Origin of the sequence: Streptomyces sp. NPDC057616 (assembly GCF_042800575.1) — a bacterium.
Lineage (GTDB): Bacteria > Actinomycetota > Actinomycetes > Streptomycetales > Streptomycetaceae > Streptomyces.
In genome coordinates this window covers 1-57,671 of sequence record NZ_JBHVGU010000022.1, presented here as the reverse complement: position 1 = coordinate 57,671, position 57,671 = coordinate 1, and the positions used below count along the sequence as shown (strand labels likewise).

The 57,671-nt window shown below is 69.6% G+C and carries 36 protein-coding genes and 1 tRNA gene (1 of these 37 running past the window's edge); 19 read left to right on the top strand and 18 right to left on the bottom strand.

Annotation, left to right across the window (positions count from 1 at the left end):
• Window positions 1-741 carry the 3' portion of a CDP-alcohol phosphatidyltransferase family protein gene (locus tag ACFU97_RS26585; protein WP_384261097.1) on the top strand. Its footprint begins 36 nt before the window's first position, so only the last 741 of its 777 coding nucleotides appear in the window; its start codon lies beyond the left edge, outside the window; its stop codon occupies window positions 739-741.
• A gap of 19 nt (window positions 742-760) precedes the next feature.
• On the opposite strand, the gene ACFU97_RS26580 is transcribed toward ACFU97_RS26585, so the two are convergent.
• Complete coding sequence (locus ACFU97_RS26580) at window positions 761-1,198, bottom strand: GNAT family N-acetyltransferase (RefSeq protein WP_384261094.1); 438 nt, start codon at window positions 1,196-1,198, stop codon at window positions 761-763.
• Window positions 1,199-1,492: 294 nt separating this feature from the next.
• Here ACFU97_RS26580 and ACFU97_RS26575 point away from each other — a divergent pair, with 294 nt between their 5' ends.
• Genes ACFU97_RS26575 through ACFU97_RS26565 form a run of 3 tightly spaced genes read left to right on the top strand, consistent with a single transcriptional unit; the run spans window position 1,493 to window position 10,634 of the window.
• Window positions 1,493-2,728 carry a protein kinase gene (locus ACFU97_RS26575; RefSeq protein ID WP_384261092.1) on the top strand — a complete coding sequence of 412 codons (1,236 nt, stop codon included), beginning with the start codon at window positions 1,493-1,495 and terminating at the stop codon, window positions 2,726-2,728.
• Between the two features lie 58 nt (window positions 2,729-2,786).
• Window positions 2,787-5,606, top strand: coding sequence for a DEAD/DEAH box helicase (locus ACFU97_RS26570; protein WP_384261089.1), 2,820 nt, complete (start codon window positions 2,787-2,789; stop codon window positions 5,604-5,606).
• A gap of 21 nt (window positions 5,607-5,627) precedes the next feature.
• A complete protein-coding gene (locus ACFU97_RS26565; protein ID WP_384261087.1) occupies window positions 5,628-10,634 on the top strand; it encodes a class I SAM-dependent DNA methyltransferase in 5,007 nt (1,668 codons plus the stop codon).
• Between the two features lie 61 nt (window positions 10,635-10,695).
• On the opposite strand, the gene ACFU97_RS26560 is transcribed toward ACFU97_RS26565, so the two are convergent.
• Together ACFU97_RS26560 and ACFU97_RS26555 are read right to left on the bottom strand one after the other, a co-directional pair.
• Complete coding sequence (locus ACFU97_RS26560) at window positions 10,696-10,908, bottom strand: DUF397 domain-containing protein (RefSeq protein WP_384261085.1); 213 nt, start codon at window positions 10,906-10,908, stop codon at window positions 10,696-10,698.
• A complete protein-coding gene (locus tag ACFU97_RS26555) occupies window positions 10,905-11,741 on the bottom strand; it encodes a helix-turn-helix domain-containing protein (RefSeq protein WP_384261084.1) in 837 nt (278 codons plus the stop codon). Before ACFU97_RS26555 ends, ACFU97_RS26560 begins: the two co-directional genes overlap by 4 nt.
• 203 nt (window positions 11,742-11,944) lie before the next feature.
• Between ACFU97_RS26555 and ACFU97_RS26550 the strand changes: the two genes are divergently transcribed.
• The 3 genes from ACFU97_RS26550 to ACFU97_RS26540 all read left to right on the top strand — a co-directional run bounded on the left by ACFU97_RS26550 (window position 11,945) and on the right by ACFU97_RS26540 (window position 14,330).
• Window positions 11,945-12,379, top strand: coding sequence for an ATP-binding protein (locus ACFU97_RS26550; protein ID WP_384261081.1), 435 nt, complete (start codon window positions 11,945-11,947; stop codon window positions 12,377-12,379).
• 140 nt (window positions 12,380-12,519) lie between these two features.
• Window positions 12,520-13,671 carry an AAA family ATPase gene (locus tag ACFU97_RS26545; RefSeq protein ID WP_384261079.1) on the top strand — a complete coding sequence of 384 codons (1,152 nt, stop codon included), beginning with the start codon at window positions 12,520-12,522 and terminating at the stop codon, window positions 13,669-13,671.
• Window positions 13,672-13,817: 146 nt separating this feature from the next.
• Window positions 13,818-14,330, top strand: coding sequence for a hypothetical protein (locus ACFU97_RS26540; protein WP_384261077.1), 513 nt, complete (start codon window positions 13,818-13,820; stop codon window positions 14,328-14,330).
• A gap of 73 nt (window positions 14,331-14,403) precedes the next feature.
• Here ACFU97_RS26540 and ACFU97_RS26535 read toward each other — a convergent pair whose 3' ends face one another.
• Together ACFU97_RS26535 and ACFU97_RS26530 are read right to left on the bottom strand one after the other, a co-directional pair.
• Complete coding sequence (locus ACFU97_RS26535) at window positions 14,404-14,862, bottom strand: hypothetical protein (RefSeq protein WP_384261074.1); 459 nt, start codon at window positions 14,860-14,862, stop codon at window positions 14,404-14,406.
• A gap of 49 nt (window positions 14,863-14,911) precedes the next feature.
• A complete protein-coding gene (locus tag ACFU97_RS26530; protein WP_384261072.1) occupies window positions 14,912-16,093 on the bottom strand; it encodes an amidase domain-containing protein in 1,182 nt (393 codons plus the stop codon).
• An 889-nt stretch (window positions 16,094-16,982) separates the two neighbouring features.
• Here ACFU97_RS26530 and ACFU97_RS26525 point away from each other — a divergent pair.
• The 4 genes from ACFU97_RS26525 (at window position 16,983) to ACFU97_RS26510 (ending at window position 29,021) form a co-directional block, all read left to right on the top strand.
• Window positions 16,983-19,109, top strand: a complete 2,127-nt coding sequence (locus ACFU97_RS26525; protein WP_384261069.1) for an RNase A-like domain-containing protein — start codon at window positions 16,983-16,985, stop codon at window positions 19,107-19,109.
• 21 nt (window positions 19,110-19,130) lie between these two features.
• Complete coding sequence (locus tag ACFU97_RS26520) at window positions 19,131-19,787, top strand: contact-dependent growth inhibition system immunity protein (RefSeq protein ID WP_384261067.1); 657 nt, start codon at window positions 19,131-19,133, stop codon at window positions 19,785-19,787.
• A 124-nt stretch (window positions 19,788-19,911) separates the two neighbouring features.
• The gene (locus ACFU97_RS26515; protein ID WP_384261064.1) at window positions 19,912-26,787 is read left to right on the top strand and encodes a DEAD/DEAH box helicase; all 6,876 of its coding nucleotides are present in this window, start codon (window positions 19,912-19,914) and stop codon (window positions 26,785-26,787) included.
• Entirely contained in the window at window positions 26,784-29,021 is a 2,238-nt protein-coding gene (locus tag ACFU97_RS26510) for a UvrD-helicase domain-containing protein (protein WP_384261062.1), read from the top strand. Before ACFU97_RS26515 ends, ACFU97_RS26510 begins: the two co-directional genes overlap by 4 nt.
• 246 nt (window positions 29,022-29,267) lie before the next feature.
• On the opposite strand, the gene ACFU97_RS26505 is transcribed toward ACFU97_RS26510, so the two are convergent.
• The 5 genes from ACFU97_RS26505 to ACFU97_RS26485 all read right to left on the bottom strand — a co-directional run bounded on the left by ACFU97_RS26505 (window position 29,268) and on the right by ACFU97_RS26485 (window position 35,888).
• Window positions 29,268-31,145: a discoidin domain-containing protein gene (locus tag ACFU97_RS26505; RefSeq protein WP_384261060.1), complete on the bottom strand. Its 1,878-nt coding sequence runs from the start codon at window positions 31,143-31,145 to the stop codon at window positions 29,268-29,270.
• Between the two features lie 148 nt (window positions 31,146-31,293).
• Window positions 31,294-32,658 (bottom strand): GH1 family beta-glucosidase, encoded by a 1,365-nt coding sequence (locus ACFU97_RS26500; protein WP_384261058.1) that lies wholly within the window; start codon window positions 32,656-32,658, stop codon window positions 31,294-31,296.
• 29 nt (window positions 32,659-32,687) lie between these two features.
• Window positions 32,688-33,527: a carbohydrate ABC transporter permease gene (locus ACFU97_RS26495; protein WP_384261325.1), complete on the bottom strand. Its 840-nt coding sequence runs from the start codon at window positions 33,525-33,527 to the stop codon at window positions 32,688-32,690.
• A gap of 49 nt (window positions 33,528-33,576) precedes the next feature.
• Entirely contained in the window at window positions 33,577-34,566 is a 990-nt protein-coding gene (locus ACFU97_RS26490) for a carbohydrate ABC transporter permease (RefSeq protein WP_384261055.1), read from the bottom strand.
• A 5-nt stretch (window positions 34,567-34,571) separates the two neighbouring features.
• The gene (locus ACFU97_RS26485; protein ID WP_384261052.1) at window positions 34,572-35,888 is read right to left on the bottom strand and encodes an ABC transporter substrate-binding protein; all 1,317 of its coding nucleotides are present in this window, start codon (window positions 35,886-35,888) and stop codon (window positions 34,572-34,574) included.
• 212 nt (window positions 35,889-36,100) lie between these two features.
• On the opposite strand from ACFU97_RS26485, the gene ACFU97_RS26480 reads away from it, so the two are divergent.
• Window positions 36,101-37,879 carry a coagulation factor 5/8 type domain-containing protein gene (locus ACFU97_RS26480; protein ID WP_384261051.1) on the top strand — a complete coding sequence of 593 codons (1,779 nt, stop codon included), beginning with the start codon at window positions 36,101-36,103 and terminating at the stop codon, window positions 37,877-37,879.
• Window positions 37,880-38,201: 322 nt separating this feature from the next.
• On the opposite strand, the gene fusA is transcribed toward ACFU97_RS26480, so the two are convergent.
• Window positions 38,202-40,226, bottom strand: a complete 2,025-nt coding sequence (fusA, locus tag ACFU97_RS26475; protein WP_384261050.1) for an elongation factor G — start codon at window positions 40,224-40,226, stop codon at window positions 38,202-38,204.
• 452 nt (window positions 40,227-40,678) lie between these two features.
• Here fusA and ACFU97_RS26470 point away from each other — a divergent pair, with 452 nt between their 5' ends.
• On the top strand, window positions 40,679-41,134 hold the full coding sequence (locus ACFU97_RS26470; protein ID WP_384261047.1) for a tellurite resistance TerB family protein: 456 nt from the start codon (window positions 40,679-40,681) through the stop codon (window positions 41,132-41,134).
• 27 nt (window positions 41,135-41,161) lie between these two features.
• Here ACFU97_RS26470 and ACFU97_RS26465 read toward each other — a convergent pair whose 3' ends face one another.
• A complete protein-coding gene (locus ACFU97_RS26465) occupies window positions 41,162-42,103 on the bottom strand; it encodes a M56 family metallopeptidase (RefSeq protein WP_384261045.1) in 942 nt (313 codons plus the stop codon).
• Window positions 42,104-42,106: 3 nt separating this feature from the next.
• Window positions 42,107-42,670: a BlaI/MecI/CopY family transcriptional regulator gene (locus ACFU97_RS26460; protein WP_384261042.1), complete on the bottom strand. Its 564-nt coding sequence runs from the start codon at window positions 42,668-42,670 to the stop codon at window positions 42,107-42,109.
• Window positions 42,671-42,833: 163 nt separating this feature from the next.
• Between ACFU97_RS26460 and ACFU97_RS26455 the strand changes: the two genes are divergently transcribed.
• Window positions 42,834-43,940 carry an acyltransferase family protein gene (locus ACFU97_RS26455; RefSeq protein ID WP_384261040.1) on the top strand — a complete coding sequence of 369 codons (1,107 nt, stop codon included), beginning with the start codon at window positions 42,834-42,836 and terminating at the stop codon, window positions 43,938-43,940.
• Window positions 43,941-43,962: 22 nt separating this feature from the next.
• Here the strand turns inward: ACFU97_RS26455 and ACFU97_RS26450 are convergent, their stop codons facing one another.
• The 5 genes from ACFU97_RS26450 to sucC all read right to left on the bottom strand — a co-directional run bounded on the left by ACFU97_RS26450 (window position 43,963) and on the right by sucC (window position 49,561).
• Window positions 43,963-45,540: an AMP-binding protein gene (locus ACFU97_RS26450; RefSeq protein ID WP_384261037.1), complete on the bottom strand. Its 1,578-nt coding sequence runs from the start codon at window positions 45,538-45,540 to the stop codon at window positions 43,963-43,965.
• A 115-nt stretch (window positions 45,541-45,655) separates the two neighbouring features.
• Window positions 45,656-45,743 (bottom strand) — tRNA-Leu (locus tag ACFU97_RS26445).
• Between the two features lie 163 nt (window positions 45,744-45,906).
• On the bottom strand, window positions 45,907-47,463 hold the full coding sequence (locus ACFU97_RS26440; RefSeq protein WP_384261035.1) for an aldehyde dehydrogenase family protein: 1,557 nt from the start codon (window positions 47,461-47,463) through the stop codon (window positions 45,907-45,909).
• A gap of 68 nt (window positions 47,464-47,531) precedes the next feature.
• Window positions 47,532-48,416 carry a succinate--CoA ligase subunit alpha gene (gene sucD / locus ACFU97_RS26435; RefSeq protein WP_384261032.1) on the bottom strand — a complete coding sequence of 295 codons (885 nt, stop codon included), beginning with the start codon at window positions 48,414-48,416 and terminating at the stop codon, window positions 47,532-47,534.
• 14 nt (window positions 48,417-48,430) lie between these two features.
• On the bottom strand, window positions 48,431-49,561 hold the full coding sequence (sucC, locus tag ACFU97_RS26430) for an ADP-forming succinate--CoA ligase subunit beta (RefSeq protein WP_384261029.1): 1,131 nt from the start codon (window positions 49,559-49,561) through the stop codon (window positions 48,431-48,433).
• Window positions 49,562-49,706: 145 nt separating this feature from the next.
• Between sucC and ACFU97_RS26425 the strand changes: the two genes are divergently transcribed.
• From ACFU97_RS26425 to ACFU97_RS26405, 5 genes are all read left to right on the top strand, one after another.
• Entirely contained in the window at window positions 49,707-51,389 is a 1,683-nt protein-coding gene (locus ACFU97_RS26425; protein WP_384261026.1) for a thiamine pyrophosphate-binding protein, read from the top strand.
• 9 nt (window positions 51,390-51,398) lie between these two features.
• Window positions 51,399-52,658, top strand: coding sequence for a formyl-CoA transferase (gene frc / locus ACFU97_RS26420; RefSeq protein WP_384261024.1), 1,260 nt, complete (start codon window positions 51,399-51,401; stop codon window positions 52,656-52,658).
• Between the two features lie 4 nt (window positions 52,659-52,662).
• On the top strand, window positions 52,663-54,807 hold the full coding sequence (locus tag ACFU97_RS26415) for an acetate--CoA ligase family protein (protein WP_384261021.1): 2,145 nt from the start codon (window positions 52,663-52,665) through the stop codon (window positions 54,805-54,807).
• 121 nt (window positions 54,808-54,928) lie between these two features.
• Entirely contained in the window at window positions 54,929-56,320 is a 1,392-nt protein-coding gene (locus ACFU97_RS26410) for an OFA family MFS transporter (protein WP_384261019.1), read from the top strand.
• Window positions 56,317-57,671 (top strand): OFA family MFS transporter (locus ACFU97_RS26405; RefSeq protein ID WP_384261016.1); only part of this gene is annotated, 1,355 nt, incomplete at its 3' end. The genes ACFU97_RS26410 and ACFU97_RS26405, both read left to right, overlap by 4 nt.

Genomic DNA, 57,671 nt, shown 5'->3' with positions numbered 1-57,671 from the left:
CAGCAGGAGACCGCTGTGGGAGCGGGGCTTCAGATCCTGTTGCTGGCTCTGCTCGGCACGGCGATCGGCATGGGGCCGGCGGGCTGGCTGACCGGCCTGGCCTTCGCCGTGGCCAGCTGGGCGGTGCTCTCCCGGGCGCTGCACCGCTCCCGGCCGCGCTCGTTCGGCCCGGCCAACCGGGTGACCCTGGGCCGGGCCACCCTGGTCGGCGGCGTGACGGCACTGGTCGCCGACTCCTTCGAGAGCTCCCCGCCGGTCACGCTCTTCGTCGGCCTCACGGCGATCGCGCTGATCCTGGACGGCGTCGACGGCAAGGTCGCGCGCGCCACCGGCACCTCCACCCCGCTGGGCGCCCGCTTCGACATGGAGGTCGACGCGTTCCTCATCCTGGTCCTCAGCGTCTACGTCTCCATGGAGTTCGGCCCGTGGGTGCTGGTGATCGGCGCGATGCGCTACGCCTTCGTCGCCGCGGCCCGTGTCTGCCCCTGGCTGAACGCCGAACTCCCGCCGAGCATGGCCCGCAAGACGGTGGCCGCGATGCAGGGCATCTGCCTGCTGCTGGCCGCGTCCGGCTACCTGCCGCACCTGGTGTCCCTCGGCGTGGTCCTGCTGGCCCTGGGGTCGCTGACCTGGTCCTTCGGCCGCGACGTCCTGTGGCTGCGCCGCACCTCCCACGTCCAGGACGCCGAGATGGAAGAAATCCTGAGCCTGGCCCCGGAGCCGCAGACGGTGGCGTCCTGACGCGGTTCCGCACGGCCCCTCAGCCCTCCAGCACCATCCGGTACACGGTCGACTCGCGCACCCCGAACCCGAGCCGCTCGTAGAGCCGGTTGGCGGTCTCCCGATCCGGCCGCGAGGTGAGGTCGACCGTCCGGGCCCCGGCCTCCCGGGCAATCCGCACGGCCTCCTCGATCAGCAGGCCTGCGACTCCGTGACCTCGCGCCGACTCGTCGACCACGACGTCTTCGATACGAGCCCGCAGCCCGGCCGGAAGCGGGCACTCAACAAGGGTCAGGGTGCCGACGATCGCCCGGTCGGCACGGGCGACCAGCACCGTGTTCGCGTCGCAGGCGAGAATGCGGCCCACCGCTTCGGCGTCGAGCGGCCTCGCACTCCCGGACAACTGCGGCAGCAACCGCCCGAAGGCGTCCACGAGTTCCTGCTCCGCCTCCCGGGCGGGCTCCACCTCGATCTTCATAGCGGCGAACCTATAGGCGAAGGGGTTCTGCAGACGACCCCGCCAGGACGCCCTCCCCCCACACAGTACTCTCGGCCCGTCCGGCTCATGGCGACGACTTCCTCACTCAACTGGCCCGCTCTTGGCCGATTCAGGACGACGCGGTCGCAGATGCTGAGCCAGTCGCCGAGAGTCAAAGGGCTGCTGAAGCTCGCGGGATTCAATCATGTAAGGCCTGGTCCGCGTCACTCTGCCTTGGGCTACCGTTACGACTGCTGACATACAGCGACTGACCTGGGCGAAAGGAATACCCACGTGAACGCGGCTCCGTTGAGCCCCGAGGACCCGACCGAACTCGGCGGTTTCGAGTTGCTCGGCCGGATCGGTCACGGGGGCATGGGCCAGGTCTACCTCGGCGAGTCTCCCGGCGGAGAACCTGCGGCAGTGAAGGTCATCAAGCCGTCCGTGGTCGACTCCGAGACCCGTCTGCGTTTCGCCCAGGAGATAGAGGTCCTGAAGACGATCTGGGGTCCACGTATCGCGGCGTTCCTCGACGCGGACGCGGAGGCCGAGCAGCCGTGGCTGGCGACCGAGTACATCGACGGGCCGGACCTGCGCAAGCACGTCCACACCCACGGTCCCCTGCCTCTGGTGCTGACCGCCTCCCTCGGTGCCACGCTCGCGGAAGCTCTCGCCGGCGTACACAAGCAGGGCCTGCTCCACCGCGACCTCAAGCCCGCCAACATCCTCCTCGGCCCGAACGGCCCGAAGATCATCGACTTCGGGCTCGCGGTGTTCACCGAGTCCAGCGCCTCACTCACCGCCCCGAACACCGTGCTGGGTACGCCGGCGTGCATGGCGCCCGAGCAGGCGAACGGCGTCAAGCCGCTCACATCGCCCGTCGACGTGTACGCCCTCGGCGCCGTGATGCTCTACGCGGCGACCGGCCACTACCCCTTCCGGGCCGACAACATCCACGCACTGTTCCACCTGATCACCAAGGCGGACGCGCAGCCCGATCTGACCGGAGCGCCGGCCGAACTGGTCCCGCTCCTCACGTCGATGCTCGCGTATGCCCCCCAGGAGCGGCCCGCGCTGCCGGAAGTCGTCCAGGAGTGCCGTGCCGTGATCGAGGCGCGGGGCCTCCGGATCGCCCAGGCCCGACGCCGGCTCACCACGCACACCGCGGCGACCACGGTGGCCGACACCCCGCCCGCGCCTGCGGTCCCGTCCGCTCCCGTCGATGCGGCAGCCGTCGCGGACCTCCCCACGGCAATGCTCCCGCAGCAGCCACCGCAGACCACGGCCCTCACGGTCCCGCTCCCCCAGAACACACCGCCTCCCGCCGGGTACACCCCCACGGTCATGGCCGAGCCGACCCCGGCGGCCCACGAGCAGCCGCCCGCCCGTCCCGTCGCGGCCCCGGGCACTCCCCCGCCGGCCCAGCGCGGCCGGGAACGCACGGGCCCCGGGCCGCTCCGTACGTCGGTCCAAGCCAGGCGTGTGGCACAGCAGTTGCGCGAGGTCTACGCCCAGCGCGCGAAGTTCTAGTCTCCATCAGCAGAGTTCTCATCAGCACAGTCCCATCAGCACAAGAGAGGCAGTGCACGTGACCGTCGACCAGGCTGCGCACGCCGCGGAGTCCGCCAAGTACCCGCCCGGTTCGCAGATCGAGGTCCGGGACGAGGAGTGGCTCGTACGGAACGTGACGCCCACGGCACACGACGGCGACCGGATCGAGGCGGTGGGCGTCTCGGAGTTCGTACGGGACCAGGAAGCCGTCTTCTTCACCGCGCTCGACGACGTGCAACTGATGGACCCCCGCCGGACCAGGCTGACGAGGGACGACTCCCCCAACTTCCGCCGCAGCCGCCTCTTCCTCGAAGCGGTCCTGCGCAAGACCCCGCTCCCGCAGTCCGAACGCGGTCTGGCGCTGGCGGACAGCTTCCTGCTCGACTCGCTCCCCTACCAGCATCGCCCCGCACAGCTCGCGCTCTCCGGCAAGAACCTGCGTCCGCGCATGCTCATCGCGGACGTGGTCGGCCTCGGCAAGACCCTCGAAATCGGCATGACGCTCGCCGAGTTGATCCGTCGCGGGCGTGGCGAGCGCATTCTCGTGGTCACTCCGCAGCACGTCCTGGAGCAGTTCCAGCACGAGCTGTGGACGCGCTTCGCGATCCCGCTCATCCGGCTCGACTCGGTGGGCATCGAGCGCATCCAGCGCGAGATCCCTGCCGGCCGTAACCCCTTCACGTACTTCAAGCGTGTCATCGTCTCCATCGACACGCTCAAGAACACCGCCCAGTACAAGCACCATCTGGAGCGCATCCGCTGGGACGCGGTCGTCATCGACGAGTCGCACAACCTCATCAACCGCGGCTCGCTCCGCAACCAGCTCGCCCGCGTCCTCGCCCCGCAGACCGACGCTCTCATCCTGGCCTCGGCGACCCCTCACAACGGCGACGCCCGCTCCTTCGCCGAACTGATCTCCCTCCTCGACCCGGCCGCGATTCGCGACCCGGAGCGCTACGAGGCGGCCGACATCGAGCACCTCTTCATCCGTCGTACGAAGATCAGCCCCGAGGTCCGCGAGCAGATGAAGGGCCAGTGGGCGGACCGCGGCCCGAGCATGTCGGTGCACTGTGCCGCGACAGCGGCCGAGGAGAGGGTCTTCGAGGAACTGGCGGAGGTGTGGCTGCCACGGGACGGCCGTTCCTCGGTGAGCGAGAGCCGCCTGTTCCCGTACACGGTGCTGAAGTCCTTCCTCTCCTCGCACGTGGCTCTGGCGGCGACGGTCGACGCGCGCATCAAGACGCTCACCACGAAGGAATACGCCGTTCCAGGCCCCGAACTGGCCGCGCTGCACCGCCTGAAGGACCTCACGGCCGGCATGTCGGAGCAGAACTCGGCGAAGTTCGAAACCCTCGTCGAGCAGCTCCGTTCCATCGGGGTCGGCCCGAAGAGCGACACCCGGGTCGTGGTGTTCTCCGAGCGTGTCCAGACGCTGGAGTGGCTGCGTACGACGGTCCCGGCGGCTCTCGGCTTCAAGGGGAAGGCGTTGCAGGAGGCCGCGCGGGTCATGCACGGCGGACTGTCCGACGAACAGCAGATGCAGTGCGTCGAGGACTTCGGCCTGGCGGACACCCCCGTGCGCATCCTGTTCACCGGAGACGTGGCGTCGGAGGGCGTCAACCTCCACCGCCAGTGCCACCAGCTCGTCCACTACGACGTCCCCTGGTCCCTGATCCGCATCGAGCAGCGCAACGGCCGTATCGACCGCTACGGCCAGTCCCACCCGCCGCAGTTCCGGGCTCTGATCCTCACCAGCGAGGTCGAGGGCGCGAAGGACGATCGTACGGTCGCCGAACGGCTCCTGGAGCGCGAGGACGAGGCGCACCGCAGCATGGGTACGGCGGAGGCGGTCTCGGGTCTGTACCGGGCGGACGCTGAGGAGAAGTCCCTCATCCAGGACCTGCTGCGAGGCCGTACGGTCGACGAGTCCCTCGACGCGACGGCGCGGGCGGCCGCGGCCGAGGACTCCGGCACCGACTTCCTCGCGGACTTCTTCGGAGCCGTCGGCGACGACCCGGACGAGGTAGACGCAGACGCTCCGCCCGCTCCTGCCGACGTGCCCCGCCTGTTCACGAACACCCGCGAGTTCATCGACGAGGCGATGCGCGAGGCCTTCCCCGAATCGCAGCGCGAGTTGGAGCTGGACCAGGACCCGGAGACGGGCCTGATCTCGTTCCGGCCGCCGTCGGACCTGACCCACCGCCTGAAGGCCCTGCCCCTGGACTACCGCCGCGAACAGCGCCTCCACGAACGCCTGTTGGTGACCCTCAACCGCAAACTCGCCGACCTGGCGCTGGTGCGCGCCAGGGAGTCCTCGACGTCCAGCTGGCCGGAGATCTCCCTGCTCACCGATCTCCACCCGGTCATGGAGTGGCTGACGGACAAGGTCCTGGTCCGCCTGGGCCGCCAGGAGGCCCCGGTCATCACGGCGAACGTGAAGTTGCCCGTCTACCTGATCCAGGGGATCTTCTCGAACGCGCTGGGCCGCCCGACGGTGGTGAAGTGGATGACCGTCCAGGGCCGCACGGTCACCGACGACATGGTGGGCGTACTGCGCGACGCGGGCGTCGGCCCCACGATGGCCAACCCGCTCCACAACCACGACCTCGACCTGCTGAGCTCGGGCATCCCGGGCGCTCTGGAGGCGGCGGAGGACTTCCTGCGCCGGCACAGCACCGAGTGGGACAGGGCGCTGCTCGACCCGATCGAGAAGTACAAGGAACGCCTGGGCACCTGGGAACAGCCGACCCTGGCGGGCCCCGACACCAAGTCGAAGCTCACGGACCTGGCCGACTCGCTCCTCACCACCGGCCGCCCGATGCTCCGGATCCTCGCCGTCCTCGACTCCACCGCCTGATTTCCCGAGGTTCACCCAGCCATGACGTACGACTCCCTCGTCAACCGCGGCGACTACTTCTCCGCGCACTACCTGGCCGAGGTCCTCCCCAAGGATCTCAAGGCGGGTCTCCTGGCGACCTGGAAGGAGCGCGAGGAGGCCGCCCGCGACACCGAGAGCGCGGCGGACGCGCTGCCGGTGACTCCCCGCGTGGGCCTGCGCGAGCTGCGCCGCCCGTACTTCCGGGCACGGGCCTTCTTCGCGGAGGTGGCGGCCGAGCCGGACGACGCGAGGACGTACGACGCGCCGGACTGGCGGGAGCGGGCCACGGAGCTGAACGCGTCGGTGCTGCGCGCCCTCGGCTACGACGCCAAGCCGCAGACCGTGACGGTGGAGCGGGCGGACCATGCGTACGAGGTGCGGGTCGCCCACGCCGAGCCCGGCCTGATGGCGCTGGACTGCGGGTGGGCGGCGGAGCCCGACGCGGCGCTGGAGCCGGACGGGGCGGGCCGGTTGTTGCACCGGGTCCAGCTGGAGGGGTCCGCGGAGCTGACGACGGGCTCGAAGCTGGCGTCGTTCCTGTTCGCGAGCGAGGACGCGCCGCGCTACGTGCTGCTGCTGGTCGGCGGGGTCGTCATCCTGGCCGACCGGGCGGTGTGGGGCGAGGGACGCTACCTCGCGGCCTCCCTGGACGCGGCGCTGGAACGCAACGACGCACGCGTCGGCGGCGAACTCGACACGCTGGCGGCCCTGTTCGGCGCGGACTCCCTGCGGACACCGGAGGAGGGCGGCGAGAACCCCCTTTCCGGCCTCGTCGACAAGTCCACCAGGCACGCGGTGGGCGTCTCGTCGGACCTGCGCGACGGTCTGCGGCTGTCGGTGGAGCTGATCGCGAACGAGGTCCTGGAACGACTGCGGACGGCGGGCCTACGCCCGCAGGACGTCAAGGAACTCCCGGAACTGTCACGGCAGTTGACGCGGGAGTCACTGCGCTATCTGTACCGGATCCTGTTCCTGCTGTACGCGGAGGCACGGCCGGAGCTGGGCATTCTGCCGTCGGACTACCCGGAGTACCACCAGGGGTACGGGCTCGGGCGGCTGGGCGAGCTGGTGGCGGAACGGGACCTTGTCGGCGAGAAGGCCCGCGAGGGCTTCTACCTCTACGAGTCACTGGATCTGCTCTTCCGGAAGGTGCAGGAGGGATACCGCTCGCGGCGCACCCACGGCGAGGGGGCGCCCACGTCGGAGGACATCGGGCTGCGCTTCGAGCCCCTCCACTCCAAGCTGTTCGAGCCGGATTCCATCCAGCTGATCGGCGCCCGCTCGGTGGCCGACCCCCGCTTCGACGAGGACGAGATCGGCGAAGCCCGGTACGTCGACACGCGCCTGCGCAACGCCACCCTGTACCGAGTGCTGCGGCTGCTGATGCTCACGCGCGGCAGGAAGGGCGAGCGCGGCGGCTTCATCTCGTACGCCCAGCTCGGCATCAACCAACTGGGCGCCGTGTACGAGGGGTTGATGTCGTACTCGGGCTTCGTGGCGAGCGAGGAGCTGTACGAAGTCGCGAAGGGCGGCGACCCGAAGGACGGCTCGTGGCTGGTGCCGGCCTCACGGGCCGACGAGTACGCCGACTCCGTCTTCGTACGGCGACGGGACGAGGAGACGGGTGCGGACGTACGGGTCCGGTATCGGCCGGGGTCGTTCGTGTACCGCCTGTCCGGGCGGGACCGGCAGACATCGGCCTCGTACTACACACCGGAGTCACTGACCAAGGTGACGGTGCAGCTGGCGTTGCAGCACCGGCTGGACCAGGACGGTTCAGTGACTCCGGCGATGGAGTTGCTGAAGTGGAAGATCTGCGAACCGGCGCTCGGTTCGGGCGCGTTCCTCAACGAGGCCATCAATCAGGTGGCGGCCGAGTATCTGCGGCGACGGCAGGACGAGTTGGGCGTCGCCATCGACACGGAGACGTACGCGGTCGAGTTGCAGAAGGCCAAGGCGTATGTCGCGCTGCACAACTCGTACGGCGTGGACCTGAATTCGACGGCTGTGGAGCTGGCGGAGGTCTCGCTGTGGCTCAACACGATGCATCCGGGGATGGAAGCGCCGTGGTTTGGGCTTCATCTGCGGCGGGGCAACTCGCTGATCGGTGGGCGGCGGGAGGTGTATTCGGCGGAGAGGTTGAAGAAGGGCGGCTGGTTGGGAGCCACGCCTGAGCGCTTCCCGCTGACGGAGGCGGAAGGGGGTCTGCCGGAGGGGGCCGTGCATCACTTCCTGCTGCCCGCGAAGGAGTGGGGCGCGGTCGCCGCCGAGAAGGAGGCCAGGGCGCTGGCGCCGGAGGAGGCGAAGGCGCTGGCCGCTTGGCGGAAGGCGATCACCAAGTCCCCGTCGAAGAAGCAGACGGAGCGGTTGCAGGGGCTGGCTCGGCGGGCCGAGTACCTGTGGGGGCTTGTCGTACGGCGCCTGGAGATCTCCGAGCGGGACATCTCGCGGCGGATCGATGTGTGGGGGGCGGAGGCCGGGTCGCTGCGGGCGCCTGAGGTGGCGGTGCGGCGGGAGAAGGTACTGGCGGATCTTGAGGCGGTGGACACGCCGTACTGGCGGTTGAAGACGCTGATGGACGCGTGGTGCGCGTTGTGGTTCTGGCCGGTGCGGGGGGCTGCGCTGCTGGACGGGACGGATGGGGTGTACCGGCGGGTTGCTGAGTTGGTGGAGGGGGGTGAGGAGGAGTCGGAGACTTCGGATGACGGTGTGTTGATGGCCTGGGAGGCGGACGCGCTGCCTGGGTTCGGGGCCGATGCGAAGCAGTTGAGTCTGACTCGGGATGCGGTGGAGCGGCGGCGGGTCGGTCGGCGGCAGGAGCAGGTGAAGGAGCGGCGCCGGGGGGTTGTTCCGCTGGCGGAGCTGGATGACTGGCTGGAGTTCGCGGAGTCGCTGCTGGGGAAGCAGGGGGTGCCGGCGGATTCGTTGGTTTCTGAGTTCGAGCGGCTTGATGAGCTTGAGCCGTATGAGGATGCGCTGCCGGATTTGATGGGCATGGATGGGGCTCTTCGGCTGGAGGAGCGGTATCCGTGGGCTGCGGTGGCGAAGGATGTGGCGGGGCAGCAGGGGTTCTTTCATTGGGAGTTGGAGTTCGCGCAGGTGTTTGCGCGGGGTGGGTTTGATTTGCAGGTGGGGAATCCTCCTTGGGTGAGGCCGCAGTGGCAGGAGGACCTAATTCTGGCGGAGTTGGAACCGTGGTTTTCGCTGGCCGAAAAGCCAAGTGCAGGTGAATGGCGGCTTCGCAAGGAGGAAGTGCTGGGAGCGGGTGCCGACAGCCAGGCTTTCCTCCTCGATGAGCTGGCCGCCCTTGCTGGTGCCGTCGCCGTGCTGGGCAGCCAAGTGATGTATCCGCTACTAATCGGTACTCAGGGAGATCTCTATCGGGGCTTCATGGCTCGGGTGTGGCAGCAGATCGCGCCGCAGGGCAGCGCGGGCATGATCCATCCGGACACACACTTCGGCGGCATCCGCGAGGGTGCCATCCGGGCCGCCACGTACCGGCATCTCCGTGTCCACGCGCACTTTGTGAACTCGGCGAACTGGGCATTCGACGACCTCAACCGTTCTGCAGAATTCGGGATGCACATCTACGGCCCGCCCCAGGATCCTGATTTCCTGCATGTCAGCGAGCTGCGCGGCATCGATGTCCTGCCAGATTCGCTGACCCACAATGGGCTAGGCGCGACCCCCGGCATCAAGCACAACGGCTCGTGGGACATAAGGCCACACCGCGACCGCGTCGTCCATGTAGACACTGCGCGGCTGGCCAGTTGGCAGGCATTGACGGGCTCGACGGGCGGACCAGCACAGACCCCTCTGCTGTACCCGGTCCTCGTTGGCGAGCAAGGGGCGATCGAGGCGCTGGCCGCCCATCGCAACAGCCTGGCCGATTACCACCCGAAGATCTCAAGCGGATACCACGAAACCAATGCGCAGAAGGACGGGTTCATCCGCTGGGGCAACCAGGCTGTCTCCAACCTCGCGGACGTCGTACTCCAAGGATCACACTTCGCATGCGCTCTGCCCTTCTCGAAGGAGCCGAGGATCCCCTGCCGGAGCAACAGAGACTGGGATTTGCTCACTCCTACGGAGTTGCCTGAGGCTTACGCCCCTGTAACCAATTACGTGCGGGCCGCTGACGAAGCGACGTACTTGGCGGCCCAGGACTCTTGGTTCGGCAAGCCCTCAAGCTCGTTTTTTCGACTTGCCTGGCGCAAGATGATCCCCTTCGATAGCAGCCGTTGCCTGCATGTTGCCCTCCTCCCGCCCGGACCTGCGCACACCAACGCCGTCTACAGCATGGCCACGACGGACAATCGACTAATCGCTCTAACAGCCGGTTTCTGGTCCGCGCTTCCGCTCGACTACATGCTCCGTATCACAGGCAAAGCCAACCTTCACCCAGCAGATGCCGCAGTAATGCCCGCTCCAGACCCAAAGCACCCACTCGCCCCCGCACTACTGCTCCGTGCCCTCCGCCTGAACGCCCTCACCTCGCACTACGCCCCTCTTTGGGCAGAGTTGTTCGACCCCCGCTGGGCAGGCTACGAAGACTGGGCGAACCCCAACTGGCCGCGCCTAAAGCCCCTCGCCGCCAGCCTCAAGCCGACCTGGGAGTACACCACCCCCCTCCGCACCGAACACGAACGCCGGGCCGCCCTCGTCGAACTCGACGCCCTCGTCGCCGTATGGCTCGGCATCACCGCCGACCAGCTCGCCGCGATCTTCAAGTCCCGCTACCCGCAGCTCTACGACTACGAGTCGGCGACCTACTTCGACGCCAACGGCCGCAAGATCGCCGCCGACTTCAACACGTACGGCCACGGCCAGACCAAGCAGGACTACCTCGACCTGATGGCCCACCTGGAAGACCCGGAGCACACCCCGCCCCCGGCCGGCTACTATGCCCCCTTCTACAAGGCCGACCGCGAAACCGAAATGCGGGCCGCCCACGCCCACTTCCAGGCCCGCCTGGACGCCGAGATCGCGGCCGGCCGCTGGTCATGAACGCCAGTGCCTCGCGACCGTTCGTAAACGATCACGAGGCACTGTGAGGTCGTGCTGCACGCTACACGGGGTGCCGAGCGGCGAACCCGACGAACTCGGCCCAGGCCTCCGGCGTAAGGCTCACCATGACCCCCGCCTTGTCCTTTGTGTCACGTACGTGCGTGGCGCCAAACCAGGAGGCGACCTCGACGCATTCGCCACCGTTACCGGCGCTGTAACTGCTCTTGAACCAAGCCAGATCGGGAATGCCCGACTCAGCCTCTGCCCCGCTCATCTCGCTCCCAACAACTTCTCGATCAACGCGAGCGATTCTGCCGGAGTGAGCGCCTGCGCTCGGAGACTCCCGTACGCAGCCTCAATCTCCCGGACCTTCCCACGCTCGGTGTGGACGCGGCTGTCACCTTGGACCTCCGTGTAGGCGATCCTCCGCCCATCCTTCATCTCCATCAAGGTGAACGGGCCAGCCAGTCCTGCATGTTCCACGCGGACGAGCGGCATCACCTGAATCTCGACGTTCCGGCGCTCCCCAACCAGCAGGAAGTGCTCCAACTGACCGCGCCAGACAGCCTCCCCGCCGAGCGGACGGTGTAGCACCGCCTCCTCGATCACGTAGCTCAGGTGCGGCGCCGGGCGCCGGGAGAAGATCTCCTGGCGCGCCAGTCGTGCGGCCACTCGCTGCTCGATGATCTCTTCGTCCAGCAGTGGCCGCCACATGGTGAACACAGCCCGTGCGTACTCCTCCGTCTGCAACAACCCTGGGGCAGCCTGGTTGGCGTACACGTGCACTTCGAGCGCCTCGGCCTCCAACTTCGCCGCATCCCGAAAGAACGCCGGATACTGAGCCCGAGCCACATCCTCCTTCCCCGCCCTCAACACTCCACCGGCATCCAGCACTTCATCGGCCCGGTCGATGAACTTCGGCGGCGGAATGCGCCTCCCCTGCTCAAAGGAGGCAATCGTCGCGGCCGAGTACCCCGTCAGAGCCCCGAGCTCCGCCCGGTCCATCCCCGTCCGCTCCCGGAACAGCTTCAGCTGCCGCCGCCACACATGCAGGATGCCCGCCCCGAACTCGTACTCCTGCTCACCCTCCGCCTGCTGCTCCTCCACCCCGACACCTCCCGTACGCACCACCGCCGAGCACAACCAACGCGCCACCCTGGGCCCCGGTCACGCCGCCAGCCACGTACAACCGCACACAGACCGCGTACAACCGGTGACCGTCAGCGCATCACGCCTGTTCAACGCTACGCACAGACACAACCGTTGACAGCATGAAGCCAGCAACTCCCCCACAAAGGCGCAAATTCGCGATGCGGTTCACCTCGACGCCACGCGGCGCGCGCCTCGCCCGCCGGCTCGTCTCGCACCGCCTGAACGAGTGGGGCCACCCCTACACCTCACCCACAAACGAATCCGTCACCCTCATCGCCGCCGAGCTGACCGCGAACGCGGTCCGCCACGGCCACGTCCCCGGACGGGACTTCCACCTCAGCGTCATCGAGACAGCGACCGGCGGCGGCTTCCGTGTCGAGGTCACGGACACGCGCACCGAGAAGCTGCCCGCCCCCGGAACACCACCCCCCGACGGCGAGTCGGGCCGCGGCCTCCTCCTCGTGGACGCTCTCGCGAACGTCTGGGGTGTCGACCCTCGCCCGACGGGTCCCGGCAAGACCGTATGGGCCGAGTTCCACGTTCCGTCAGGGCGCGGAATTCCTGGCCGAGTTGGCGGACTCGGGGGAAATTGAGGATCTTCGGCGGATATCCTTACCCGGCACTTCACCGCCCGCGACCGGCTGTCGGCCGGTGGCCCCCGCCCGGATTGGCCCGCCGCTTGAACAGCCGATTTCTGCGCCTGACCGTGGAGAACTTCCGCACCCTCACGCGGATGGATCTCCCCTTGGGCCCCCTCACCGTCCTGGTCGGCCCCAACGCGGTGGGCAAGTCGAACGTCCTCAGGGTCTTCGAGTTCCTCGCCGACGTGGCCCGCGCCGGCATCGAACCCACGGTGGAGGCACGCGGCGGCTACGAAGAAATCGCCCACCGGGGCGGGAACCACACCCGCTCAGGGCTCCGGATCGGCCTGGAAGGTATCTGGAGCCCGCACGCCTCGGAGTCGACCCCCGACGAGTACAGCCTGAGTCTGCTGCGCCGTCGGGTGCCCGGGGAGGACAGGGGCCGTTACCACTTCTCTCGCCGTGAGGGCTTCGTCCTGCACACAGAAGCCGCCGAGACCAGGATCGAGCTCCGCCCCACCACGGCCGAGATCGTCAGCGCGGTCGCAGGCGAACAGCCGCCCCGACCGCCGAAGGTCGACCCCATGGCCACCGGCCTGCGGGGAGAACTCCCCTTGCCCGAAGGCGCCCCCTCCGCCACGGCGATTCGAGGGCTCGCCCAGCACCTCACCGAAATCCGCGTCTTCGACGCCGACGTACGAGCCGCCCGGCGGCCTGCGGCCGTGGGCCTGCCGGGCCAGCTGCTCGCCGACGATGCGTCCAATCTCGTGGACTTCCTCCTGAAACTCCGGGAAGAGCCGGACGCGTGGGCGGCCCTCCTGGAGGACGTCACCACGTTGGTGCCCTCCATCGAGGACATCGACATACAACTGGTCCCCGGCACCAGCGGACGGGCCACCGTCCAGCTCAAGGAACGCAATCTGCGCGGCCGTACCAGCCTCGCCGACGCCTCCTTCGGCACCGTACGCATGCTGTGCCTGTTCGCCCTCCTCCACGACCCGCACCCACCGGTGATGACGTGCATCGAGGAGATCGACCACGGCCTGCACCCGCACGCCCTGGAACTCCTCGCCGAGCGACTCCGCGAGGCGAGCGAACGCACCCAGCTTCTCGTCACCACCCACGCCCCGGTGCTCGTGGACCAGCTCGAACCGGAGGAGATCGTCATCTGCGAGCGCGATGCGAAGGGGGCCTCCCACATCCCGGCCACCAGCACGGAACGAATCCGCGAGGTCGTCGACGCGTCCGAAGGACTGCCGCTGGGCGAGCTGTGGTTCTCCGGGGCGCTGGGCGGGGGGCTGTAGTGGCGGGCAAGAAGCAGGCAAGCGGTGGCCAGGGCAAACCGGTGATCGTGATAGCCGGGGAGGGACAGCACGACAGGGACGTTCTGCGGCATCTGCTTCCCGTTCTGTGTCGCTGGCCCGCTGCCCGTCGACCGAAGATCATCGAAGTGAAGACGCCCATGCGGCTGAAGAAGGCGGAGAACCAGCTGGCGCCGCGTCTGGAACGGCTGCACCAGCTCGCCAAGGGTCAGGCCACGCGCCTCCAGGCCCAGCTCGCCGGCATCGTCGTGCACGTCGACCTCGACGGTGTCATCGACGAGGCATACGAGAACCGTCGCAAGCAGCTCTCGACCGAGCTCCAGAAGGCCTTCGGCTGCGACACGGCCCTCGCCCTCGCCGCCGACGAGATGGAGGCCTGGCTGATGCTGTTCCCCGAAGCGTTCACCAAGCTCAACTCGACATGGAAGCTCACACAGCAGGACCGTCGAAGAAACCTTGGAACCATCTCCGGCGGCTCCAAGGAACTCCTCAAGAGCCGCCTCACCCGACCGCCGTACCTGGAGAGCCACGCCCCCAAAGTGATCGAGAAGGCCGTCGCATACGGCTACGTGGCCTCCTGCGACAGCAGCCGCAACCGCTCCTACGCCGACTTCACGGCCGACCTCGAGCAGTGGCGTTGATGCGGTGTTGTTCAACGGCCTCCGCCCGCCACAGGAGGTCGTCGGCGGCGGGCGGAGACATCGTCTCCTGGGGTCAGGAGCCGGGCTTGTCGGTCGAAGAGGACTCCTTGCCCTTCCCGTTCGGCTGGTGGGTGAAGACGGCCAGGTGCCACACCCCCTTCTCCCGTGTCACGGTGAAGGTGTCGCGCAGGGACTTGCCCGCCTTGCCCTCGGCGAGGAGGCGGGCCGACCCGGTGTCAGGCCCCATGTCGTGGTCGATCTGGACGTCCTTGATCTTCCATTCGCGCCCGCCCCGGTCCGCGAGGATCTGCGCGGCCTCCTTTCGCGACCAGCTCTCGTCCTTGACGCCGCCGACCGTGATCAGACCGGTGGCGCTGCGGGAGTTGAGGGCGTCCACGTAGGCCTCGACGGCGTGACGTGCCCCGTCGGACGACGCCGAGTGGGAGGGCTCGGCCTTGCTGTCGTCATGGGTCGAGCAGCCGGTGGCGACGGCCAGGGCGGCCAGCACGGCCAAGAGTCGTCGACGTTCCACAGCGCGCTCCTTGTTCATCTGCGGGTTCTCCTGTGGGGGTGGCAGCCTGTCAGGTGCGGTGTGCGTACCACCAGGCACGAGGGTGGTCGGACAGGAGCTTGCGCAGGCTTTTGTTGTGGGTGTCGCCGGTGTGGTAGGTCAGGTACGGCGTGCCCTGGTACTTCTTCGTGACGATCATCGAGTGGTCGATGTTGTTGTTGCGGGTCCAGTCGGCCTGGAGCACGTCGGACTTGGCCAACTGCCATACATTGCCGAGGATCTTGGTTCTCTTCGCATGCTTCTTCGCGAACCAGTACCAGTTCTCGGCGCCCGCCCAGGTGTAGCTGGTGAAGACCTTCGCCGGCCCGTAGAACCAGTACTTGTTGCTGGTCCGCTGGATGAGGGCGCCGCCCTTGGGGCCCCATCCGCCGGCCAGCATCGCCTGGGAGATGAAGTTCGTGCAGTCGTTGCCGTAGGTCCGGTACGCGTCGTTGTGGTGGTCCCAGTACCTGTCGGCGTAGGCCACCATCTTGTTGTAGCTGTAGGCGGCCGAGACTCCCGACTTGACGGTGTCGGCCGCGCCGTTGTCGGGCAGCGGGGTGGTGTCGGCCGCGTCGTCCTTGCCGCCCTCGTCCTCGTCCGGTGCGCCGCCCCCGTCGTCGGCGGTGGACTCGGCGTCCGCGTCGGCCACCTGCGTCGTCGGAGTCGCCCCGCCCTCGGTATCGGCCTTGTCCGACGACAGCAGCCACGCGCCGTCGGAGCCCTGGGTGAACTTCACGGTGTGCGGGAGGGACAGCTCCTCGTACTCCGGCGCGCCCTCCTCGACCTGCTGGGGCGTGAACGGCAGCCGGAGGCGGGTGTGTTCGGTCAGCCGAAGCGTCGCCGTCCCGCCGTCGACGGTCGTGTCGTCGACCTTCACGTCGACCTGCGCCTGCGTGTAACCGCCGTCGACCTCCTTGTACCGCCTGCCCTTCTCGGCGAGCGCGGCGAGGTCGTCCCGTGTCCGGGCGGCCATGGCCCCAGTTGCCCGGACGTGGGCGAGCGCGGCCCGAGCCGTGGGCGGAGACGTCGTCAGCATGTCGGCCCGCTGTTGCAGATAGCCCTCGGCGAGCCCGGCCAGGGCCGTGGTGTCGGCGCTCGCCGAGGCCGGCTCGGCGGCGAAAGCGGGCTGGGCGCCGACGGGTATACCGACGAGCGCGATAGTCGCTGCGGCTGTGGCCGCGACGACGCGTCTGTGGTGCGCGATGCGCATGGAACCCCCTGTGATCACGGGCTGACTGGTCGGATCAGCCCGAGTGTCAAGAGATCCCATGCGAACGTCGCGTTGCTTTGTGGCGGTTTCTTGATCTCGGAATGTCTGGTTCCTAGCACCTGAACTGCCACGGCCGGGAAGTGCGGATAGGCATCAAGTAGCGCGTACCCAGGACTGGTTCAGCCGCTACCAGGACAATGCCTCGACCGAGGAAGCGGCGATTTCCAGGTGGAGGTCGGTGCCGACTCCTGAGCGCGTTACGTCATCTGACAAACCTCGAAGCCGAGCAGGCGAGCCTCTTGGACCAGGTGCTCGCCGGCCCACTCATCAGCGCGGCAGAACTGACCCGAAGGGGTGTTCTAGAGCCACCGGCCCACACCTCCTCCCCCCGTCCCGCCGCCCCTGCCGAGGAGATGCTGCCTGGTATGGCGGACGCGGACGGCCTGGAAACCCCGCCGGTGAGCCCTCTTCAGCCTGCCTCGGAACGGCCGGCGGATCCCGTCGATCCCTCCCGGGTGCGGGGCCGCCCACGCCGAGGTTCCCATCGCCACGAACCCAGATGAATGGCATGAGCATTCCAGACACTACGGCCATGTTAGGAATCGTCAGCGGAGCCGCCAGGCGCAGCCCTCGCACAGCGCCTCACGGCAGCCAGCGGTGGGCCTGTTCGCGAGTGACGCGCGCGGCGTCGACGTACCAGAGGCATCAACGGCGGGGACTTCAACGGCAACAACTTCGCGACTCGCCACCCCCGCGAGCCTGTATTTGCACCTACGTCGCCACCATCTAGTCAAGCCTCACAACTCACTTGCCGCACCGGCAGTTGACTGCATAGCATCGCGTTCACTATCGCGAATCGATGTTTGTTCCGGTGCAACGGGGGCCTGGCATGACGTTGGTGATGGCGGTGGCGGCCGTCTGGGGTGTGCTGCAACTGTTCGCCGTTTCCTGGCCGACCCGTTCGGTGCACCTGTCGACTGTGCTGCTGGCGCTCGCGGTGGGGGTGTACGGGTGCGGCGTGGCGACCGCGCTGGTGCAGCTCGCCTACACCCGTCTCTACGCGGACCAGTCGGGGCAGTCACTGGTGACTGTGGTGAACACCACCAGCTACACGGTGGCTCCCTGGGTGGAGGAACTGATCAAGGTTTCCCCGCTGTTGCTGGCGGGACTGAGCCTGAAGGTTCGCCGTCAGTGGGGGCTGACCGACTTCGTGGTGGTGGGTGCGGCGCTGGGAGCAGGGTTCGGACTGCTGGAGGCGGTACTGCGGTTCGGCCTCGACGCGGACCGGGCGATAGCCCGCGGCGGAGGCTGGATCATCCCGGACAGCCTGTCCCCGCCCTATGTGCCGGGCCTGGGGCAGGTGTTGACGGCCTGGCTCCCGGCCCCGTTCAGTCAGCTTGAGCTAGGCGGCCCCGCCGTCACGGAGACCTTTTCTCATCTGGTGTTCACGGCCATGGCCGGCTTCGGAGTCGGGCTGCTGTGGCGCGCACGGGGCTGGGTGCGTCTGTCGTGCGTGCTCCCGGTCGCGGCTGCTGCCGCATATCACACGGTGAACAACTACGCCGTACAGAAGCCCACCAGCCAGGCCGCGCAGTGGCTTGAATCCCTGGACGGAAAAGCGTGGGCCGCGCCCCTCGTATGCCTGGCCATCGCCATGGTCGTCGACCTGCGCCAGATCCACCGCGGCAAACGCACCGTGCCGGGTGTGCTGCTTGCCAGCGAACGTGCCGACAGCGACAGCCTGGGAGCCCTGCTGCGCTACGCGGCCTGGCGTCTGCCATGGAGTCTGCTGATCGTCCTGCGCTACGTCGGGCTGCGACGCTCCTTGCTGTACGCCGCCGCGTCCGCATCGCCCGACGACACCCAGGAGCTACGACGGGTGGTCGCCGGGATCACCGCTCGGTTGGACGCGTCCGACAACCCGCACGCCTGGCAGACGCTGAACGTCCGAGCCCTGCTGAAGGCGGCCCAAAGGGCCCGCGGCACCCGGCAGCGGTGGCTCCTGGTGATCCCGTGCATCCTCGTGCTCCCCTCATTACTGTTCCTGGGCGTCGGCTCGTTCACCTCGACGGCCGGCCTCCAGAAGTTCTTCAGTACCGGTTCGGGGCCGAAGATTCTCATGGGCTTCGGCATCGCCGCGCTGGTCTGGATCGCCTACCAACTCACCACCCTGCTCCGCACGTGGCGGACAGCGTCGGCGCAGCCCGTGGGCGAACTTCTCGCGGTCCACCGCTTCCGTCTCGGCACCGCACTGGGAGCGGCCACCACTGGGACACTCCTGCTGTGGCGCGGGTTCGGGGCCGCGGGTCCTGCCGGCAGGACGATCCACACGTTCCATCTGCTCGACGCCCTGAACACCTTCCTCGTCTACCTCGGCTTCGCCCTCCTCCTGCTCTCCCTGCTCGCCCTGTTCCCTCCCGGAGGACTCGCGCTTGCCGGGGGTGGAGCGCTCGGCGCCCTCACGGCCGAAGCCGCCCTCAACGCCGGCCTCCTGGGCACGGCCGGGATCGTGCTCATGGGGTTGGGTGCCTCGGGCGGCTCCGGCGGGGACTACAACGCGTGGCCCAGGAGCAAACGCAAGGGGCGCGTGAAGCCGGAGCACCGGGCAGATGTCCGCGGTGATGAGGGCAAGAGCCTTGGTGGCAAGAGCAAGGCTCATACCATCGACGAGCATGTCGACAAGACCAGTGCCGGAATGCGCAAGCGTCTGCGTGCAAACCGTAGCCTTCGCTCGGACTCACGCTACGTTGACGTCGATTCGGCACAACGCTTCACCGACAAGACCCTCGCCACCAAAGAGAACCAGCGGAAGATAACTGCCTGGCTGGCCAACGGTGCGAGAGCACCGCTGCGACTGGAAGCAGAGTTCAACGAGAATACGGGACTCCACCTCACTCGCTACGACTTCACCCATGGGCATCCGACGAAATGGGTGAGAGGCGTTCGCGTCATTCTCAAGGCCGACCCGTCGGCGGCGTCCGGATACCGCGTCCTCACCTCGTTCCCCCAGCCCTAACACGCTTGCTTGGAGTAACTCATGAGTCAGGCACTTCCACCTGAGCCGCGGTTCTACGAACTCAGCGACCTGCTGGCGGCCTATGCGAACACCGGCTTCACCTTCTCCGACACTGCGGAGACCCCGGGTCCCGGCCTGGCCTCCTATCTCAGGATCGCCGCACGGGACCCCGCACGCGCCGAAACGGCCGTCCATCAAATTGATGACCTGCTCTCCGTCGGACTCTTCTCCGAAGAGATCGCAGATGACGTGGAGGACCTGCCACACATTCGCCCTCCGATGGGGACAAGCGTGGAGGACTGCCTGCGCATCGTCAGGGAGCACCTCTACCGGTTCCTTCAGGACCCGTCACGGGTTCCTCGGGCGAACCCGCAGAACCGCTGGGAATGGAACGAGCGATTCCCCGCATTGAGCCAGTTGCTCGGAGCCTACTTTCACCAGGATTTCGAATACTTCTATGAATCTCGCGACGAGGCTCTCGACGAGTACGTCAGCGAAGCCCTACCGGAAGACCGCGCACAGGCCCAACAGGAGCTCGGTGAACTCCTGACCATGGTGTCCTCGGAACAGGAACTCGACACCGCGGCCACGGCGTTGGGGCTCGATCTTCTGCCCCCGGAAGGGATGTCCCTCCGGCAATGGCTGGAGCTGATCCGCCACAGGATCGCCACACCGTAGAGGTCTCGTCGGCGTTCCAGGCCTCTTCCCGTGCCGGCAGAAGCGGTACGAGGATCGGGAGACGTTGTCAGATGCCCGCTATACGGTTGATCCGCACAACATCCTGGGGACGAAGGAGCACGTCGTGAGGCCGACCCTGGCCGCCGCACAGGTCCGCGGCAGCTTGATCCAATACCTCACGACGACATACGCCCTCACCGACGGAGACACACGCCTGGCGTTGGAGCGCTTCCTCGGGCATCCGGAGACGGGCATCTTCCGAGGTCCGTATCTGCGGATCAGGACGCCCTTCCACAAGGCCGACGACGGCTGGCAGCGGCATCTCGACTGGGCTCCCGGCTTTCCGCCGTACCGGCATCAGGCCAAGGCGTGGGAGCGGCTGAGCACCATGCACGGTCCGGCGCAACCCACACTGATCACCACGGGGACCGGCTCCGGCAAGACGGAGTCCTTCCTCGTGCCCGTGCTCGACCACTGCCGGCGGGAGAAGGCGCGCGGCCGCCGCGGGGTCAAGGCGGTGCTGTTGTACCCGATGAACGCGCTGGCCACCGACCAGGCGGGGCGCATCGGCGAGTACCTCGCGCAGCCGGAACTCGCCCAGGTCACCGCCGGGCTCTACATCGGTGACCGGCCGGACACCGACTTCCGGCGGGTGCTGACCCGGCGCGAGGAGATGCGGCTCGCGCCTCCCGATGTGCTGATCACCAACTACAAGATGCTCGACCTGCTGTTGCAGCGTGGCGAGGACCAGCCGCTGTGGGAGGGCGCCGACATCACGTTCGTGGTGCTCGACGAGTTCCACACGTACGACGGGGCACAGGGCACCGATGTCGCGATGCTGCTGCGCCGGCTGGCTTCGGCCACCGGACAGAGCAGGCCGGGGGAACCGCTCGGGTCGATCTGTCCGGTGGCGACCTCCGCGACCCTCGGTGAAGGCGGTTCCGGCGGCCGGGACGGCGGCATCCTCGACGTTGCGGCCCAGGTGTTCGGGATGCCCTTCGCACCAGACTCTCTGATCGGTGAAGAGCGCATGTCCGCCGGGCAGTTCACCGGAGATGTGGACTACGAGCTGCCCGAGCCGCCGTCCCCGAAGGACGTCATCGACTTCTCCGGCGGCCCCGGCGTGGAGGCTCGTCCCGACCTGCTGGACCTCAACGGGCTCGCTGAGAAGCTCCTCGGGCGGCGCGGGCTCGACGCGTTCCAGCTCGGCAGGCTGCTCAAGCGGCACGACTTCACCCACGGTGTGCTGTCGCTCCTGGACGGCGAGCCGCTCGGCGAGTGGGAACTGCGGGACCGGATGAGCCGGTTCGGGTATGCGTGGGCGCGGGCCGCACGGGAGAATCCGCGGCTCGTGCTACAGGCCCTGTCGCGTTTCGTGGCGCTCCTGTCCGCCGCCCGGGATCCCGAGTCCGACGACAAGCGGCCCCGGCCCTTGCTGCACATCGAGGCGCACCTGTGGGTGCGCCCCGTCACGCGCGTCCTGCGCGGTGTGGGGCCGACACCCGAATTCCGCTGGTACGAGGACGACCGGACCGCGGCGCGCAGAGCGGCCCTCGCCGCACCACCCGCCGGCGGTGACGAGGACGAGCGGTCGTCCGGGTCGTGGCCGTCCGGTGACGCCCGGCGGGCTCAGGCGCAGCCCGGGTCGGACACGGCGGTGCGCCCCGCCGCCGTACATCTGCCCGCCGTCTACTGCCGCAACTGCGGACGGTCCGGGTGGGCCGCGCTGTCCCCGGAAGCCGATCCGCAGCAGCTGGTGATGGCGCAGGACAAGGTGTGGCGCGCGGGCATCGGGCGCGACAAGCGGCGCATCCGCTACTTCATCGCCGCCACGCCCGCCGAGCGGGACGAGGCACTGAACGCCCTCACCGGCGCCAGGGCGTCGTCGGGAAGCGGCGTCGACCCGCTCTCCGTCGTCGTACTGGACGGCGCCCAGGGGACGTACCGGCTGCCGACGGCCGCTGACCGCGACGAACTGCAGGACGGCTGGTTCGCGCTGGCCATCACCGACAAGAAGTCCGCGGACCGGGCGGCAGTCGACGACCGCTGCCCGGCCTGCAACACGGACAACGGAATCCGCTTCCTCGGTACGTCGCTCGCCGCCCTGGCCTCCGCCACGGTCACCCAGCTGTTCACGGGCGGCGACATCGCGCTCGTCCCGGAAGAGCGCAAGACGCTGCTCTTCAACGACTCGACGCAGGACGCCGCACACCGGGCGGGCTACGTCGCCAACGCCTCGTACAAGTTCTCCTTGCGGTCGCTGCTCGCGCACGCCCTCGACGGCTCCCCGGAACCGCTGGCGCTCAACGACCTGATCGGGAACGTGCTCGACTCCGTCGACGACCCCCAGGCGCTGGCCGCCGTGGTGCCGCCGGACCTGCACGACGAGCCCGGCGTGGACCGGCTGCTGTCCGGGCGGGGTACGGGTGACGCCCGTACGTGGAAACTCATCGGTGAGCGGCTGGCGTTCGCGACCGTCATGGAGTTCGGTCTGCGCTCGCGTCAGGGGCGCACCCTGGAGCTCACCCGGACCGCCGCCGCCGAGGTCGTCATCGGGGACCCGGAGCGCCTCACCGCGCTCGCCCGCGATCTGCATCTGTCGCTGCCCGGCCAGCTGGTCGCGGTGGGCGGGCTGCCGACGCCCGAGCGCTATCTGGCGTTCGTCCGCGGGCTGTTGGAGCGGGTGCGGCAGCGCGGCGGCGTCCGGCACCGGTGGCTGGAGCCGTGGATGCGGGACGCGGGCGTCACCCGCTTCAAGGTGTGGGGCGGGCGGCCGGACGGCATGCCGGCGTTTCCGGACGGGGTGGCGGCTCCGCGGTTCCTGCTGGACGGCCCGAAGGAGAAGTCGACCTTCGACGCGGCCACCGGCAGGCTCGGCTGGTACCAGGACTGGACCCGCCGTTGCCTCGGCCTGGACGCGGCGGGCGCGAGCGAATACCTGCGCCGACTGCTGCCCGTGCTGGCGGAGGAGCATGTGCTCGCGGTGCGTACGGCGCAGGACCGGACCACCAAGGTGTACGGCCTCCAGCCCGGTCACATCGAGGTGCGCCTGCTGGACGACGCGGTGGTCAACAAGGCGTTCGTCAGCTGCGCGGACTGCGGCTGGGAGCAGGTGGTGCTGCCCGAACGCAGGACCCGCTGGTACGGGCATCCGTGCCCGCGCTACCGCTGCCCGGGGATGCTGCGTCCTCCGCAGGCCGACGTCTCCGTCAGCGTCACCAGCACGTCCGGCAGCTTCGGCGGCTCCCGGGAGCGCGATTACCAGAACGACTACTACCGGCGCCTGTATCTGACGGGCGGCACCTTCCGTGTGGTCACGGCGGAGCACACGGGCATGCTCACCCGTCCTCAGCGCGAACGCGTCGAGCGGACGTTCCGCGAGGGCACGCACTACACGGACCCGAACGTGCTCTCCTGCACACCCACCCTCGAACTCGGCATCGACATCGGCGACTTGTCTGCCGTCCTCCTCGGCTCCCTTCCGAAGGGCCCCGCCAACTATGTGCAGCGGGCCGGACGAGCAGGCCGGAAGACGGGCAACGCGCTAGTGGTCGCGTTCGGCGGCCGGCGCGCCCGCGACCTCTACTACCTCGACGAGCCGCGGGAGATGATCGCCGGCGACATCGTGCCGCCCGGCTGCTATCTGTCCGCGGTGGAGATCCTGCGCCGCCAGTACACGGCACATCTGCTGGACATCGCGGCTCGCGGCTCACTCACCACGGCGGACGGGGAACAGCTCCAGCCCGCCCCGCGGCTCGTGTCGGCGCTCTTCGGTACCACCGGCTGGTGCCAGGACCTCGCGGACGCCGCGCTCACCCATGGCGCGCGTCTGGTCGAGGACTTCCTGGCCCTGTTCCCTGTCGGCGGGCCGGACGGGTCGGGAGTCTCCGATCACGCCGCCGACGAACTGCGCAGCTACGCCACGAGCGGGATCGTCCGCGCCCTGCAGGAAGCCGAAGAGGACTGGACGGGACGGCGTGAGGAACTGCGACGGCGCATTGCGGCCATCGACAACGCGATGGACGCACTCGTGCGCTCCGATCCCGAACAGGACCGCGAGTTCCGGGAGTTGCTGGCCGAGCGGCGCGCCACCGGGGACCTGCTGCGCGAGCTGAGCCAGAACAGCGCCCACGGTGCGCTCGTGGATCTCGGTCTCCTGCCGAACTACAGCCTCGCCGACACGACGACCCAGCTGGAAGCCACCCTCTACTGGACCGAGGAGCAGGCCGAGGACGACGACGGCGAGGCCGCCGGCTCGAAGAAGTCGTACCGCAGCGAAGTACGGGACTACGAGCGCTCCCGCAGGCTGTCCCTCTCCGAACTCGCCCCGGGCAACAGCTTCTACGTCAACGGCTACAGGCACGTGGTACGCGCCCTGGACATCGGCAGCCCGGACCGGCGCGCCTGGTCCGTGTGGCGGCTCTGCCCGGCGTGCGGTTACGTCCGCACCGACAACGCCAGAACGGACACCTCGGCGTGTCCGCGCTGCGGCGGACGGGAGATCGCCGACGCCGGGTGCGTCCAGTACGTCATGGAACCCAAGCGGGTCATCGCCCGCGACAAACGCGACGATGCCAGGGTCCGGGACGACAAGGACGAGCGGGACCGCCGCCGCTACGCGATGCTCACGACCGTCGACATCGATCCGGTGCATCTGGCACCCGGCTCGTGGCGGCATCAAACGGCCGTCTTCGGCATCGACTTCACCAGGCGCGCCGTCATCAGGACCCTGAACCTCGGGCTCGACCGGCAGGACGGCAGCAGCACCGTGTCCGTCGCGGGGGACGACGTCCGGCTCAACCCCTTCTACGTGTGCACGAGTTGCGGCGGTGCCACGGCCGACGGGCGCCCCGTCGTCGACCAGCCGTCCGGTGCGCTCACGGAGTCCCTGGTCGCGAGCAACAAGGCGAGCGCCCACCATCTGCTGTGGTGCCCGCGCCGCAAGACACGGGACGCGGGCGACCAGCAGGGCAAGGGCCAGGACGTGCCGCTGCTGCTCGCCCACGAGTTGGTGACCGAGGCCGTGCGCATCCTGCTCCCGGCGTCCGTTGCCCGCGCCAAGGAGCGGCTGGCGTCGTTCACCGCGGCCCTGTTCGTGGGGATCGCCGCGCGGTACGGCGGCGACCCCGACCACATCGACATTGCCTCGGCCTCCATGCCCGACGGCGGCGACGCCGACTGGCCCCGGCGCTTCCTCGTCGTCTACGACCGACTGCCGGGCGGCACGGGATACCTCCACCGGCTGGCGTCGGCCGACGGCTTCCGGGAGGTGCTGCTGAAGGCACGCGAGGTCATCGAGAGCTGCCCCTGCATCGAGAAGGGCATGGACGGCTGCCACCGGTGCCTTCTTCGCCGTGTCCCGGCGAGCGACTACGACCGCGTGAGCCGGAACGAGGTCCGCCAGATGCTCGACGAGTTGCTCGGCAAGACCGGCGAGGGATGGAAGACCTCGCCGGTGACCGCCACACACCAGATCCCACTGGAACGGCAGGCCGAGAGCGACCTCGAGGTCATGTTCATCGAGACGCTCAAGGACTGGGCGAAGCATCCCGACTCGCGCGCCAGCGCCGACGCGTACACGACCACGGCCGGCACGTACTCGCTGGATCTCAGGCTGACCGGCGCGGACGGCAGCACACTCAGTTGGCGTGTCTCCCAGCAGCGGGCGCTGGACGGGACACGTCCGGACGTCCTCTTCGAGCGCCTCGACGCTCCCGGACCGCGACTCGCGCTCTACCTCGATGGCTACGAGTTCCACGCCACCCCCAAGCACAACCGGCTGGCGGACGACGCCACCAAGCGCACCCGGCTGCGCGCCGAGGGCCTGCGGGTCTTCCAGCTCACGTACTTCGACGTGAAGGAGTGGCGCACCCGAGTGCGCGACACCGGCTATGCCGCCGCCGGGCCGACGGATCCGGTCTGGCAGCCGTACGGGGACCTCGGCACACAACAGGCCCGGAAGTACTACGACGAGGTGCGCGGCGGCCTGCCCGGCGAGCTCGCCCACACCGCCTGGATCAACCCGGCGGACCTGCTGCTCTCCTACCTGCGCTCTCCGGACACCGACGCATGGCTGGCACGCGCGGAAGCGGTCGTGGCCGGCCTCACCGGGACTCGGCCGCACATGGCGGCCGTCTCCGAGGAGGCCGTGGGCACCCAGCTCACGGCAGCCCTGCACGGCACGCCGCCCCAGGGCCGGGGCGGGCCCCTGCGCATCCTCGCCGCGGTGGACCGGTCGGGCTGTGCCGTGACGGCTGTGGCGGACGCCCGGCACAAGCCGCCCGCGTGGACGGCCGCCACCGTGCTGGAGGACAGCCCGGCGGCCATCGCGGACACGGACACTCACCGGAAGCGCTGGCGGGCGTGGCTGTACTGGAGCAATCTGCTGCAGTTCCTGGAGCACGGCGGAGGAGACAGCGCCCAGCTGACCACGAGCCTGCTGGACGGCTTCTCGGCCGACACCCTCGCGGTGACAGGCGGCTCCGGCTGGCTCGCCTCCACCCGGATCGATCTCGGGATCGGCACCGAAGAGCCTGTCGCGCAGCAGGACGTCCGAGAAGCTCCTGAACCGGCACCGGCCGCAACAGAACCGAACGGGACCACGTCGGACGGCACCGCCTGGGACACCGTGCTGGAGTACCTCGATCCGGACGAGCCCGGGCTCCAGCTGCTGGCGGTGGCACTCGCCTCGATGGCGGCACCCGCACCCGTCGACGGCTTCGAGCTCGACGACCGTGGCTGGCTGGCCGAACTAGCCTGGCCGGACTGCAAGGTCGGTGTCGTGCTCGCTCCTCGTCCCGTCGGCTCCGAACCGGACTACGAGGCCCGGGACCGGGACGCCGCCTTCGCCGCCGCGGGATGGGACGTACGCATCGCGAACGACTGGACGGCCAGGGAGTTGGCGGAACGACTGGCGGTGCAACCATCCGCGCCCGTCAGGAATCGTGATCAGCAAGAAGACGGAACCACCGGAACGACCCAGGGGGAGCCCCACCGATGAACACCGCGAGTGTGACCCTGCGTCTGCTCGACAAGGCCGACAAGGAGATCCTGAAGCTCCCCCGCTCGGTCAAGGGCGCCCTCTACGACTTCCAGCACAAGTTCAAGGCGAATCCGCACGCCACGGGTCTCCATCTGAAGCAGCTGAAGGGCGACAGCAGACTGTGGTCCGCACGCGTGAACGACGAGTACCGCGCCCTGCTGCTGCACCTCGCCGACACCGACTGGCTGATCGTCTCCGTCAAGCACCGCAAAGAGGTCTACGAGAACCTCGACCGCCTCTCCTACGGCATCAACCAGGTCACCGGCGCCATCGAGTACGTCGACCTCCAGGTCGTCGAGGAGAGCGTCCTCAGGCGCACGGCACCGCCGCGGCCCGAGCCGACGCCCCGTGTCCAACCCGAACTCCTGCAGCCGGAACCGCTGTTCGCGGGTTTCTCGGACCAGCAGCTCACCGACCTCGGTGTGGCCGAGCCGCTCGTACCGGTGATCCGCACGCTCACCACCGAGGAGCAGTTGCTCGGGCTCATCGAGTACGCGCCTCAGCTGACCGGCGAGATCCTGCTCTACCTCTTCGACGGCAAGTCGTACGAGTACGTACTGGAACAGGTGACGGCCCCGGTCGCAGCGCCCGAGCCGGTCGACACCGAGGACTTCCAGACCGCCGTCGAACGCCCGGCGACGATGGTCACGACCACGGACGAGGCGCTGCGCGAGGCCCTGGAAGGCGAGGACTTCGGGCGCTGGAAGGTTTTCCTGCACCCCACCCAGTCCAAGCTGGTCGAGCGGGACTACTCGGGCCCGGCCCGCGTCGGCGGGGGCCCGGGGACGGGCAAGACCATCGTCGCCCTGCACCGCGTGAAACACCTGGTCGAGCACCTCCCGCAGGGCCGCAACAAGCAGGTGCTGCTGACCACGTACAACAAGAACCTCGCGGCCGACCTCCGGGCGCGGCTGTTGGAGCTCGGTGGCGAGCAGCTGCTGTCACGCGTGGACATCAGCCACGTCGACCAACTGGCGCTGCGCGTGGTCCGGGAGGCCGAGCCCGGCAGCACCAAGCAGACGATCGACGACAATCAGGTGCTTCGCGAGTGGCGCGCCATGCTCGACGAACTCGGCGAGACGGCCTGGGACGCGGAATTCCTCCACGACGAGTGGACCCAGGTGATCCTCGGCCAGGCGGTCGCATCCCGCACCGACTATTTCCGTGCCCGCCGCGCCGGCCGGGGCAGGAACATCACGCGGCCCGAACGGGCCGAAATCTGGCAGCTGGCCGAAAAGTTCACCCAGCGACTGGACCGTCTGGGGCGGCAGACGTGGGCGCAGGTCGCCGAACGGGCCGCGCGACTGGAGATGGAGCGCGAGCGGCGGATCCATGCTGTCGAACAGCAGCGTGCGGAACATGACGGCCTGGACAACATCCACCTCCAGGACGGTTCCGCCGGATGGCTCCGCCACCGCTACCGGCACATCGTCGTGGACGAGGCCCAGGACCTTCGGCCGGGTCACTGGAAGATGCTCCGCGCCATGGTCGCCAGAGACCGCAACGACATCTTCCTCGTCGGTGACACCCACCAGCGCATCTACAACAACCAGGTGACACTGGGCAGCCTCGGCATCAACATCCGCGGACGGTCCGCCAGGCTCACCCTCAGCTACCGGACCACGAGGCAGATCCTCGGCTCGGCACTCGGGGTGTTGAGCGGCGAATCGTTCGACGACCTCGACGGCAACGAGGAGAACCTGGCCGGATACCGGTCCGTACTGAGCGGAGCGCTGCCCGAACTCCACCCGAGCACCGACTGGGATTCCGAACGCGAGGCGATCACCGAGCTGATCGCTGAGTGGGAGGACATCCCTCTGGAGCAGATCGCCATCTGTGTGCCCACCAACGCCATGGCTCAACAAGTCGCGGTGTCGCTCGCCCAGTCCGGCATCCGCGCGGTGGAGATCGGTCCGGACGGCCCACGCGGCGACGAAGGTGTGCACATCGGCACGATGTTCCGGTTCAAGGGGCTCGAGTATCAGCGCATGATCATCGCCGGGGTGAGCGAAGGCCTCGTACCTCGCGCGGAGGTGATCGGTATGCAGCGCACAGACGCTCTGCGCTACCGGCGCGAACTGCAGCGGGCCCGCTCCCTCCTCTTCGTCGCGGCCACCCGTTCACGCGATTCACTGGCGATCTTCTGGCACGGGACACCCAGCCGGTTCCTGCAACCGCTACTTGCAAGCTGACACAGGCTGTTGTGTTCGCCATCGCCCAAGGCGTTGTAGCCCCGAGCCAGGTGCGCCTTGCGGCCTCGGTGTGACACATGTCCTGGAAATCGATACGCAGGTACCTCCCCGGCACGCGGTCCAACGGATCCGCTGTGCTGCATCGCCGGTCGTCCCGACGGTAAGGCAACGCCTGCCAGGCTCAGATCTTGGGCGGAATGCACCCGCCCATGATCCTGTACTCCCCCCCGGGAAGCCCGCGTCCCCCTACCTCTTCTGCTCCACCCGCACCCAATCCACCTCAGCCCGCACTCCCCCCGCCGCGACCTTGTCCACGCTCGACTGCGGCAACCCCCAGTAGGGACTGGTCACTTGGTTCCACCCGGCGGGGTACGCGCCGCCCAGGGCCAGGTTCAGGATCACGTACTGGTCGTGGTCGTAGACCCACTGCCCCCGCGTCGACTCGACCTTGTTGCGGGTCGTCTCCTGGATCAGGTGGTCGTCGACGAGGAAGCGCATCGCCGTGGGGGTCCATTCGACGGCGTAGGTGTGCCACTGGTCGACGGTCCCGGCGGCCGGGAAGGTCTGGCGGGTGCCGATGTTGCCGTCGGCCGAGTAGCCGGGGCCGTGCAGGGAGCTGCTGGTCCAGTCGGGGTAGCCGATGTTCTCCATGATGTCGGTCTCGCCGGATGCGGGCCAGGAGACGGACGGGTCGTCGACGTCGGAGCCGAGCAGCCAGAAGGCGGGCCAGAAGCCGTCACCGACCGGGAGCTTCATACGGGCGCTGACCCGGCCGTAGGTGAAGTCGAAGTGGGTGTTGGTGTCGATACGGCCCGAGCTGAAGTCGTACGTGCCGCCGCCCGCGTGCGTGCAGCCTTTGCAGTACCTGGCGTTGAGGACCAGTTCGCCGTTCTCCGTGCGGACGTTGTCCGGTGAGTCGACGTACGCCTGCGACTCGCCGTTGACCGGTCCCATCTCGGTGCCGGTGCGCACCACCCGCCATTTGGAGCGGTCGAGCGCCGAACCCGTGAAGTCGTCGAAGAACGTGGTCCGGTACGTGCCCGGCTGGTCCCCCGGCAGGGGCGGGTACGCCGCCGACGCGCTGCCGCCGGTGCCCCACACCTGGAACTCGTAGAGGGAGTAGCCGAACTGGGCCGTCGCGGGCGCCGGGTTGGAGAAGCTGCGGCGCTCCTTGCCGAGCATGCGGACGTAGCGGCCGGTCGCCGGGGCGGGGAGGGCGACGGTGTCGTGCAGACCGACCGCCTCCGCCGGGGACTTCACGTTCGCGCGGCGGGCGGCGATCTCGGCGGCCGACGGCTCGTGGACCGTGCGCCAGGTGCGGTTGTCGTCGGAGACCTGGAGCTGGTAGTCGACCGCGTAGGCGGCCTCCCAGTACAGGTCCACCGAGGAGATCGTCGAGCTGGCGCCCAGGTCGACGGAGACCCAGCGGTCGGCGTTCCAGTCGCTGGCCCAGCGGGTCGCGTCGTCCTTGAGGTTCGCCGGCCAGCCGCCGTCCGTGACGGACGCCGGTGAAGTGCCCGCGTGCTGGTAGTAGTTGGAGTACGCGGGGTGGTTCAGGGCGAGGTTCGTGAGGGTCGTCGAGGCGGGGGCCGGCTCACCGCCGTAGACCTTGAAGGAGTACAGCGAGTAGCCGTACGGCGTGGCGCGTTCGACGCCGCGCATGCGGACGTAGCGGCCGGTGACCTCCTGCGGGTACGTGCTCGCCGTGACCGTTCCGCCGGTGCCGGCGGTCTCCGTGTAGAACGGGGTCCAGTTGGTGCCGTCGGCCGAGGCCTCCACCACGTATCTCCTGCCGTAGGCCGCCTCCCAGTCGAGCACCACCCGGTCGATCCGGATCGTGCTGCCGAGGTCGACGCGGATCCAGGCGTCGTCGGCGAAGTTGCTGGACCAGCGGGTGGCGCCGTTTCCGTCGAAGGCCAGGCCGGGTGTGGTGCCGCCGTTCTCGCTGCCGGAGGCGGTGACGGCCGCGGGATTCGCCGTGTACGCCGTGTTCGCCCGGTCGGCCTCCCAGGCCGCCGCGGCAGCCGCGGCGGACGCCGGTGCGGCCAGCGCCGTGATGCCCGGGGACAGCAGGGCCGCCGTCGCGAGGGCGGCCAGGAGTGTGCGGGGAGTGCGGGATGGCATGCGGCTCTCCCGAGGTCGTTGATGTTGCGTACATGACAGACATACGAGTGCGCATCGCTGCTGGAGCACCTGGCCCGATCAGCCGGCGGATCAACGAACGACGCGGTGGGCGCAAGCTCCCCTGGACTGCGCCCACCGCGGTCCTGTGTCAGGCCGCCCGGCGGGCCCGGTTGCGGTGGGCGCGGACGATGTCCGCGTACCGGTACCCGGTTCCCTTGATCGTGCGGACCTGCGTCCGGTAGTCCACGTGGACCAGCCCGAACCGCTTGTCGTAGCCGTACGCCCACTCGAAGTTGTCGAGCAGCGACCAGGCGAAGTAGCCGGCCAGCGGGGCGCCCTTGCGGAGGGCCGAGGCGCAGGCGGCGAGGTGACGCTCCAGGTAGTCCTGGCGCTCCGGGTCGTCGACGGTTCCGTCGGGACGTACGACGTCCGGGTAGGCGGAGCCGTTCTCGGTGACGTACAGCCGGCGGATGGGGTACTCGTCGGTCAGGCGCAGCAGGAGCGCCTCGATGCCGTTCGCGTCGATCTCCCAGTCCATGCCGGTGCGCGGGACGCCGAGGCGGCGCACGGAGCGGACGTGCGGCGCCGGCGCCGAGGGGTCGTCGGCGACGGTGGACGGCATGTAGTAGTTCAGGCCGTGCCAGTCGAGCGGTGCCGCGATCTTCGCCAAGTCGCCTTCCTGCTCGGGCAGTTCGACGCCGTACACCTCGCGCATGTCGGCCGGGAAGCCGCGGCCGTAGACCGGGTCCAGCCACCAGCGGTTGATGTGACCGTCCTGCCGGCGGGCGGCCGCCACGTCCTCGTCGCGGTCGGTGGCGGCGTGCACGGTGGAGAGGTTGGTGACGATGCCGACCTGGGCGGAAGGGGCCGCGGCGCGGATCGCGTCGACGGCGAGGCCGTGACCGAGCAGCAGGTGGTAGGAGGCGCGGACGGCGGCCGTCAGGTCGGTCAGGCCGGGGGCCATCCTGCCCTCCAGGTGCCCGATCCAGGCCGAGCAGAGGGGCTCGTTGAGCGTGGCCCACTGCGTCACGCGGTCGCCGAGGCGCTCGGCCACGACCGAGGCGTACTCGGCGAACGCGAGGGCGGTGTCCCGCTCGGGCCAGCCGCCGCGGTCCTGGAGGGCCTGCGGCAGGTCCCAGTGGTAGAGGGTGACGGACGGGGTGATGTCCGCCTCCAGCAGCGCGTCGATCAACTCGTCGTAGAAGGCGAGGCCCTTGGGGTTGACCGGGCCGTCGCCGCCCGGCATCACCCGAGGCCAGGCGACCGACAACCGGTAGGCGTTGGTGCCCAGTCGACGCATCAGGCCGATGTCCTCGCGCCAGCGGTGGTAGTGGTCGCAGGCGACGTCGCCGTTGTCGTTGCCGGCGACCTTGCCGGGCGTGTGGGAGTAGGTGTCCCAGATCGACGGGGCGCGGCCGTCCTCCGCGACGGCTCCCTCGATCTGGTACGCCGCGGTGGCCGTGCCCCACAGGAAGTCGTGGGGGAAGGCGGCGAGGTCGATGCGGTCGGACACGGAAGTCCTCTCAAAGCGATGGGAGTTGGTCACTTGACGGCCCCCGCCGTCAGCCCGGCGACGAGATAGCGCTGCAGCAGCAGGAAGCCGGCCACCACGGGCACGCTGACGACCAGCGAGGCGGCCATGATCTGGTTCCAGTAGACGTCGTTGAGCGTGGAGTAGCCCTGGAGGCCGACGGCCAGGGTGCGGGTGGCGTCGTTGGTCATGACGGAGGCGAACAGCACCTCGCCCCAGGCGGTCATGAAGGCGTAGACGGCGACGGCGACGATGCCGGGGATCGCGGCCGGCACGACGATCCGGAAGAGCGCGCCCAGCGGTCCGCAGCCGTCCACCAGCGCCGCCTCGTCCAGGTCGCGCGGCACCGAGTCGAAGTACCCGATGAGCATCCAGATCGAGAACGGCAGGGAGAAGGTGAGGTAGGTGAGGATCAGGCCGCCGCGCGAGCCGAACAGGGCGATGCCCGTCGCGTTGCCGATGTTGACGTAGATCAGGAACAGCGGGAGGAGGAAGAGGATGCCCGGGAACATCTGGGTGGACAGCACGGTGACCGTGAAGACCCGCTTGCCGCGGAAGCTGTAGCGGCTGACGGCGTAGGCCGCGAACACCGCGACCACCACCGAGCAGACGGTCGCGGAGACCGCCACGATCAGCGAGTTCATGAAGTACTTCGCGAGCGGGACGGTCGACCAGATGTCGATGTACGGCCGGATCGTCAGACCGCTGGGCAGCCAGCGGAACTTGCCCGTGACGTCCGCGAGCGGCTTCAGCGAGCTGGAGACCATGACGTACACCGGGATCAGCACGAAGCCGGTGAGCAGGGTGAGGAAGACGCGCCGGGACCAGATGAACGAACTCGGCATCGCCATCGGTGACTTGGCGGCCGTCCTCGGCTTCGGCTTCGGCATCCGCAGCGACTCAGACATCTCCGGTCCTCCGTCCGCGTGAGGTGAGCACCAGGTACACGCCCGTCACCACGAGCAGGAACAGCAGCAGGAGCACGGACATCGCGGAGCCGGTGCCGAAGTTCCAGGTGACGAAGGACGCCTGGTAGATGTGGACCGAGATGAGGTCCGCGGCCTCGGGCGCGGCCTTGCCGAACAGGACGTACGGCGTGTTGAAGTCGTTGAACGTCCACAGGAACAGCACCAGGACCAGCACCTGGTTGACCGGCCGCAGGGACGGCAGGGTGATCCGGCGGATCTGCTGGATCATGCCGGCGCCGTCCAGCGCGGCGGCCTCGTACAGCTCCTTGGGGATGTTCTGCAGGCCCGCCATGACGATGAGGAAGGCGAACGGCCAGCCCTTCCACACGTGCACGATCAGCAGCGCGTAGAAGCTGTTGTCGCCGATCAGCCAGAACGACGGCTTGCCGGTGAGGTGCAGCTGGTCGTGCAGGACGTGGTTCACCAGGCCGTTGTCGTGCTGGAACATGAACACCCAGGTGATGACGGCCGCGTAGACCGGCAGGGCGTACGGCACCAGGAACAGGGCCCGCAGCAGGCCGCGGCCACGGAAGGTGTCCTGCATGTAGATCGCCGCCGCCGTGCCGATCAGCCAGCACAGGCCGACCGACAGCAGGGTGAAGCCGACGGTGACGAAGAAGGAGTGCAGCAGCGCCTCGCCGACGGGGGCGTCGAAGTCCACCGACACCTTGTAGTTGCCGAGTCCGGTCCAGGGGGCGGAGCCCCAGTCCCGGATGTAGAACTGGGTGAGCTCCTTGAAGCTCATCACGATGCCGATGACCATCGGCACGAGGTGGACCAGGAGTTCGAGCAGCAGGGCGGGCAGGAGGAGCAGGTACGGGAGCCCGATCCGGCGGATCCGCCCGGGGCGGCGACGCTGTACGCGCGACTCCGCCCCGGGGGCACTCCCCCTCACCGGCTCCTTGAGGGTCGTGGTGGTCATCGGGCTCACTTCGCCGGCATCTGCTGCTGGGCCTTCTCGAGCTTCGCCTTCACCGAGTCGGTGGTGATCGCGCGCCCGGCGGCCGCGTCGGCGAACAGGTCCTTGACGGCCGTGCCGACCGCCGTCTCGAACTGCGACTCGTCGGCGACCTGCGGCAGCGCGGCGGCGCTCGTCGCGAGGGTCTGCTTCAGCACGGCGTTGGAGGCGGAGTTGAACGCCGCGTCCGACTGCGCGCCCTTGACCGGCGGGATGGAGCTGTAGGCCGTGTTGAGGATCTTCTGCTCGGCGTCACTGGTCATGAACTTCACGAACTTCGTGGCGCCGTCCATGTTGTGGCTGTTCTTGAAGACGGCGAGGTTGATGCCCGCCACCATCGAGTTGACCTGGGCGCCGGTGCCCGGGGTACCGGACTGCACGGGCACGGGCGCGATGCCGTACTTGTCCTCGCTCATGCCCTGCGACTTGAGGTTGGCGGCGGCCGACTGCCACAGCAGCATGGCCTGCTTGCCCTTGGCGAAGTCGCTCACCGACTGGTTCTGCGCGTACTCGGCGTCGCCGGTCGGTATGACCTTGTCCTTGGCCATCAGGTCGACGTACTGCTTGACCGCGTCGACCACCTTGGGGTTGGTGAAGTCGGGCTTGCCGTCGGCGGTGAAGAAGTCGCCGCCGTGCTGCTTGGCGAAGACGAAGACGTGGTGGATGTTCTCCGACACGTTGGCGCCCTCGGCGCCGAGCGGCGACTTGCCCTTCGCCTTGATCTTCTTGCCGTCCGCGATCAGCTCGTCCCAGGTGGCCGGGGGCTTGCTGATGCCGGCGTCGGCGAAGATCTCCTTGTTGTAGTAGAGGGCGTAGGCCATCGAGTACAGCGGGACCGCGGCCGGGTCCTTGCCCTCGGCGCCCGTCGAGCCGAGGGCCGAGTCGACGAAGCGGTCCTTGCCGCCGATCTTGCCGAAGTTCTTGGCGTCCCACGGCAGCAGAGCGCCGGTGGCCTGGAGCGAGGCGCTCCAGGTGTTGCCGATGTTCAGGACGTCGGGGCCCTGGCCGGAGGTGGTCGCGGTGAGGATCCGGTTGAGCAGGTCGGACCAGGGCACGACCTCCAGCTTGACCTTGATGCCGGTCTGCTTCTCGAACTTGTCGAGTTCGGGCTGCAGGACCTTCTTGTCGATCGCGATGCTCGCGCCCTGGTTGGAGGCCCAGTACGTGAGCGTCTTCGGCGAGTCGTTGGAACCGCCGCCGCTGGACGAACCGCCTCCGCAGGCCGTGGCGGCAAGGGCGAGTGACATGGTGACGGCGCCTACGGCCGCGGCTCGGATGCTGCGCATGGCTCGGGGTGTCCCTTCAGGGATTGCACTCATGGCTTAATTTAGGACGTGAGTTAAACCTCAGGAGATGGCCTAGTCAAGGGGTACGGCAACCCTTGTGGAACTCCGGCCCTACCCCTTGACGCACTCCTTCGGGTAGTTGAAGCATTCACCGGCGAGAGAGCGCTCCCAAACCCCCACCCCGTTCACTTCATGAACAGGAGAGCCGCCCCATGTCCCTGCCTGACATAGGCCGTAGAACCGTCCTCGGCGCCGCAGCCGCCTCCGCGCCGGTGGTGCTGGGCCTGTCCGCGCCGGCCTCCGCCGCCCCGCGGCCGAAGAAACGGCCGAAGAAGCCGCGCCTCCTCCCCGGCGGCGGCGACCTCGGCCCGAACGTGCTGGTCTTCGACCCGTCCACGGCCGGCATCCAGGCCAAGCTGGACGAGGTCTTCAAGCAGCAGGAGTCGGCGCAGTTCGGCACCGGCCGCTACGCGCTGCTCTTCAAGCCCGGCTCGTACAGCGGCCTGAACGCGCAGCTCGGCTTCTACACCTCGATCGCGGGTCTCGGCCTCTCCCCCGACGACACGACCATCAACGGCGACGTCACGGTCGACGCGGGCTGGTTCAACGGCAACGCGACGCAGAACTTCTGGCGTTCGGCGGAGAACCTGGCCCTGGTCCCGGCCAACGGCACCGACCGGTGGGCGGTCGCGCAGGCGGCCCCCTTCCGCCGGATGCACGTGCGTGGCGGCCTCAACCTCTCGCCCACCGGCTACGGTTGGGCCAGCGGCGGCTACATCGCCGACAGCCGCATCGACGGCCAGGTCGGCCCGTACTCGCAGCAGCAGTGGTACACCCGCGACAGCTCGATCGGCAGCTGGCTCAACGGCGTCTGGAACATGGTCTTCTCTGGCGTCGAGGGCGCCCCCGCGCAGAGCTTCCCCAACCCGCCGTACACCACGCTCGACACCACCCCGGTCTCGCGCGAGAAGCCCTTCCTGTACCTCAGCGGCAGCGAGTACCGGGTCTTCCTGCCGGAGAAGCGGACCGGCGCCCGGGGGGTGACCTGGGGCAACGGCACGCCGCGGGGTACGTCGCTGCCGCTGTCGCAGTTCTACGTCGCCAAGCCGGGCGTCACCGCGGCGACCCTCAACCAGGCGCTCGCACAGGGACTTCACCTGCTGCTGACGCCGGGCATCTACCACCTCGAACAGGCGATCCAGGTCGACCGGGCCAACACCGTGGTGCTGGGCCTCGGTTACGCGACCCTGGTGCCCGACAACGGGGTCACGGCCCTGCGGGTCGCCGACGTCGACGGCGTGCGCCTGGCGGGCTTCCTCATCGACGCCGGGCCGGTCAACTCCGCGACCCTGCTGGAGGTCGGGCCGAAGGGTGCCTCCAAGGACCACTCCGCCAATCCGACGACCGTCCAGGACGTGTTCGTCCGCATCGGCGGCGCGGGCGCCGGCAAGGCCACCACCAGCATGGTGATCAACAGTCGGCACACCATCGTCGACCACACCTGGGTGTGGCGCGCCGACCACGGCACGGGCGTCGGCTGGGACACCAACCGGGCCGACTACGGCATCGTCGTCAACGGCGACGACGTGCTGTGCACCGGCCTGTTCGTCGAGCACTTCAACAAGTACGACGTGCAGTGGAACGGCCAGCGGGGCCGCACGATCTTCTTCCAGAACGAGAAGGCCTACGACGCCCCGAACCAGGCCGCGATCCAGAACGGCTCGGTGAAGGGCTACGCCGCCTACAAGGTGGCCGACTCGGTGACCACGCACGAGGGCTGGGGGCTGGGCAGTTACTGCTACTACAACGTCGACCCGACGATCGTGCAGCACAACGGCTTCGCCGCGCCGAACACGCCGGGCGTGAAGTTCCACAACCTGCTGGTGGTCTCGCTGGGCGGCCAGGGCCAGTACGAGCACGTCATCAACGAGACCGGATCGCCGACGTCGGGCACGTCGACGACTCCGTCGACGGTGGTGTCGTACCCGTGAGCCGGAGGCGGCCCCGTCCCCCGGAGGTCGGGGCCGCCCCGCTGGTCGCCGCGCCGGGCTCGCGGCCGGTGGCCGAGGCTGGGGCGCAGCCGAGGAGTTCCGCCCTTGGAGGGCCGCGGGGCCTACCTGTGAGCCGGGGGGCGGCGGCCCCGCTCCCCTGAGGACGGGGCCGGGCTCGCGGCCGGTGGCCGACGCCGGTGCGCAGCCGAGGAGTTCGGCCACGCGGTGGCCGTGACGACCGCCGGGCCCACCCGTGAGCCAGGAGCGGCCCCGCCTCCGAGAGGACGGGGCCGCCCCCGCCGGGCTCAGGTCCCGGGGCCGGTCACCGCGCGGGAGCCGTGGTCGGTGCTGGGGCGTAGCCGGCCGGGTGGGTGGTGAACGTGCCGCGGCCCTGGCTTCGGCTGCGCAACCGCGTTGCCCAGCCGAAGAGTTCGGCCAGCGGCACGGTCGCCGTCACCAGCGCAGCGCCACCGCGTGCGGCCGAGCCGGAGACCCGGCCGCGGCGGGCGGCCAGGTCGCCGAGGACTCCGCCGACGGCGTCCTCGGGCACGGTGACCGTGACCTCGGCGACCGGCTCCGTGAGGACCATCGCGCAGGCGCGCAGGGCCTCACGGAGACCGAGCCTGCCCGCCGTGCGGAACGCGGTCTCCGAGGAGTCCTTCACATGGGTCGCCCCGTCGGTGAGGGTGACCCGCAGCCCGGTCACCGGGTGCCCGCCGAGGGGTCCCTCGGCCAGCGCGTCCCGGCAGCCCGCCTCGACCGCGCGCACGTACTCCTGCGGCACCCGGCCGCCGACGACGGCCGAGCGGAACTCGAACCCGTCGTCGAGCGGCTCGACATCGAGGACGATGTGCGCGAACTGCCCGGCGCCACCGTCCTGTTTGACGTGCCGGAAGACGAGCCCGGACACTCCTCGGCCGACCGTCTCGCGGTAACTCACCCGCGGGCGGCCCACGTTGACCTCCAGCCCGTGCGAGCGCCGGATTTTCTCCGCCGCCACCTCCAGGTGCAGCTCCCCCATCCCGGACAGCACCGTCTGGCCGGTCTCGGGGTCCGTGCGCACGACCAGCGACGGATCCTCCTCGGCCAGCCGCGCGAGCGCCGACACGAGCTTGCCGGAGTCGGCGGCCCGGCGCGCCTCGACGGCCACGGACACCACCGGCTCGGTGACGCCGGGAGGTTCGAGGACGAGCGGCGCCCCGGGAGCGCAGAGGGTCGCGCCGGCCCGGGCGGACCTCAGCCCGGTCACGGCGACGATGTCCCCCGCGACGGCACGGTCCACCTGCGCGTGCCGGTCGGCCTGCACCCGCAGGATCCGCCCGATCCGCTCGCTGCGGCGCGCGCCCGCGTCCCACACGGTGTCCCCCTTCCCGATCGTTCCCGAATAGACCCGCAGATACGTCAGCCGGCCCGTGGAGGTGGCGTTCACCTTGAACGCCAGCGCCGCGAACGGCGCGTGCGGATCGGCCGCCCGCTCCTGCTCCGTACCGTCGTGCATGCCCCGAACCGCCGGCACGTCGAGCGGCGAGGGCAGGTACGAGACCACCGCGTCGAGCAGCGGCTCGATCCCGCGGTTGCGGTAGGCCGAGCCGCACAGCACCACCACGCCGTCACCGGTGCGCGTGAGCTCGCGCAGGGCGGCGGCCAGCGTCGGCGCGGAGAGCTCCGACCGCGCGCAGAACTCCTCCAGCGCGCCGGTGTGCAGTTCCGCCACCGCTTCCTCCAGGAGCCGCCGCCGGCGCCGCGCCTCCTCGCGCAGTTCCTCCGGCACCGGCCCCTCCACCGCCGTGTCGGCGCCGTCGGCCCACACCAGCGACCGCATGCGGACGAGGTCGACGACGCCTGTGAAGGCGCCCTCCGCGCCGATGGGCAACTGCACGACCAGCGGCGCCGGATGCAGCCGTTCGCGGATCGACGCGACGGCCGCGTCGAGGTCGGCGCCCGCGCGGTCCAGCTTGTTCACGAACGCGATCCGCGGTACGCCGTGCCGGTCCGCCTGCCGCCACACGGACTCGCTCTGCGGCTCGACACCGGCCACGGCGTCGAACACCGCGACGGCGCCGTCCAGCACCCGGAGCGAGCGCTCGACCTCGTCGGCGAAGTCCACGTGTCCCGGAGTGTCGATCAGGTTGATCCGGTGACCGTCCCACATGCAACTGACCGCCGCGGCGAAGATGGTGATGCCGCGGTCGCGCTCCTGCGGGTCGTAGTCGGTGACGGTCGTCCCGTCGTGCACCTCGCCGCGCCGATGGGTCGTGCCGGTGGCGTACAGGATCCGTTCGGTGACGGTGGTCTTGCCCGCGTCGACGTGGGCGAGGATGCCGAGGTTGCGGACGACGGCAAGCATGGTGTGGGTGTGGGTGCGCACGGCCCGTTGGCCTTTCTGCTGATCGCTGATCATCGCGGATGATCGGAAAAGGGCAGCGCGATTGCGGACGAACGGGCGCGGCCGCGGGCGCCGTCGAAGGCGGCGGCTCGCGTCAGGCGTGCGTCACGGCATCCGGTACCGGCCGCGCAGCGGGCACCGGACGGCCGGGGACACGAGGATCACCTCGTACTGCGAGCAGGGGACGACGACATCGGTGCGGTAGCGCACGGCCGTCCCCCCTCACTCGTCCCGCGCGTCACGGCGACGCACGGAGTGTGGCGAGTGTAGGGAACGCGGAGCAGGCGGGGCACGCGGTTTTTCCGGCGGTCCGCGGCAGGTGAACTTTCCTGGAACGGCCGGAACTTATCCGGCACGCCGCTAGTTTCTACGGTGCTGTAGATCTTTACGACCACCGACAACATGGAGTTCTCATGGCCCTGTGGGACCGCATCAAGGAATCCGCGTCGACGATGCAGACCCAGCTCGTGGCGAAGAAGAACGATCTGAAGAGCGGCGCCTTCCGCGACGCGAGCATGGCGATGTGCGCCCTGGTCGCCGCCGCGGACGGCACCATCGACCCGGCCGAGCGGCAGCGCGTGGCCCAGTTGATCGCCACCAACGAGGTCCTGCAGAACTTCCCCGCCGACGATCTGCGCCGCCGTTTCGAGGAGAACCTGAACAAGCTGACGACCGACTTCGCCTTCGGGAAGGTCAGCGTGCTCCAGGAGGTCGCCAAGGCGAAGAAGAAGCCCGCCGAGGCGCGTGCCGTCATCCAGATCGGCATCGTCATCGGCGGCGCCGACGGCGACTTCGACAAGACGGAGCAGGCCGTGGTGCGGGAGGCGTGCTTCACGCTCGACCTGCCGCCGCACGAGTTCGACCTCTGACCCGCCCGGCGGCGGCCCCGGTGTGCCCTACAGCGGGGCCGCCGCCTTGAGGATCAGGAACATGGTGACCGCCGAGTTCGCCGAGGACATGGCGGAGAGGGCGGTACCGGCGGCCGCGGTCCAGACGGCCACGCCCATGGCCGTGAACATCGGCGGCAGGGTGCGGGCGGCGGGCGCCGGCCCCAGCAGGGCCGCCACCCTGCGCGGCACGGGTCCGGCCGGGGCGGCGAGCGCCGCGAGCGTCGGCGCGGGGGCCGGCCGGGAGACCAGGGCGGCCTTGGCGATCGCGCGGGCGGTGATCCGCCGGCTGCCGACCGCCCGGGCCGCCTCCTCGTCCGCCCACCGCTCCACGGTGTAGGCGACGGCGGTCCGCAGCGGCCGCAGGAAGGGATTGGCGCGGGCCGCGAGTCCCGCCAGCAGCAGATGCCGGTCGTGACGCCCGGTCAGATGGGCCCGTTCGTGGGCGAACAGGGCCCGCCGCTCACGGGAGTCCAGACAGGCCAGCATGCCGGTGGAGACCACGATGCGCCCCGACCGGCCGCGCCGCCCGGGCAGCGTGTGGGCGTACGGCACCTCGTCCGGGAGGACGGCGACCTGGGTGGCGGGCAGGGTGCGCAGCGCCCGTGCGGCGCGGCGGCGTACCCGGTGGTGGCGCAGCAGCAGGGCCGCGCAGGCGGCGGCCGCGAGGGCGAGCGCGCACACCGCGCCCTTGCCGATCACCTCGTCGTGCGGCACGGCCGCGCGGACCTCGGGGTCGGCCCAGCCGTCGGGCAGGGGGTTGCCCGGCAGTTGCGCGGTGCCCACGATCGCGAGCAGGCCCAGGCACAGGGTGCTGCACAGGCCGAGCACCGCGGCGGCCGCGGACAGCAGCAGGGTCGCCAGATGCGGGTGCAGCCGGTGCTCGGCGAGGCGCGCGACGGGCCAAGCGGTCAGCGGCAGGACCAGCGGCAGGAAGACGAACACGCCCATGCCTCAGCACTCCCGGCCGTCGGCGCGCGTCGCATCGCGGTCGCCGCGCTCGGCGGGCGCGGGCTGCTCCGCGGGCGCGGGCTGCTCCGCGGGCGCGGGCTCCTCTGTCGCTGCGCTCTCCTCCACTCGCACGAGCCCCTCGGCTCGCGCGCTCCCCTCGGCTCCCCTCTCCTCGGTCTCCTGGAAGAGCCTGCGCAGGAGTTCCTCGTCCTGGGGCGGGAGGGAGGAGACGAAGCTGGTCAGCACCGCCTGCCGGTCGGACTCGCCGTCCAGCACCCGGCGCATGCGGTGCGCGGCGAGGCCCGCCTCGTCGGCCGCGGCGGTCCACGCGAAGGAGCGGCCCACACGCTGCCGGGTCACCACGCCCTTGGCCTGGAGCCGGGTCAGGATGGTGATGACGGTGGTGTAGGCGAGGGTGCCGCCGAGGTGCTCGCGGACCCAGCCCGCGGGCACCGGTTCCGGCGCGGCCCGCAGGGCAGCGAGCACCTGGGCCTCCAGTTCGCCCTGCCCCCGCCGGCGCGCGGGCGCTCCCGGCCCTCCAGCGCCGCGCCTGTCCTGCTGTCCCACCCGGCCTCCCCAGTGCGGCACCACGCTGCGCCGCTCGACATCCGCCCCATCGTAGTGAGACGGCCCACACGCGGGCCCCGCGTCACAGGTCCCACCAGGGCGTCCCACAGGAGCCTGCTGCCTACGGTGGTTTACCCCGACGAGAATCGGTCAGGCGCGTGGGATGTCCCGTCCTCAGACCACAGCCGCACCTCAGGCACGACAGTCCCCCGAGACCTCAGGTACCCCGCAGGGCGAGCGGCCGCAACGGCCGGCCCGGCGCGACGCGTACTTCGACAACGCGAAGTACCTGGCGATCGTGCTGGTGGCGATGGGACACGCATGGGAGCCGCTGCGGGACGGCAGCCGGACCGTCACCGCGTTCTACAACTTCGTCTACGCCTTCCACATGCCGGCGTTCATAGTGATCTCCGGCTACTTCTCCCGCAGCTTCGACGGGAGCCCGGCGAAGGTCAAGCGCCTGGTGACGGGCGTCCTGGTGCCGTACGTCGTGTTCGAGACGGCGTACACCCTCTTCACGCGCTGGACCGACGGCGTCCCGGACCGGCCGATCACGCTGCTGGACCCCCTCTATCTGACCTGGTTCCTGATCGCGTTGTTCGTCTGGCGGCTGACGACCCCGATCTGGCAGGCCGTGCGGTGGCCGCTGCCGGTCGCGCTCGTGATCGCGATGCTGGCGACCGTCTCACCGTCCATCGGCAACGACCTCGACCTCCAGCGGGTGCTGCAGTTCCTGCCGTACTTCGTGCTCGGCCTGTGCCTGCGGCCGGAGCACTTCCGGCTGCTGCGCCGCTGGCGGGTGCGCGCGCTGGCCGTGCCGGTGCTCGCCGGTGCGCTCGCCGTGTCGTACTGGGCGGTCCCGCGCATGACCGGCGCCTGGTTCTTCCACCGCGACAGCGCCCAGGAGCTCGGGGCGCCCGCCTGGTACGGGCCGCTGATGACGCTGGCCGGCTTCGGCTGCTCGATGATCCTGGTCGCCTGCTTCCTGTCCTGGGTGCCGGGCCGCCGCCTGTTCTTCACCGCGCTGGGCGCGGGCACGCTCTACGGCTATCTGCTGCACGGCTTCCTCGCCCAGGGCTCCAGGTTCTGGGGCTGGTACGACCCCGCGTGGGTCCACGGCCCGCTCGGCGAGATCACCGCGACGCTCGTCGCGGCCACGGTGGTGACCGTGCTGTGCACGGCCCCGGTCCGGCGGGTCTTCCGCTGTGCGATGGAGCCGAGGATGAACTGGGCGTTCCGGCGCGACCCGCAGGAACTGCGGCTGTCCTGACGGCGCCGGGCCGGCCGGACCGCTACCGGGTCCCGTGGTCCGCGCCGGCCCGGGCCCGGTCGCGCAGGACGAACTTCTGGATCTTGCCCGTGGACGTCTTGGGCAGCTCCCCGAACACCACGTGCCGGGGCGCCTTGAAGCGGGCCAGCCGGGCCCGGACGAACTCGATGATCTCGGCCTCGGTGGCCTCGGCGCCGTCCAGCAGGCTCACGTATGCGGCGGGCACCTCCCCCCACCGCTCGTCCGGCACCGCGACGACGGCGACCTCGGAGACGGCCGGGTGGTCGGCGATGACCTGTTCCACCTCGACCGACGCGATGTTCTCCCCGCCGGAGATGATCACGTCCTTGCTGCGGTCGCGCAGTTCGACGTACCCGTCCGGATGGACCACCCCGAGGTCGCCGGTCCGGAACCAGCCGTCAGGGGCCGCCTTCCTGGTGGCCTCCTCGTCCTTGAAGTAGCCGAGCATGACGTTGTTGCCGCGCAGCGCGATCTCCCCCACCGTCGTCCCGTCCGCGGGGACGTCGGAGCCGTCCCGGGCGATCACGCGCGCCGCGCACGAGATCATGTTGGCGACGCCCTGGCGCGCCTTGAGACGGGCCCGGGCCTGGTCGTCGAGGCCGTCCCACTCCGGGCGCCAGTCGCAGATCATGGCCGGGCCGAACGTCTCGGTCAGCCCGTACAGATGCGTGACGTCGAAGCCCAGTTCCCCCATCCGCCGCAGGATCGCCGGGGAGGGCGGCGCACCGCCGGTCGCGACCTGCACCGTCCGCGCGAGGGGCGCCGCCTCGGGCGCGTGGGCCAGCATCGACAGCACGGTCGGGGCGCCCTCCAGGTGCGTCACCGCCTCCGTGTTCAACAGCCGCCACACCTCGGCGGGTTCGAGCTTCGGCAGGCAGACGTGCGTGGCCGCCGCCGCGGTCACCGCCCACGGGAAGCACCAGCCGTTGCAGTGGAACATCGGCAGGGTCCACAGATGCACCGAGGACGGGGACAGCCCGGTGTGACCCACCATGGCGAGCGCCTGCAGATAGGCGCCGCGGTGGTGGTACATCACGCCCTTGGGCCGTCCGGTCGTCCCGGACGTGTAGTTGATCGACAGCAGTGACCGCTCGTCCTGCGGGCGGATCGCGGTGGGAGTGGCGCCGGCCAGCAGGTGCTCGTACTGCTCCCCCGCACGGATCCGGTGCGGCGGCTCGGGCAGACCGGCGACCGCCGCGTCGGCCACCTCGTCGAGGACCGGGTCGTGCACCAGCACCGATGCCTCGCTGTGCCGCAGGATGTAGCCGATCTCCCGGGACGACAGCCGGGTGTTGACGGCCACCAGCGGCACCCCCGCCCACGGCACCCCGAAGCTCGCCTCCAGCAGCACGTGGGTGTTGGGCGCGAGGACCGCGACGGGACGGCCCTGCGCCAGGGGTGCCAGCACGCCGGCCAGCCGGCGGCACCGGTCGTGGAACTCGGTGTACGACCAGCGCCGGTCGCCGTCCACGACCGCGGTCCGCTCTCCGTGCGCCGCCGCGGCCCGGTCCAGGTACGACACCGGGGTGAGCGGCTCGAACGACAGGGTGGAGGCGTGCCCCCACTGTGGTTCCGTCATCGGCTGTGGCCCTCCTCGAGCCCACCGTAGAGCGTGGTGGGCGAACTGCCGATGGCACGGACGCGTGCGGAACCCCGGGAAACGCGAAAGACCCCTGAAGAACAGGGGTCTCAGCTGGTGTCCGAGGGGGGACTTGAACCCCCACGCCCGATAAAGGGCACTAGCACCTCAAGCTAGCGCGTCTGCCATTCCGCCACCCGGACGAGGTGTCTGCCGCCTTGACGGGGGTGTTCCCCGCGGCGACACGGACAACAATACCAAGGTTTCACAGTGCCCTTCACCTGCATATCCGGGCCGCCGGGACGTGTTCCCGGCCCGCCGGGGCGGACCGGGAACACGTCACCGGCAGCGATCGGGCCGTCACGGTCACGGCATGAGGTGGTATTCCGGGAAGTTCCCGGGCAGCCGCTCCCCCGCGGGCCCCTGCGTCACGGCGCGGACGAGGAGTTCACCGCCGACGAAGGCGCCCCGCCAGGACGCTCCGAAGCCGCCGAACAGCTCGTCCCGGTCGCCACGGGAGCGCGGCTTGCCGTGTCCCGTCTTGAACGCGCGGATCTGCGGGGCCAGCCGCTCGAAGGTGGCCCGGTCGTCCGTGGACAGGGTGGCCACGAGCGCGCCGTTGGAGGCGTTCATCGCGGCCAGCAGCTCCGCCTCCGTGTCGACCAGGACGATCGTGTCGACCGGGCCGAACGGCTCCGCGTGGTGCAGCGGCGACGACGGCGGCGGATTAAGGAGCGTGACCGGCTGGACGTAGGCCGAGGTGTCCTGGCCGGGCAGGAAGCGGGACCCGGCCTCGTCGGCACGGTGCAGCGGGACCGCGCCGCGCTCGATGGCCTCGGCGACCTGGTCGCGCAGTTCCTTGGCCTTGGCGGCGTTGATGACCGGCCCGAAGTCCAGCCGCGGATACGGGTCGTCGGGGTGCTCGACGGCGAGCGGGTGGCCGACCTTCAGGGTGCGCACCGCCGGGAGGTACGCCGCCAGGAAGTCGTCGAACAGCTCCCGCTGGACGACGAAGCGCGGATACGCCGTACAGCGCTGCTTGCCGTAGTCGAAGAGCTTGGGGATCACCGCGCCGAGCGTGTCCCAGTCCGAGTGGTTCCAGATGCCCCAGGTGTTGAGTCCCTCCTGTTCGAGCACATGGCGCTTGCCGAGGTCGGCGACGGCCGTGGCCACCGCGGCGCCGGTGTCGCGGCCGCCGACGAAGGAGACGCAGCCGATCTCCGGCGCCCGCACCAGCGCCTGGGACAGCTCACCCCCGCTGCCGCTGACGAGGGTGACCGGGATGCCCTCGCGGGCGGCGAGCGCACAGGCCAGGGTGAGGCAGGCGACGCCGCCGTCGGTCGGGGTCTTGGCGATCACCGCGTTCCCGGCCAGGGCCTGGACCAGCAGGGCGTGGACGAGCACGCTCATCGGATAGTTCCAGCTCGCGATGTTGGAGACCGGGCCGTCCAGCGGGGCCCGGCCGTCGACCATCGGCTCGATGCCGTCGACGTACCAGCGCACGCCGTCGATCGCCCGGTCGACGTCCGCCTGCGCGAGCCGCCAGGGCTTGCCGATCTCCCAGACGAGCAACAGGGCCAGGAGTTCGCGGTGTTGGGTCAGCGCGTCGAGGGTGGCCGCGACGCGGGCGCGGCGTTCGCCGAGCGGGACGTGCCGCCAGGCGCGGTGCTGGTCGAGCGAGGCACGGACGGCCTGGTGCGCGGTGGCGCCGTCCAGGCGGGGCGGGCCGGCGACGGGACTGCCGTCGACGGGGCTGGTGGCGGGCAGGGCCCGGCCGTCCGCCCGCCAGCCGGCGTCCCAGAGGTTGAGGACGCGGTCGTCGCGGAACGCCTCGGGGGCGACGGCGAGGCAGCGCCGCCAGGCGTCCTGCCAGGACGTGTTCGCCTTGAGTGTCAGGGAGTTGGCGGTGAGGGTCGATGCCATGCGGTTGCTCCGCTCTCGGTGCACAGTCGGGGGCGGGGATGACGTGGCTCTCTTCGGCTACGAGCGGCCTACTGCCGGTCTTCGAGACGTGCGAGCACGAGTTTCGCCGTCTCGGTCGGAGTGCTGCCCACACTCACCCCGACCGCCTCGAGCGCCTCCTTCTTCGCCTGCGCGGTGCCGGACGAGCCGGACACGATCGCACCGGCGTGCCCCATGGTCTTGCCCTCGGGCGCGGTGAAGCCGGCGATGTAGCCGACCACCGGCTTGGTGACGTGTTCCTGGATGTACGCGGCCGCCCGCTCCTCGGCGTCGCCGCCGATCTCGCCGATGAGCACGATGAGTTCGGTGTCGGGGTCGTCCTGGAAGGCGGCCAGGCAGTCGATGTGGGTGGTGCCCACGACCGGGTCGCCGCCGATGCCGACACAGGTGGAGAAGCCGATGTCGCGGAGTTCGTACATGAGTTGGTAGGTGAGCGTGCCCGACTTCGACACCAGGCCGATGCGCCCCGGTTTGGTGATGTCGGACGGGATGATGCCCGCGTTGGACTGTCCCGGGGTGATCAGACCGGGGCAGTTGGGGCCGACGATCCGGGTGCCCTTCTCCTTGGCGTACGCGTGGAAGGCGACGGAGTCGTGGACCGGGATGCCCTCGGTGATGACGACCGCCAGGCCGATGCCGGCGTCCGCGGCCTCGATCACGGCGGCCTTCGCGAAGGCCGGCGGGACGAAGACCACGGTGACGTCGGCGCCGGTGGCGTGGATGCCCTCGGCGACCGATCCGAAGACGGGGACGGCCCGGTCGTCGAAGTCGACGCTGCGGCCGGCCTTGCGCGGGTTGACGCCGCCGACGACGTTCGTGCCGGCCGCGAGCATCCGCCGGGTGTGCTTCATGCCCTCGCCGCCGGTCATGCCCTGGACGAGAACCTTGCTCTCCTTGGTGAGATAGATGGCCATGTCGTCCCGTCTCCTCAGTTGGCGGTGGCGAGTTGGGCGGCCCGGGCGGCGGCGCCGTCCATGGTGGTGGCCTGCCGCACCAGCGGGTGCGCGCGCTCGTCGAGGATGGCGCGGCCGCGGGCCGCGCTGTTCCCGTCGAGCCGCACGACCAGCGGCTTGGTCAACTGCACGGCGTCCAGCGCCTGCACGATGCCGTCGGCGACCGCGTCGCAGGCGGTGATGCCGCCGAAGACGTTGACGAAGACCGACTTCACGGCCGGGTCGGAGAGGATGACGGACAGTCCGTCGGCCATGATCTGGGCGGACGCTCCCCCGCCGATGTCGAGGAAGTTGGCGGGGCGGGCGCCGCAGCCCGCGACCACGTCGAGGGTCGACATGACCAGGCCGGCGCCGTTGCCGATGATGCCCACCTCGCCGTCCAGCTTCACGTAGTTGAGGCCCTTGGCGGCGGCCGCCGCCTCCAGCCGGTCGTCGTGCTCCACCGTCTCGGCGCCCCAACGCGCCTGCCGGAAGCGGGCGTTGTCGTCGAGGGTGACCTTGCCGTCGAGCGCCAGGATCTGGCCCCCTCCGGTGCGCACGAGCGGGTTGACCTCGACGAGCAGCGCGTCCTCCCGGACCAGGACCTGCCACAGCCGTACGAGGACGTCGACGGTCTGCGGCGGCAGGCCCGCCGCCTGCGCGATCTCGCCCGCCTTCGCCGAGGTCACGCCCTCGGCCGGGTCGATCGGGATACGGGCCACCGCCTGGGGCCGGGTGGCGGCGACCTCCTCGATCTCCATGCCGCCCTCGGCGGAGGCGATCGCGAGGAAGGTGCCCGCCGCGCGGTCGAGCACGTAGGAGACGTAGTACTCGGTCTCGATGTCCACGGGCTGGGCCAGCATGACCTTTCCGACCCGGTGGCCCTTGATGTCCATGCCCAGGATCTGCCGTGCGGTGAGCTCCGCGGCGGCCGGGTCGGCAGCCAGTTTCACCCCGCCCGCCTTGCCTCGTCCGCCCGTCTTGACCTGGGCTTTCACCACCACTCGCCCACCCAGCCTGCGGGCGATCTCGCGTGCCTCCTTGGGCGAGTTTGTGACCTCCGCCCTCGGCACCACGATGCCGTGCTCCTCGAAGAGTTCCCTTGCCTGGTGCTCGTACAGGTCCATTCCGGCTCCTGTCTTGAAAGTGCCGCACGCCCCCTGGACACCACCCACCGGATGCGGGATAACAAGGTTCATACAGTATTCGTCGACTGTATGCAATGTACCGCGAGAGCAGTTTCACCCCCCTACGAAGGGACAGGACTTCGCCATGCCCGACGACACCCAGGACGTGATTTCCGGCGGTCATCTGGTGGCCAAGGCCCTCAAGGCCGAGGGAGTCGACCGCATCTACACGTTGTGCGGCGGCCACATCATCGACATCTACGACGGCTGCGTCGACGAGGGCATCGAGGTCGTCGACGTCCGCCACGAGCAGGTCGCCGCGCACGCCGCCGACGGTTACGCCCGGCTCACCGGCAAGCCGGGCTGCGCGGTGGTCACCGCGGGCCCGGGGACGACGGACGCCGTCACCGGTGTCGCCAACGCCTTCCGCGCGGAGTCACCGATGCTGCTGATCGGCGGCCAAGGGGCCCTGACACAGCACAAGATGGGGTCGCTGCAGGACCTGCCGCACGTCGACATGATGACGCCGATCACCAAGTTCGCGGCGGCGGTGCCGGACACGGCGCGCGCCGCGGACATGGTGTCGATGGCGTTCCGCGAGTGCTACCACGGCGCGCCCGGCCCCTCCTTCCTGGAGATCCCGCGCGACGTGCTGGACGCCAAGGTGCCGGTGGAGAGGGCGCGTGTGCCGAAGGCCGGCGCCTACCGCGCCTCGACCCGCTCGGCCGGCGACCCCGAGGCGATCGAGAAACTGGCCGACCTGCTCGTGCACGCCGAGAAGCCGGCCATCCTGCTCGGAAGCCAGGTCTGGACGACCCGCGGCACCGAGTCCGCCATCGACCTCGTCCGCACCCTCAACATCCCGGCGTACATGAACGGCGCCGGCCGCGGCACCCTCCCGCCCGGCGACCCGCACCACTTCCAGCTGTCGCGCCGCTACGCCTTCTCGAACGCCGACGTCATCGTCATCGTCGGCACGCCCTTCGACTTCCGCATGGGCTACGGCAAGCGTCTCTCCCCCGACGCGACCGTCGTGCAGATCGACCTCGACTACCGCACCGTCGGCAAGAACCGCGACATCGACCTCGGCATCGTCGGCGACGCCGGCCTCGTGCTGAAGTCGGTCACCGAGGCCGCCTCCGGGCGCGTCAACGGCGGCGCCGCCAAGCGCAAGGAGTGGCTCGACGAGCTGCGCGCCGCCGAGCAGGCCGCCCTCGAGAAGCGGCTGCCGAGCCTCAGGTCGGACGCCTCGCCGATCCACCCCTACCGCCTGGTCAGCGAGATCAACGACTTCCTGACCGAGGACTCCATCTACATCGGCGACGGCGGCGACATCGTCACCTTCTCCGGGCAGGTGGTGCAGCCCAAGTCACCCGGGCACTGGATGGACCCGGGCCCGCTCGGCACCCTCGGCGTCGGCGTCCCCTTCGTGCTCGCGGCCAAGCAGGCGCGGCCCGACAAGGAGGTGGTGGCCCTCTTCGGCGACGGCGCCTTCTCCCTCACCGGCTGGGACTTCGAGACCCTCGTCCGCTACGACCTCCCGTTCGTCGGCATCGTCGGCAACAACTCCTCGATGAACCAGATCCGTTACGGCCAGAAGGCCAAGTACGGCGAGGAGCGCGAGCGGGTCGGCAACACCCTCGGCGACGTCCACTACGACAAGTTCGCCCAGATGCTGGGCGGTTACGGCGAGGAGGTCCGCGACCCCGCCGACATCGGCCCCGCGCTCCGGCGCGCCCGCGAGTCGGGCAAGCCGTCGCTGATCAACGTCTGGGTCGACCCGGACGCGTACGCCCCCGGAACCATGAACCAGACCATGTACAAGTGAGGTGACCTGGTGACCACGGAGATCATTTCGACCTCGCAGCCGACCAAGGCGCTCGCCGGCATCCGCGTCCTCGACATGACCCACGTCCAGTCCGGGCCCTCCGCGACCCAGTTGCTGGCCTGGCTCGGCGCGGACGTGATCAAGCTGGAGGCGCCGACCGGAGACATCACGCGCAAGCAGCTGCGCGATCTGCCGGACGTCGACTCCCTCTACTTCACGATGCTCAACTGCAACAAGCGGAGCATCACCCTCAACACCAAGACCGAACGTGGCAAGGAGATCCTGACCGAGCTGATCCGGCGCTCCGACGTCATGGTCGAGAACTTCGGGCCGGGCGCGATCGACCGCATGGGCTTCACCTGGGACCGCATCCAGGAGATCAATCCCCGGATCGTCTACGCCTCCATCAAGGGTTTCGGCGAGGGCCCGTACACCAACTTCAAGGCGTACGAGGTCGTCGCGCAGGCCATGGGCGGATCGATGGCGACCACCGGATTCGAGGACGGGCCGCCGCTGGCGACAGGCGCCCAGATCGGGGACTCGGGCACGGGGGTCCACGTCGTGGCGGGGATCCTCGCGGCGCTGTTCCAGCGCGAGAGCACCGGGCGGGGCCAGCGGGTGAACGTGGCCATGCAGCACGCTGTGCTCAACCTCTGCCGGGTGAAGCTGCGCGATCAGCAGCGCCTGACCCATGGCCCACTCGCCGAATATCCCAACGAGGACTTCGGCACCGAAGTTCCCCGGTCGGGGAACGCCTCCGGCGGCGGCCAGCCGGGCTGGGCGGTGCAGTGCGCACCGGGCGGCCCGAACGACTACGTGTACGTCATCGTCCAGCCCGTCGGCTGGAAGCCCATCAGCGAGCTGATCGGCCGGCCGGAGCTGGCGGAGGACCCCGAGTGGTCGACGCCCGAGGCGCGCCTGCCCAAGCTCAACAAGATGTTCCAGCTGATCGAGGAGTGGTCCTCGACGCTGCCCAAGTGGGAGGTGCTGGAGCGGCTGAACGCCCACAACATCCCGTGCGGGCCGATCCTGTCCACCAAGGAGATCATCGAGGACCGGTCGCTGGTCGCCAACGAGATGGTCGTCACCGTGCCGCACCCCGAGCGCGGCGAGTTCACCACGGTCGGCAGCCCGCTGAAGCTGTCCGACTCCCCCGTCGAGGTGACCAGTTCACCGCTGCTCGGCGAGCACAACGAAGAGGTGTACGTCGGCGAGCTCGGCCTCGGCGACGAGGAGCTGCGCCTGCTCAAGTCGAACGGAGTGATCTGACGTGATGGCGGAAGACCGGGAGCTCAGGGTGCGGTCGCTCCTCGACACTGTGCGGGCCGAGGGGCGGACCGCGCTGACCGCGCCCGAGGGCAAGGTGATCGCCGACGCGTACGGCATCGCGGTACCGGGAGAGGAGCTGGCCACCGACGTCGACGAGGCCGTCTCGTACGCGGCCCGCTTCGGCGGACCCGTCGTGATGAAGATCGTCTCGCCGGACATCCTGCACAAGACCGACGCCGGCGGTGTGATCGTCGGTGTCGAGGGCGCCGCGGACGTACGCGCCGCGTTCCACAGGATCGTCGAGAACGCGCGGGCGTACAACGCCCAGGCGCGGATCGAGGGCGTGCAGGTCCAGGAGCTGCTGCCGCAGGGGCAGGAGGTCATCGTCGGCTCGGTGACGGACCCGACCTTCGGGAAGGTCGTCGCCTTCGGGCTCGGCGGAGTGCTCGTCGAGGTCCTCAAGGACGTCACCTTCCGGCTGGCACCGGTGAGCGCCGACGAGGCGATGTCCATGCTGGACTCGATCCGGTCGGCGGAGATCCTGCACGGGGTGCGCGGCGCCCCGGCCGTGGACCGGTGGGCGATCGCCGAGCAGATCCGCCGGGTGTCGCAACTGGTCGCGGACTTCCCGGAGATCGCGGAGGTCGACCTCAACCCGGTGATCGCGACCCCGGAGGGCGCGGTCGCCGCCGACATCCGCGTGATCCTCGCCGAGAAGCAGCCGCCCCCGCGCCGGAAGTACACGCGCGAGGAGATCCTCACCTCGATGCGGCGCCTGATGCAGCCCGCCTCGGTCGCCGTGATCGGCGCCTCCAACGAACAGGGCAAGATCGGCAACTCGGTGATGCGCAATCTCATCGACGGCGGCTTCTCCGGGGAGATCCATCCGGTGAATCCCAAGGCCGATGACATTCTGGGCCGCAAGGCGTACAAGAGTGTCACGGACGTTCCCGGTGAGGTGGATGTGGCGGTCTTCGCTATCCCCGCCAAGTTCGTGGCCTCGGCCCTGGAGGAGGTGGGACGCAAGAACATCCCCAACGCCGTGCTGATCCCCTCCGGCTTCGCGGAGACCGGCGAGCACGAACTCCAGGAGGAGATCGTCGCGATCGCCGAGCGTCACGGCGTCCGCCTCCTCGGTCCGAACATCTACGGCTACTACTCGACGTGGCAGGACCTGTGCGCCACGTTCTGCACGCCGTACGACGTCAAGGGCGGGGTGGCGCTGACCTCGCAGTCCGGCGGCATCGGCATGGCCATCCTCGGCTTCGCCCGCACCACGAAGACGGGCGTGTCGGCGATCGTCGGCCTCGGCAACAAGTCGGACCTGGACGAGGACGACCTGCTGACCTGGTTCGGCGAGGACCCGCACACCGAGTGCATCGCGATGCACCTGGAGGACCTCAAGGACGGGCGCGCCTTCGTGGAGGCCGCACGCGCGACCGTGCCGAAGAAGCCGGTCGTGGTGCTCAAGGCGGGCCGTACGGCCGCCGGCGCGAAGGCCGCCGGCTCGCACACCGGGGCGCTGGCGGGCGACGACGCCGTGTACGACGACATCCTCCGGCAGGCCGGCGTCATCAGGGCGCCGGGTCTGAACGAGATGCTCGAGTACGCGCGCGCGTTGCCGGTGCTGCCCACTCCCCAGGGCGACAACATCGTGATCATCACCGGGGCGGGCGGCAGCGGTGTGCTGCTGTCGGACGCGGTGACCGACAACGGCCTGTCGCTGATGGAGATACCGGAGGACCTGGACGCGTCCTTCCGGAAGTTCATCCCGCCCTTCGGCGCCGCGGGCAACCCGGTCGACATCACCGGGGGCGAGCCGCCGTCGACGTACGAGGCGACGATCCGGCTGGGCCTTGAGGACCCGCGCATCCACGCGCTCGTCCTCGGCTACTGGCACACCATCGTGACTCCCCCCATGGTCTTCGCCGAGCTCACCGCGCGCGTGGTCGCCGAGTTCCGCGCGCGCGGCATCGAGAAGCCCGTGGTGGCCTCGCTGGCGGGCGACGTCGAGGTCGAGGAGGCCTGCCAGTACCTCTACGAGCGCGGGGTCGTGGCGTACCCGTACACGACCGAGAAGCCGGTGGCCGTGCTCGGCGCCAAGTACCGCTGGGCCAGGGCGGCGGGGCTGTTGGGGGGCGGTTCATGAGGTGAGCGAGAGCGGGGCCGGCCGGCAGTGCGGCCGGTCGGCCCCCGGGACCCGTGCGCACGCGAAATGCATTGGACAGGGGGCGCTGGCCAGAGCTTTCGACGCAAGGGGCACTGAGTACATGACAACCACCCACTATCCGTCCGTCCCCTGCAGGGAGGTGACGGACCGCAAGGGCCGCGTGTACCGGGTCGGCGAATCGGATGTCGATCTGATGAGCCGCACACGCACATCGATGGTCGTCCTGTCCTGGCTGGGCATGACGGGCATCAGCTCCGCCGAACTCGCATTCGCGTCGGCGGGGGGCGCGCTCCACGAGGCGCATGCGTGGAGCGGCGGGCACATCTTCCGGCTACTGGGCGTCTGGGTCTTCTTCCAGGCCGCCACGGCCTACCCCGCCGGACTTCTGCGGGAGAGCGGCAGGCTTCCCGCCCGTGCGGCGACGGCCTGCGGCGCCGCAGGCGCGCTGCTGGGCTTTCTGTGGCAGGCCTTCGTGCCGGACGCGGCGGTCGCCCAGGCCGGCTTCGGCGTCCTGGGCGGCATCGGCGCCGGGCTCGTGCAGGCGACCTGCCTGAACACGGCCGGCAAGTGGTATCCGGAGCGCAAGGGCTTCAGGACGGGCCTCGTGAGCGCCGGTCCCGCCCTCGGCTCCGTGCCTTTCGCCGTCCTGGTTGCCTCGGGCCTCGACCTGGGCGGCCATCCGGCGGTGCTCGCCGCCGTGGGCACCGGGCTGTGCCTGGTGGTGGCCGCGGCCGGCCGGTCCCTGGTAGACCCGCCGAAGAACTGGTGGCCGGCCGACGTCGATCCGCTGCGGATGACCGGCGAGGCGAAGACCCGGCGGGCACTGCTGAAGAACCCGCCGGCGGTCCGTCAGTACACCGTGCGGGAAGCCGTCCGCACACCCGTCCTGTGGATGATGTGGCTCTGCCTGCTGTGCACGGCCGGCGTCGCCGTCCACGGCGTCGCGGTCCTGGTGCCGTTCGGCCACAGGTCCGGCTTCGCGGACGGGTCCGTTGCCACCGCGCTGGCTCTGACGGCCGTCGCCTACGGCACCGGAAGCGCCGTCGCCGGCTGGGTCTCCGACCGCTGGGGACGCCGCACCACGCTCATCGGCGTCTGCATCGTCCTCGGCACGGCGCAGTTCGGCGTGCTGGTCTCCGGCCAGGCCGGCAGCGCACCGCTCCTTCTGCTCTGCTCCGCGGTCTCCGGTCTCGGCGGCGGGGCGGTCCTCCCGCTGTTCGCGGCCATGACGGCGGACCACTTCGGTGAGAACCACAACGCCACGATCCACGGACTGCTCCACGGCTCGGCGCTGATCGCCGGGCTCGCCGCCTCGGGCGTGGCCGCGCTCGTCGCCGGCGCGTGGGACTACCACGGCGCATTCGTCCTGGCCGGCTCCGTCGGCCTGGCCTCCGCAGTACCGGCCCTCTTCCTGAAGTCCCCGGGCAGGCCCAACGCCCGGCGCATCGTCCCCAACCCGCACCCGCTCGGCGAGGAGATGTCCCTGACATGACCGCGGACCCGATAGCAACAGGCAGCTCGCCGGCAGAGCCCGGCGCAGCAAACCGTCCCTACCGAGAAGTCAAAGACTCCCACGGCCGTGTCTACCGCGTCGGCGAGACCGACAGGGACATCCTCGGCCACTCCCGCAAGTTCATGGTGTATCTCCCGTGGATCTCCATGATGGCCATCAGCGTCTCCGAGTACGCGTACGGCTCCGCGGAGGACACCCTGTCCACGGCGCACGGCTGGACGCAGAGCAACACCTTCTGGATCCTGAGTGTCTGGGTGTTCTTCCAGGCGGGCATCGCCTTCCCGGCCGGCTGGCTGCGCGAGCGGGGCATCCTCACCGCACGCCGGGCCATGTACACCGGCGCCGGGATGTGTCTGATCGGCTTCCTGGCCCTGTCCCACTTCCACAACGTGATGCTGGCCATCCTCGGCTTCGGCGTGATCGGCGGTCTGGGCTCCGGCCTGATCTACGCCACCTGCATCAACATGGTCGGCAAGTGGTTCCCCGAACGGCGCGGCGCGAAGACCGGCTTCGTCAACGGCGGCTTCGCCTACGGCTCGCTGCCGTTCATCTTCATCTTCAACTACGCCTTCGACACCGGGAACTACAACGAGGTGCTCGACCTGATCGGCCTGTACGTGCTGATCGTGGTGGCCGTCTGCGCCTGGTTCTTCAAGGACCCGCCGAAGAACTGGTGGCCCGCGGACATCGACCCGCTGTCCTTCTCCGGCAACACCAAAAGCGCGCAAAGCCTGGCCAAGAACCCGCCCGCGGTGCGGCAGTTCACCCCGAAGGAGGCCATCAGGACCGGCATGCTCCCGCTGATGTGGATCACCATCGTCATGACCGCCGGTGTGTCGATCTTCGGCATCTCCTTCCAGGTCGACTTCGCCAAGGAGGCGGGATTCGGGCCGCTGGTGGCGGCGTCCTCGATGGGTGTCATGGCCGTCATCAACGGCGTCGGCCGGGCCGTGGTCGGCTGGCTGTCGGACCTGTGGGGCCGCAAGCTGACCCTGGTGTTCGTCATCGTGGTGCTGGGCCTCGCCCAGTTCGGCGTCATCTGGGCCGGTGACATGAAGAACGAGTGGCTGTTCCTGTTCTTCGCCTTCCTCTCCGGCTTCGGCGGCGGCGCCTTCTACCCGATGTTCGCCGCCCTCACCCCGGACTACTTCGGCGAGAACTACAACGCCACCAACTACGGCCTGGTGTACAGCGGAAAGCTGGTCAGCGGCCTGTTCGGCGGCGGCCTGGGCTCCATGGTGGTCGCGGCCTGGGGCTACAACGGGGCGTACGCCCTGGCGGGCGGCGTCTCGATGGTCGCGGCGGGGATCGCGCTGCTGCTGCGTCAGCC

Excerpts from the sequence above, each read along its gene's own strand:
- ACFU97_RS26425 (WP_384261026.1), top strand. The coding sequence starts at position 49,707 with ATGCCCGACGACACCCAGGACGTGATTTCCGGCGGTCATCTGGTGGCC.
- fusA (WP_384261050.1), bottom strand. The coding sequence starts at position 40,226 with ATGCTTGCCGTCGTCCGCAACCTCGGCATCCTCGCCCACGTCGACGCG.
- ACFU97_RS26510 (WP_384261062.1), top strand. The coding sequence starts at position 26,784 with ATGAACACCGCGAGTGTGACCCTGCGTCTGCTCGACAAGGCCGACAAG.
- ACFU97_RS26440 (WP_384261035.1), bottom strand. The coding sequence starts at position 47,463 with ATGGCATCGACCCTCACCGCCAACTCCCTGACACTCAAGGCGAACACG.
- ACFU97_RS26455 (WP_384261040.1), top strand. The coding sequence starts at position 42,834 with ATGTCCCGTCCTCAGACCACAGCCGCACCTCAGGCACGACAGTCCCCC.
- ACFU97_RS26480 (WP_384261051.1), top strand. The coding sequence starts at position 36,101 with ATGTCCCTGCCTGACATAGGCCGTAGAACCGTCCTCGGCGCCGCAGCC.
- ACFU97_RS26495 (WP_384261325.1), bottom strand. The coding sequence starts at position 33,527 with ATGGCGATGCCGAGTTCGTTCATCTGGTCCCGGCGCGTCTTCCTCACC.
- ACFU97_RS26465 (WP_384261045.1), bottom strand. The coding sequence starts at position 42,103 with ATGGGCGTGTTCGTCTTCCTGCCGCTGGTCCTGCCGCTGACCGCTTGG.
- ACFU97_RS26470 (WP_384261047.1), top strand. The coding sequence starts at position 40,679 with ATGGCCCTGTGGGACCGCATCAAGGAATCCGCGTCGACGATGCAGACC.
- ACFU97_RS26505 (WP_384261060.1), bottom strand. The coding sequence starts at position 31,145 with ATGCCATCCCGCACTCCCCGCACACTCCTGGCCGCCCTCGCGACGGCG.
- ACFU97_RS26415 (WP_384261021.1), top strand. The coding sequence starts at position 52,663 with ATGGCGGAAGACCGGGAGCTCAGGGTGCGGTCGCTCCTCGACACTGTG.
- sucD (WP_384261032.1), bottom strand. The coding sequence starts at position 48,416 with ATGGCCATCTATCTCACCAAGGAGAGCAAGGTTCTCGTCCAGGGCATG.
- ACFU97_RS26410 (WP_384261019.1), top strand. The coding sequence starts at position 54,929 with ATGACAACCACCCACTATCCGTCCGTCCCCTGCAGGGAGGTGACGGAC.
- ACFU97_RS26450 (WP_384261037.1), bottom strand. The coding sequence starts at position 45,540 with ATGACGGAACCACAGTGGGGGCACGCCTCCACCCTGTCGTTCGAGCCG.
- ACFU97_RS26565 (WP_384261087.1), top strand. The coding sequence starts at position 5,628 with ATGACGTACGACTCCCTCGTCAACCGCGGCGACTACTTCTCCGCGCAC.
- ACFU97_RS26485 (WP_384261052.1), bottom strand. The coding sequence starts at position 35,888 with ATGCGCAGCATCCGAGCCGCGGCCGTAGGCGCCGTCACCATGTCACTC.
- ACFU97_RS26530 (WP_384261072.1), bottom strand. The coding sequence starts at position 16,093 with ATGCGCATCGCGCACCACAGACGCGTCGTCGCGGCCACAGCCGCAGCG.
- sucC (WP_384261029.1), bottom strand. The coding sequence starts at position 49,561 with ATGGACCTGTACGAGCACCAGGCAAGGGAACTCTTCGAGGAGCACGGC.
- ACFU97_RS26545 (WP_384261079.1), top strand. The coding sequence starts at position 12,520 with ATGGATCTCCCCTTGGGCCCCCTCACCGTCCTGGTCGGCCCCAACGCG.
- ACFU97_RS26560 (WP_384261085.1), bottom strand. The coding sequence starts at position 10,908 with ATGAGCGGGGCAGAGGCTGAGTCGGGCATTCCCGATCTGGCTTGGTTC.
- ACFU97_RS26520 (WP_384261067.1), top strand. The coding sequence starts at position 19,131 with ATGAGTCAGGCACTTCCACCTGAGCCGCGGTTCTACGAACTCAGCGAC.
- ACFU97_RS26490 (WP_384261055.1), bottom strand. The coding sequence starts at position 34,566 with ATGACCACCACGACCCTCAAGGAGCCGGTGAGGGGGAGTGCCCCCGGG.
- ACFU97_RS26580 (WP_384261094.1), bottom strand. The coding sequence starts at position 1,198 with ATGAAGATCGAGGTGGAGCCCGCCCGGGAGGCGGAGCAGGAACTCGTG.
- ACFU97_RS26550 (WP_384261081.1), top strand. The coding sequence starts at position 11,945 with ATGCGGTTCACCTCGACGCCACGCGGCGCGCGCCTCGCCCGCCGGCTC.
- ACFU97_RS26525 (WP_384261069.1), top strand. The coding sequence starts at position 16,983 with ATGACGTTGGTGATGGCGGTGGCGGCCGTCTGGGGTGTGCTGCAACTG.